We start from the raw sequence: 57,671 nt of genomic DNA, 5'->3' as shown, positions 1-57,671 counted from the left end.
GATGATTTCCCGCATCTTGCGCACCGCACCTGTATGAATGAAGGTGTGGTCAACCGCGAGAATGAGCCGACGCCGCGCGGCCTCTTCCACCATCCGGCGAGCTTCTTCGGACGTTGACGCCATCGGCTTTTCGACAAACACATGCTTGCCGGCCATCAGCGCTTTCATGGCCAGCATGTAGTGAGCCGACACGGGCGTCGCGATCGCAACGGCGTCAACCCGGGGATCACGCAAGACCTCGTCGAAGTCGTCTGTAATCTGGACCGTCGGGTAGCGCAGCTGGACGCCGGCGAGGCGATCCTTCTTGAGATCGCATACCCAAAGAAGCTTTGCACCCGGCGTTTCTGCAAGATTCCGGACCAGGTTCGGCCCCCAATACCCGTAACCGACAACGGCAACCCCGATCATCTTGCTCTCCCGGATGAAATGACTTCGACTGGCGCATCCTTTGCGCGGCCGATAATCTTTGCCGGCACGCCGGCAACAATTGCGTATGCAGGCACGTCCTTGGTAACCACCGCGCCCGCGCCAATCTGAGCGCCTTCACCAATCGTTATGCCGGCGACGATGGTCGCATTGCTGCCAATCGATGCGTAGCGCTTGACCAACGTTGGTACGACCAACCAGTCCGCGTCGGACTGGAGGGAACCATCAACGTTGACTGCCCGTGGATGCAGATCGTTGGTGAACATCACCCCGTGGCCGACGAACACTCCATCTTCGATTGTCACACCCTCACATATGAAGGAATGGCTCGAGATTTTGCAGCTCTCTGCAATCGAGGCGTTCTTCTGTATTTCGACAAACGTGCCAATGCGCGTCCCGGCGCCAATGGAGCAACCATAAAGATTTACCAAATCAGGATGATGGATAACGACGCCGTTCCCTAAGGTGACGCTTGGTGCGATCATGTCGTTAAGGCCTCTCTAAATGAACGCGGTAACATGAGAGGATCAGTGAGCAGGGGATGATCTTCGCCGCCGCGTCACTATTTACCCCGAGCACCAGAAGACAATTTTGCAACCATCCAGTAAAGCGAGCAAAAATCGGTATTTAATCTACCCAAAAGTCGTAGCGTCAGCGTATTATTTATCGCGTTTCCAATGTATTACAACTACATCTACAAAATTGCAGAATTTCTGATATTGATATTCCATTGATGATTATAGAATATCCACGCCTGCGATTGGAAAATTCTCTTGAAATTGCCTTAAATGGAGGGGTGTATTGCGTATTCTTGTATATCCTCACGACTTGGCGCTTGGTGGCAGTCAAATAAACGCGATTGATCTCGCTGCTGGCGTTGCGGATAGAGGGCACGAGGTTATCATTTACGGCATTCCCGGGCCCCTTGCTGACTACATCGAGGAAAAGGGGCTTCGCTTTTTGCCTGCTCACGACCTCAAGTATCGGCCTGCGCCGTCGCGAATCGCGCAAATCGCAGCGATAGCTCGCCGAGAACGACTTGATCTCATCCATGCGTACGAATGGCCGCCATGCCTCGACTCGTATTTTGGCGCCGGTCTGGCTCTCCGCGTTCCGCTACTTTGCACTGTATTGAGCATGCAGGTCATGCCACAAGTGCCCGCATCGGTCCCGTTAATTATGGGAACGGCAGACCTCGGTGCGGAAGCACGCAAGCGTCATCGGGCAGATGTCTGGGTGCTTGAACCGCCGATCGACGTCGAACGTGATAACCCGCAAATCAGCGGAAGAGAGTTTCGGTCCGCACACAGCGTGGAGGACGAAGAATTCTTGATTGTCAGCGTCTCGCGTCTGGCGCTCGATCTTAAGCTGGATGCACTTGTCAGAGGCATTGACGCGGTGGATCTGCTTGCAAGCAGACATCGCGTGAAACTCATTCTGGTGGGGGATGGACCAGCCCGAGATGCGCTGCAATGTCGTGCGGATGACGTTAACAGACGCCACGGAAGAAAAGTAGTGGCACTCGTCGGCGCCGATCCCGATCCACGCCGCGCCTATGCGGCAGCCGATCTGGTCGTGGCCATGGGAAGCTCGGCACTTCGAGCGTTGGCCATAGGGCGCCCGATCATCGTTCAAGGCGAAGACGCATTCTCCGAGCCATTCGACGAAAACAGTTGTGAGCTCTTCTTGAGGCAAGGCTTCTACGGACTGGCAGACGGCGCACCTGGCCCCAATCGACTGTTGGGACAAATCGAACCACTTATTGACGATCCGGCACGGCGCCTTGAACTCGGCCAGTTTGGTAGAGCGTTCGTGAGCAGGCGCTTCGCATTGCAGCGAGCTGTCGACCTTCAACTGGACGTGTATAAGTCCGTGCTCGAAGCCTCCCCCGCCGCTCGGATTAGCGAAGCAGTCCGCGCCGCTGGTTTGGCAGCGTCGATGGAAATTGCCAACCACAACCCCCTTCAAAAGCGCCGAAATCGAAATCTTCAACAGATCATGCTATCAGCAGCGCGATCTGGTGAATGGCCCCCTCCATTTGATGCTTGGTCCGCCCATAGACGTTCCACGGCCTGAGCACAGTGGATTTGTGCGCCCCTCGGGCGCGCACCGCAGCTGCCTTGATGCGGCACCAAGGCCGACATTGTTACACAAACAGAACCGCGCCCGTTCGACTGGAGGGCAGATTCAGACAAAATCATTATTGCCATCAAACGGGGAGACGACGTGTTGGACTTAATCCAGGTCATCAGGACGCATACCACCTATTGGGCAAATTACATTGCAAGCCAAGGAAGACTAACATGGCCGCGAATGCCGCACTGCGCACAGGAGCCTTTATGCCCAATTTTGTCTCGGTGATCCTTCCAACCTATAACAGAAGTCACAGTTTAGTCGCTGCGATGAACAGCGTCCTTATCCAATCACATAAGGACCTTGAACTGATTGTCGTTGACGATGCCTCATCCGAAGATATCGAAAGCGTGGTGCTGGGGGTAGGCGATCCTCGGGTCAAGTATGTAAGGCGAACACAAAATGGCGGCGCGGGTGCTGCGCGGAATACGGGCCTTACCCATGCCACAGGCGATTACATAGCTTTTCAAGACAGCGACGATATTTGGCTTCCCAACAAACTCGAGCGGCAGTTTCAACTTCTTGCGTCGCTACCCGAGCACGTCCGAGTCGTGACTGGAGCAAAAATTGTTTACTACGGGCCTACACGCATGTTGCAAGCGCCGCCGCCAGCGGGGCGGCTACGCATAGGCGAGGATCAGCTAGTCCGACTTCTGACGGAAAACCGGATCAGTGTTCAAAACGCTTTATTCCAAAGGGGTTGCTTTCCCGGAACGAATTGGTTCGATGAGTGCGCAAGTGCCAATGAAGATTGGGAATTCGCGATCCGGCTGGCTCAGCACACGACTATATACGAGGATATTGAACCGGTCGTCCTTGGCTTCATCTCAGCCGATAGCATATCCATGAATGTTCGCAGAGAATTAATCGGGTATCTACGTATACTTAGAAAAAACAGATCACTACTTAGAACATTGAAGATTCAACGATCATTGTTGATGATCAGTGCGAGTCGATACTTTTTAAAGCTTGGCAAAAGATCCACCGCAAGGAAGTTTCTGGTAGCAAGCTTTTTAGATAATCCGCCGAATGTCAGGCTCCTCATCTGGCCCGTGATCAAGAGGGCGATGGATCTAGGTTCTTGGCGGCCAAACCGGGGCGAGCGTAACGATTTGGCCGACCCTCGCGACGGAGAGGACAATCAAGACATTTGCAGTGTTCGTAGCATCGGTGTTCGCCACGAGCGCGCCAGCGCGCCCGCGCGGGGTTAACCACGACCCTCAATTTACGCCCAGGGCAAGGCGCGGGCTATGGCAGTTTCGCAAATATCGACAAGCGATTCAATTCGACGTTTCCGCATGTGAAGCCAGCGGGGCTCGGTGCACTGTCAAGTTTTTTGACAGGGGTGGGTTCGTCAGCGGCAAATACATCAATCGCACGGAACCGGGCGGACCCTCATGGCCTTCCACCGTCATGACAACCAACGGCGCGACGCGGACCCATTTTCAGCCGCAAATCACCGACAGGCCCGCGTTCACCACACACGGAGCTAGCGATGACAACAAAGATCCACGGCGTCATAACAGCATAATCATCGCCGCGCACGACGATACAGACTAGGTCATCATCACTAACCTAAAAGCTACACAGGTGGACGTCTCCTTCCACGATCTGAAAGAGTTCACCGATCTGTGTCGAGGTCAAGAAGTCCTCAAACGCCTTCATCGACGTGAACTGTGGTTAGCAGAGTCGCCCCGCCCATCAACGACGCCTTGAGCGCTTCGCCCTCGGCTTCCCAGTTGGCATCCTCGACGGACGGCAAGACGCACTCAGTGACCCGGAGCGCCTCTCAGATGACAAATCCCGCCCCGATCTCCGGCCCCTCCGACGGGTAGAATCTTGGTTCTCGGACGAAGCTTCCTAAACGAGACCAACACGGGCGTCCCGGTCGATCTCAAGTCTAACCTCACGATGAGCGCCGATCCGTCACGTTTCACGACGAAAACCTGCGGACGGCGCAAATGACCGTTAGAGTTTGGCGTACCGAAACAGCCGGCAGATCATTTTCGATGGAGGCTAGCTGAAGCGCTTCTCACATCGCTGCAGGAAAAGCGACCATTCAGCGCACAAAACGTCGGTAACATTCCTGGATAAGGCAATTGGGGGCAATTTCTCATTTCACCCGAATATCCGTCCTCAACAGTAGTATGTGACGCGTTCCGGCTCCCACTCCAAACCGACACGCCAAGCACGTCATTGAGGCCGCGACTCGCCCAAGACGGGTCTCTCCGATATTCCGCACGCCCCTTACAGCGTGCCGCGCCCACTACCGTGTGCCCGTCGATTTCTTCCGTGCTCGTGCCGCCTTCCTCAAATTTCAGGAGGGCCGCATCGGCATCTTCGCTTTCGTGACGTGTACTGACATCACACTTGTTACGGCTCACTCGATTTCTCAACCGTTTAAGGCGGCCCTTGTCACGAGGCTAGGCTACGGCCCGACCGTCACCCTGCCAAGCCGCTCGTCTGCTCCCAGACCTATCGACAATTTAGATCCTCCCTCGACTGGTGTTGCGTGCCGTTAGGCACATTGACAAAAGCAGGCTAGCGTGGCTGCACCATGTCCCCCCCCGAGTTGTCTCAGCGCACCGAAGACTCCGATATCGACGAGCTTGCCTAAAGCGGTAGCGGCCCGATTGGATCGCCAAACCCGGCAAAAACCGGGCAGTCACCGCAGCGAACTTTAACGTGCAAGGAAACGAGCGTTTACGTTCGACATAACAGCCTAATCGATTTCCTCCGTTTGGATGAAGCCATGGTCAATCGCACGAAACGACGACATATGCGAGACTAGTTGGCGTGCAGGCAGGCAAGGTGGATCGGTGGCCGGCAGCGTTGACGAAACCACAAATGCAAGAGGTGGGCTGGTGTCGAGTTATCTCAAGAAGGAGGGGTCTATCAATAGACTTTCTTCAGTCGGAGCCGTCGACAGTTCGCGAGCACCGATGCAAGCCCTCAACGGGCTCCCTGGGAATCGGTGTGAACCGTACGTTGGCTTGCCGCGCAGAAAAACGCCGCTGCTTGTTAGTTTGTTTCTGGTCAGTTTAGTTTTACCCTGGATTATCTCCGTGGGTCCGATCAACCTATTCGTGTACCGGATAGTCCTCCTTATCATAGTGATACCGTGTTTTGTCGGTTGGCTGCGCGGCCGCGCAGGACCGATAAGAGCTGAAGACGGATGTATACTGATGTATTGTCTTTGGGGCATCGCTGGCCTCGTTAATGCCCATGGTCTCGGGGGCTCTCTTGAGCCCGCCGGAATTTTTTTTGTCGAGACGATGGGCGCCTATTTGCTTGCGCGCTGTTACATTCGTGATGCGGGAAGCTTCGGCGCGATGACGCAACTGGTCGTGACTCTTGTGATATTGCTCCTGCCATTCGCGATATACGAGTGGAAAACGGGCAGCAAGCCGCTCCTTTCGGTGTTCGGCGAAATCTTTCCAACCGTCGAAAGCGCACCAATGGAGCCACGCCTTGGCTTCTGGCGAGCGCAAGGGCCATTCTCGCACTCCATACTGTTCGGAGCTATATGCAGCAGCACTTTAACCTTGGCCTTTTTGGTTGCCGGTAAGACGCCACTAAGTCGCTTCCTATTGGCTGGCACAGTTTTCTTTACAGCAGCCACGTCCATGTCCTCAGCACCTATGGCCAACTTAGCTCTTCAGATTTTCCTATTATCTTGGAACGGAGTCTTTAAGGCTTATGCGGTCCGTTGGAAGTTTTTGATAGGCATAAGCCTACTCAGTTTCCTTTGCCTTCAGTTTGGTTCCAACCAGGGAGCGATCAGATTCTACATCTCTCACTTTACGTTCGACAAGGAGACCGCATGGTTTCGTATCCTAATTTGGGACTTTGGCTCCGCTTCCGTGCTCAATCACCCGCTATTTGGCATAGGACTTGGCAATTGGGTACGACCCGCATGGATGCCGGATAGCGTTGACAATTTCTGGCTCCTCACCGCTATGCGGTACGGCCTTCCAGCACTCGGATTTCTGGTGGCAGCTTGCACACTCTTAGTTGCCCGCGTCGCTCGAAAAAGCACTGACGAGAGGTTAGAACGCTACCGCACCGGTTATCTCATATGCTTAATCACGTACTTCATCGTTGGAACGACGGTTCACTTCTGGGCCGCTTCATACGTCTGGTTTTGTTTCTTGCTCGGCAGTGGCGCTTGGTTTCCGGATCTCATGAGGAGCAAACCGCATGCAATAGGGCGGTCAGTGCAAACGCCAGCCTCCAGACGGTCAGCGAGGTTATATTGTCTCAGCAATGAGCCCTCAATCGAAATGCGTAACTTACATTCAGCCACAGAAAAAAGGAACCGCTCACAGAAAGGGAAAATAATGACTTAGCGCTAAAATGGACGCCGAACGTATGTCCTTCGAGAACAATACGTTTGATTTCGTCTGTTCGCGCTCAGTTTTGAATCGCGCCGGGTTTGCCGGAGGCTCCAACTTCTGAGAAAGTGGAGCCGACATGAGCAAGACAACAAGCAAATTTTCACCGGAAATCCGCGCCCGAGCAGTGCGGATGGTTTTGGATCACCAAGGCGAATATTCCTCGCAAAGGGCAGCGGTCTCCTCGACTGCCGCCGAGATCGGCACAGCGCAGACGCTTTATGAATGGTGAAGAAGGCTGAAGTGGACGATGGTTCCCGGCCCGGACTCCCAACCGACGTGGTCGAGAAGATGAAGGCTCTGGAGCGGGAGAACCGCGAGCTTCAGCAGGCCAATGAGATACTGCGCAGAGCGTCTGCTTATTTCGCGATGGCGGAGCTCGACCGCCCATTGAAACGATGATCTCCGCTGATCTGCAGACTGCTGCCGCTTGCGCCATCAACCTACTACGAGAACGTTGCCAAACACCTGGACGTGGACCGGTTGTCGCTCCGCGCCCGCAGCGATATTGCCTTGAAGATCGAGATACGCCGTGTGTTCGAGGCGAACTTCCGCGTCTACGGCGTGCGCAAGGTCTGGCGGCAATTGAAGCGGGAAGGCTTCGATATAGCTCGCTGCACCGTCGCCCGGCTCATGCGATCGATGGGACTTCAGGGTATCATGCGGCGCAGCCGGTCAGCACTGACGGTCCCGGACAAGACGGCTCCCAGCCCGCCCGATCGAGTGAACCGCCAGTTCAAGGCTCCTGCGCCGAACAGGCTCCGGGTTTCCGATTTCACCTATGTGGCCACTTGGCAGGGCTTCGTCTACGTGACCTTCGTCATCGACGCCTTCGCGCGCCGGATTGTCGGCTGGGGGTCAGCGGAATAGTTTTTCTTTTGCCAGACCGAAGTAATTTCAATCGTCTTTACTAAGTCTCACGCCTCATTTGAGAAATGCCTTGCCACGATACTATATTGACTCAAGGCAAGTTTTCCTTCTTTAATAAAAAAACTAAAAGTGAACGAATATATTATACAATGGCGGAACCTATGCTTGAGAAACTTAGGCCATTAGGCAAGCGTGCCCTGATTAATATTCCTGGCGTCTACGGGTTAGGAAAATCTGCGTATCAGGCGTTGAAGTCTAACTCAGAGCGTTTGCAAATGGGGCGGAAGCACCCAGCAGCGGCATTCGTAAACTATTCTTCGGCAAAATTGGCTAATCTTCGAAGCCGAGGCTACTCGTCGCAGTTTGGGCAGGATTACTATCTTTGGAACCACGTCCTTGCCCGCAGACCTTCCGGCTTTTATGTCGAGATTGGTGCAAACCACCCAGCGCTGAACAGCAATAGTAAGTTCTTGGAAAGCCGAGGCTGGAAAGGGGTGTCCTTTGAGCCACTTGGGACTTTCCAGCAGGAATGGAGCTGTACCCGCTCCAATCCACTATTGCAGGTTGCGATATCAAGTTCTGCCGGCGAAGAGGACTTCGTCGAAATCCTCGCGAAGGAGGGCTGGGAACATCAGTTATCGGCGTTTGCTTCCTATGTCCGGCAGGAAGACGTTGATATGTACGGGAGCAAGAAGTACAAGGTGCCGACAGCCCCACTCACGAAGCATCTGACACCCGAAACTCATATCGATATTTTGATGATCGACGTAGAAGGCGCGGAGCGATCGGTTCTGGCTGGGATCGACTTTTCCTTAATCCGTCCAGACCACCTTCTGGTCGAGAATAACGCCATTGTTGGGGGTGACCCGCAATTGCGGTCTCTGATCGTCAATTTAGGCTATAATTTCGTTGCGCGGCTAGGACTGTCTGACGACTTGTATCGACGGAGCAACTGATTCAACGTAAGCCTTCGGTGAGGGCCGCAGATTATATGACACTTGAGAGGATCGCCACAACGAGTGATGATCAACTTATCAACTTGCCAGCTGCAAGTTGACCCGTTCTCGGCTCTGCCCGGAAGCTCGACGATCAACAGAGCTACACGACTCCCTTGGACATCATCTTGATCATTCGCACAGCCCTGCGAAGTCGCCTCCCAGCGGGTAGGTAACCGTCTAGAATCTGTTCAATCATCGCATCCGTCATGTTGCGTCGTATCGATGTGCGAGCCTGCAGAAATCGGCCGAGCGTGGTATCGCCGCCGTCACTCGAATAAGCAGTTTCGTAACCGCACGCGCGCAGCTTTGCCAGTGTTGCACGGTTATAGCGACCAAACGGGATTGAAGCCGAGTGCAAACGATGGCCGCAGATCTCCTCAAGCAGACGTTTCGACTGCCCCAGTTCCCGTGTCAACTCGAAATCCGGCAGACTGGACCAATCACGATGGTCGATTCCATGACTTCCTATACGCATGCCCATCTTCAGAAGGCATCTGACGTCGTTTCGGTCGAGTGAACCTGTCTTATCGAACCGGCCCGTCAGCACGAAAAATTCCGCGCCCAGATCCCGCCGGCACAGTTCGGGCGCTGCAAGACGAAGATCGGACAGATTGCCGTCATCAAACGTAATCAGGAACTTATCTCGATCGACGTGGTGACTGACGCGATCCAGGATATCGCAGAACCTGTCAAGACTGATCCAGTAATCCGCTTCTCCGTGATCGAGAACTCGCTCCGGTTCACCAATCCCGTGGAATGTCAAGATCCGGCGTTTCATGGACCCCTCCAAGTTAGGCTGGCGCCGTCGCACGGAAATGCGATAACGCCCCGGATGGCCGCAATGCGCCACCGAGGCCGGCGCGATGAGTTGATCCGCGCCAGCATCGTAGCATCTGCCCAAAGGCTATGCCCGAAGCAAAGACGGCGCCTTTCAAGCGTCCATGATGTCGGCGATAGTAACGAATTCGGTTGGCAATCATCAGGGCGAACAAGCGCGGGCAGCTGCCGCTACCACCACAGGCATGCATGACCTTGGCCCGCGGTTCGAAGACAATCGAAAGACCAGCCTCTCGCACCCGTCGTTGATAGTCGACTTCCTCGCTATAGAGAAAGAAGGATTCGTCCCATTCACCAACGAGCTTGCGTGCTTGCGCGGATATGAGAAGCGCCGATCCGGTCGCCCATTCGGCTTCTCCGCACCTATCGTAGAGCGTTGATAAATCAACGACTTCTCCCCAGCCGACCCTTGCTGCCAAAGTTCCGCCCAGAACCGCCTCCGCCCAGGCGGACAGAACCGAAGGTTCGCGACGCAGTGTAGGGTCGACGCTGCCATCCTCCTTGTAATTGATGGGAACGACCACGCCCACGCCCGGGCTCGCCAGATGCTCGAAGAGTGGTTTTGCCGCGTCTGGATACAGTCGAAGATCTGGATTGAGAATGAGCAGGCTGACGTCCTGGCGAACGGTTGCAGCCGCTGCATTGATCGCCGCGGCATAGCCGGCATTCCATCCCATGCGGATCACGCGCGCTCCAATGGGATGGGCTGCAGCAAGGTCCGCGGAGCCATCCCGCGAATTATTGTCGGCGACAATGATCTGGAAGCGCTCGATGCCACGAAGCCCATCCGTCAGCGAGTCAAGCAAAGCTGGCAACGCTTCGGCACTGTTGTAAGTGACGATGACGACGGCAAGCCCGTCCCTATCTAAGGATGTTTCAACAGTATCCATAGTTACCCCGCCGGTCTCCCGCCCCTCAGGTGATAATATCAATGCGTTCGATGGCGGTCGATGAACGCAGCGAGCGAACCGACTGTTTCGAAAATCTCGCCGGTGAAATCCTCGTCATCGATCTGGAATCCGAATCTAGCCTCCAGGGCTGCCGCTAAGCTTAGAACCGCGAACGAATCGAGCTCAGGGATATTGCCGAACAATGGCGTGGAGGCTTCCGCGATGCGTGCCCGATCTGCGATTCCAAGGGTATCTGCGATCACATCCTTGACCGATTCGAATGTTGACGAATTCATGACGCCTCACCGTTTGCTAGAAGTAGAGTGGGTTTTAAGCTGTTTAAACAAGGATCTCCGGCGGCAGCGGATGACCTAGAAATGCTGTCGGGCTCGCCGTCAAGCCATAGGCGCCAGCCTGGAAAATGACGACCAGATCGCCGACTTCTGCCGAAGGCAAACATACATTGTCCCCGAGCAGGTCGAGCGGCGTGCAAAGGCAGCCGACCACTGACACCGTCTCACAGTCCTGCCCGCCCATTCTGTTGCCGATCACCAGCGGATAATTTCGCCGGATGACCTGACCAAAGTTCCCGGAGGCCGCCAACTGATGGTGAAGTCCGCCATCGACGACCAGATAGGTCCGGCCGCGCGACACCTTTCGGTCGATGACGCGCGTGACATAGATTCCGGCCTCGCCAACGAGGTACCGTCCGAGCTCTATCACCACGCGGGCGTCCGGAAGAACCGGGCGAATTGCGCCTTCAACAAGGTCGTTCAGCCTCTGTCCGATTGGCAGGAGGTCAAGTGGCTGATCCTTCTCGAAATAAGGAATTCCAAAGCCTCCCCCGAGATTGAGGTAGCGCACATGAAAGCCACACGCATCGGCAAGCGAGAGCAACAGTCCGACATTGTGAGACAGGGCATCGCAAAGAATATCGGCGTGTAGGTTCTGAGACCCTGCGAAGACGTGGAAACCGACAAAGTCGAGGTCGGTGCCTGCAAAATGGCGAAGCAGGGCCGGCACTTGCTCTGCATCAATACCGAACTGTTGAGGGCCACCGCCCATCTTCATGCCAGAGCCCTTGACCTGGTAATCCGGGTTAACCCGCAAGGCGACTCGCGGCCGAATCCCGAGGCGGTTTCCCACCTCCAGGATACGCGTTGCCTCGCCGGCAGATTCCATTTCGATGGTCACACCGGCGGCCACGGCCTGGGAAAGCTCCTGCGATGTTTTGCCGGGACCGGCAAAACTGATCCTGGCTGGCGGCACGACTGTATCCAGCGCCGTTTTCATTTCGTACGCCGAGGCTACGTCGAAGGAGTCAACAAGCCCGGCCATGTGCTGAACCAGCGCAGGCATCGGGTTGGCTTTGACCGCGTAACTGAGCTTTACATCCCTCGGCAAGACAGAGCGAAGGTAGGAAACGCGCGCGTTGATCAGGCGACGGTCATATGCGAAAAACGGTGTTGTCCCGACACGCTCGGCCAAACGGTCAAGGCGCATGCCGCCAACCGCCAGGATGTCCTCGGCAACATCGAACATGCCAATGGAGGGATGTAAGCTCATCGACCCAATTGCTCCCTCAAGAGTGCACGGTCAAACTTGCCGTTAGGATTGGTTGGTATTGAAGCCATTTCGACGACTTTCGAAGGCACCATGTATTGCGGCAGCTGACGTCTGAACGCCGTCAGCAAGGCACTAACGTCCAGCGTTTCGGCAACCGGACTGGCAACGAGAACGATGCGCTGCCCGAGGGCCTGATCGTCGATGCCCATGGCAACCGCGTCGCGCGCCAGGCCAGTAGCATAGGCGACCTCCTCGATCTCGGTCGGGCTGACGCGGTAACCCGAGGTCTTGATCATTTCATCGCGCCGGCCAACGAAATACAGGAACCCCTCTTGATCACGGATAACCGTATCTCCGGAGAACACGGCCAATTCCGGCTGCCGCCAGCCGGCGCCTGTGCCGGGCAAGGGGCGAAACCGCTCGCTCGTGCGTGCGGGATCGTTCCAGTATCCCAAGGCCACCAAAGGGCCTCGGTGAACCAGCTCACCAGGTTCGTTGGGGCCGCAAAGGGTTCCATCGGGTCGCACGACAAGGATCTCGGCATTCGGGATGGCCTTGCCGATGGAATCCGGTCGACGATCGATTTCTAAGGGGTCGAGATAGGTTGATCTGAACGCCTCCGTCAATCCATACATCAGATAGGGAAGAGCATTCGGAAAGGAGGCACGAAGTCGGTCCAGCGTAGCCTTCGGCATCCTGCCGCCCGTGTTTGCGAAGTAGCGCAATCGCGCGGCGACCTCCGCAGGCCAGTGAAGCTCGCAGACCTGTATCCAAAACGGTGGAACACCCGTGATGCCCGTTACATTATGCTTTTCGCACAGGCGCACAACGTCGCCGGGCAGCAAGTAGTTCATGAGCACGACGTGAGCCCCAGAATTGAAGGCTGTCGTCAACTGGCTAAGCCCGGCGTCAAAACTCAATGGCAGGACCGACAGGATCGTATCGTGAGGTCCGTTGCCAAGGTAGTGACTTACACTCTCGGCACCAACAATCATATTTCGGTGACTGAGAACGACGCCCTTTGGCTTCCCGGTACTTCCTGAGGTGTACAAAATAGCCGCAATATCGCAGTCGACACCTGCCGAAGCTGGTCCTCCAGTCTCTTCGCCGGGGCAAACCCGGTCGGCCCAGGAATGCGTGTGCCAGGCCTCGCCTGCATTCGCATCGCCGCCAGTGGGCCCGTCTACAAGGACGACATGCTCAAGCGCGCTCCCTGCGGTGACGAACTCTCGCAGTTGCTCCAGGCGGTCAGGGGATGTGACCAGCACCCGTACATCGCAGTCGGCGAGAATATGGGCGACCTGCTGAGGCCTCAGCAAGGGATTGATCGGCACTGTTGTGCACTGCGCAGCAGCCGTCCCGAATATTGTCACAACCGTTTCGACGCGTTTGTCGAGAAGCACCGCCACCCGGTCCCCACGTCCAGTCTCAAGGGCACTGAGGGTCGCCGCAAAACCCGCCACGTATTCCCACAATTGCCTATAGCTGAGGGTCGAGCTCTTAAAGGTAAGCGCGGGCGCGGAGCCGTGGCGAGCCGCACCGTTGCGAAGCAAATCGGATAGATTGACTTTTACAGGTGACAGCATGTCGGCCCTCAAACTCCTTACTACCAAGGGACGCAGGTAAGTTCGCTGTAGAGGTAATCGACCTCGCTCGGCGATACCCGACTGCTCAGGATCATCTTCGGACGCGGCGATTTGAGCGGAACCGACAGCATCGGCGGAGCGCTGACAAAACGGTTCTCGACAATCGTGACCGCCAGGCCAAAACGTGTCAGCAGATAGCTGCGAACATGCCAGGCGACTTCGGAAAATAGCTTTACATCCCCCACGTGCAAGATCGAAGCGAAGAGGCGCAAGCCCTTGCGCGTATCCTTGCGGAACATCACGTAGCAGCATCGATCGCCCTTGATGACGGCGAGATGATGTGCTGCAGGCGCGCGTTTATGGTCCCTGTATATTTGAAGATCGCGAACATCGAGATAGGTTTCGATTGACGCGTGATGGTCGATGATGCGTACGCCACTCCCCCACCTCGGCCAAGGCAGATTAGCCGCGAGTGTAGCCGTCGTATCGAGCTGCTGGAATTTCAGCCGGCGATTCAGCGGAACGACGTTGCCACTGGGAGAGAGATCGGTGAACGTGTAGCCGGGTTGGTCGAGCAACGCCTTCAGCAACCTCAATCCATGCGATCGATACGCATCCTGCACACACCAGGCAGCCAGGTTGCAAAAATTCTCGCTCTGTCCGGCCACACTCCGTTGCGAGTAGAATGCGACATACGCGCCAACGATGCTCTGGCCGCGAACCAGCATAAAACCATGATTTGGAGACGCACTCGGCCAAGTCGGTCGAATGGCCTCGGCCCAAACTCCGGCGGTAAGCCGACCATTCAGTTCGTTGTGAAGGAAACTTGCGACGTCATCCACATCGGCAGTGGTGATGGGAACCACTGCGACAGTCCTGTCGCTATTTTGAAAGGCAACCGTCACTTTCGACAAATTCCCTATATCCCCACAGAGAAAAAGCAAATCGAGACCAACTTTTACAAGTATAGCCGCACGTATTAATAGATATCCTTATGGCTGACGATCAGCCGACCAAAGTTCAACCGCTTATCCTGTTTGGTATCTAGAGAATTTCTGCCAACCGCCCCTAGTATTCGGCCACACCCTGTCTCGAGACACCACGGGAGGCCGCCATTTCTAAGAATCATCACATTCTGATCTTGGTCGAGAACTTACCAGTCCCCTTCGACCGACGAGTATGGCAGGAAGCACAAGCGTTGACGGAAGCGGGCTACGAGGTGTCCGTGATATGCCCGCAGGGTAAGGGCTATGACAAAAGCTACGAAGTCATCAACGGTGTGCATATATATCGGCATCCGCTTCGCGAGGCCAAATCGGCCGCGGGTTATCTTCGGGAATATGGGACGGCGCTCTTCCATCAGTTACGCCTGTCTTTTCGCGTGCGCCGCCGCCAATCAATCGATGCGATCCAAGCCTGCAATCCTCCAGACCTGATGTTTCTCGTCGCGCTTGTTCACAAGGTCCTCTTTGGCACGCGCTTCGTCTTCGACCATCACGACCTTAGCCCCGAACTTTATGTGACCAAGTTTGGACGGAAGGATCTCTTCTACCGTCTTCTTTGTTTCTTCGAGAGACAGACATTCCGAATGGCGGATGCCAGCATTGCAACCAATGAGACCTTCCGTGATATCGCGATCTCACGCGGTGGCATGGCGCCGGACCGCGTGGTGGTGGTCAAGAGCTATCCGGAAGCTTCCCGTTTTCATCGCACGATTGCAGACCCGTCCTTGGTCGTACCCGGTAAACGCCTCATCGGCTACATCGGCATCATGGGTGAGCAGGACGGGGTAGATTCTCTTGTGCGCGCGCTGGCAGAGATTGTGCACGTGCGCAAGCGCGACGACATTCATGGTCTCATCATTGGTGATGGGCCCGAACTGCCTCGACTGCGAGCGATGGCGGCCGAATTGGGCCTCGGTCATGTTCTTCGCTTCAGCGGCTACCTCAGCGGTCAGCCACTAATGGCGCATTTGTCAGCTCTGGACGTGGGTGTCATCCCCGACCCGCCGAACGAGTTCAACGACAAGCTCTCAATGAACAAGGTTTTCGAATACATGATGCTCGGCTTGCCAATTGTTCAATTCAATCTGCGGCAGGCGATACGCGATGCCGGGAATGCAGCCATCGTCGTGCGGGAGCACTCGCCGCGAGCACTGGCCGACGGTATCCTCGAATTGGTCGACGATCCGGAACGGTGCTCTGAAATGGCATCAGTCGGGCGCGCGGTTGCCGAGCGCGAGTTTCGGTGGACGGCGGAGGCCCGTCGCTATCTCGGCGCCTACCGAACAATGTTTCGCAGGAGCTTGGACGTCAATGATCAGCGTCATTATACCGCATCTTGATCAACCAGAATTGCTGCGGTCGTGCCTGGCGTCGCTGACATCCCAAACTGGCCTGCGGCAGCCGTTTGAACTGATTGTCGTCGACAATGGTTCGAAAGAACTGCCGGTGAATGCTTGCGCCGCCTACCCGGGAACAAGCCTCTTGTCCGAGCCGGTGCCAGGCCCCGGTCCGGCGCGCAACCGCGGCGTATCGCATGCTACTGGCGATATTCTCGCCTTCATCGATGCCGACTGCACTGCCGACAGTCACTGGCTAGCCGAGATCGAACGGCAATTCGAGACGGATAGAAGCCTGAACATTCTTGGCGGCGACGTGCGTATCAGCTACGAAAATTCGGAGCGTCCGACGCTTCTGGAGGCTTACGAGACCGTGTTCGCCTACAGAATGAAGGAATACATAGCAAAGCAAGGCTTCACCGGGACCGGAAATCTGGCCATGCGTGCCAGAGTGTTTGCCGCAGTTGGCCCATTTGGCGGGATCGACATCGCCGAAGATCGTGACTGGGGGCAGCGGGCACTAAGCAAGGGATACCAAACGCGATACTGTCCTGAAATGATCGTCTTCCACCCGGCTCGAAAGACTTTCTCCGAACTCGCACGCAAGTGGCAACGACATACCGCTCACGATTTTGCGCGCATTCGCTCGATGCGGGGCTGGTGGCCACGGTGGATCATGCGCACGGCAGCCATCGCGCTGTCGCCTGCGGCTGAGATGTTCCGGATTGCAGCGTCAGACCGGCTGGATGGATTGAGAGCTCGCATGCTTGCGTTTGTCGGCGTGGTTCTCGTCCGCTGCTACCGGACGGCCATCATGCTGTCGCTTGCCTTCGGTGCGAGTTCAGCGCGAATGAGCGCCCGCTGGAACCCGGCATCAATCTCGGCACTCCCGCGTGACGGTTAGTTAACCGACGCCCTGTCGCACGAGGTCCGATTCGTCCGGACGAGAGCATGTCTGCCTGCAACAGCATCAAGCTCACTTCACTTTGCACTTTGACAGCGCTTGGTGTCACCGCTCATCTGTCGGTGACTGATGAAACCGAGGATCTCATCACGTTTCCGGGGCCGAGCGAGATCACGGCGCCAAACACCGTGATCGATGCGCAATCGAGCACATTTCGTCGAACGTCCCTTGGTGATCAATGCAGCCGAGGTGGCCATCTCACGCTCCAAACCCACCCGAGGTTGGTGTGGTGACAGTCACGGCCTCCCCCGCCTCGATCACCGTCTGGTCGCTAGCCTTGAGTATTTCGCGACGACCGTCCAGTCGGTGGACACTCGTTGACCCGACCCTGCCGTCCTCCCCTCCATTGATGCCCCGGGGCGGGCGGTTGCGGTGGGACGACAGGATGGCGCATTCCATCCGCTCCAGAAATCGAATGGTGCGCTCGGTGCCGTCGCCGGCGCTCCATCTGCCCTTTCCACCCGAACCCTCCCTGATGTGGAAGTCTTCCAGCAGAACAGGGAATCGGAGTTCGAGCACCTCGGGATCCGTCAGCCTGGAATTCGTCATGTGGGTATGGACGCCTGCCGTTCCAGCAAAGCCGCGGCCGTCGTTCATCCGACCCGCCGGCGAACCCGAGCAGATCGTCTCGTAATATTGGTATTTTGCATTGCCGAACGTCAGATTGTTCATTGTCCCCTGCGCATTGGCCATCGACCCCATAGCACCGAAGAGCGCATTGGTCACATGCTGGGACGTCTCGACATTCCCGGCAACCACCGCGGCGGGATAGGCCGGCTTTAACATAGAGCCGTCGGGGATGATGATGTTGATCGGCCGCAGGCAGCCAGCGTTCATCGGGATGCTGGCTTCGACCATCACACGAAATGCGTAGAGAACTGCGGCGCGAGTGACCGGTTCCGGCGCATTGAAGTTGTTCAGCTCTACGTGCGAGGTTCCGGTGAAATCCACAGTGGCCTCGCGCTTCTCGCGGTCGACCGAGATGTTGACCTTGATCACCTGTCCTGTGTCGGTGGGGTAGTCGTATTGAGCGGTCTCCGGCAAGCGATCGATAACACGGCGCACACTTTCGGCCGCATTGTCCTGAACGTGACCCATATAGGCCTCGACCACTGAAAGGCCGAAATGGGCAACCATCCGGCGCAACTCCGCCACACCCTTTTCATTCGAGGCGATCTGCGCCCTTATATCCGCCATGTTCTGGTGCGGATTGCGCGCCGGATACCGATGTTTCGTCAGGAGATCGTAGAGCTCCGCCTCGCGAAAGCGGCCGCGTTCGACCAGTTGGAAGTTGTCGAAAAGTACCCCCTCTTCATCGACGGTTGTCGCAAGCGGGGTCATCGAGCCCGGTGCCGTCCCTCCGACATCGGCGTGATGTCCGCGGGAAGCAACATAGAACAGGATGTCGCGGCCGGTGTCGTCGAAGACAGGCGTGACAACCGTTATGTCCGGGAGATGCGTGCCTCCGTTGTAAGGAGCGTTAAGAGCGAACACATCGCCCGGGTGGATTCGTCCCTCGTTCAACCTGATGATCGTCTCCACCGATCGGTCCATGGAGCCCAGGTGCACCGGCATATGCGGTGCATTGGCTACCAGCGCCCCGGTTCGATCGAAAACCGCGCAAGAGAAATCCAGCCGTTCCTTGATATTCACGGAAGAGGCGGTGTTTTGCAGCGTGAGGCCCATCTGTTCCGCAATCGACATAAAGAGATTGTTGAATATCTCCAGCATGATCGGATCAGCCTGCGTCCCAAGTGCGGCTGCTGTCCTCTTCTTTTCAACACGGCGGAGCAGGACGTGGTTCTTCGGCGTGATCTCTGCCTGCCATCCGGGCTCGATGACGATCGTCTGATTGGCTTCGATAATGAGCGCCGGACCAGGTGCCTGACTACCGGGTGGGAGATCGTCACGCTTGAAGACGCTGGTATCACGCCAAGCGCCGTCGAAAAAGACGCGCCGGCTCTCAGAAGCACGAGTGCCCGCTGCAACCGCCTGCAAGTCGTCTTCCTGATGCCTTTGGGCGGATCGGTCAGTCCCCTCGACGGCGACGGATTCGATGACAATCGCCTTACCGTCGTAGACGAAACCAAAATGCGCGGTGTGCGCCCGTTCAAAATCGACCAGCGCCTCGCCTATCGAGCCGTGGTTAAAATTGACGGGCAGCGTGGTGTCCGTACCTTCGTAACGAAGGTCCAGGACGGATCTGAAGTCAACGTTGTCGGCTGGTATGCCTTGTGTCTCCAGCTCTTCGCCAACCCCGGCACTCAAAGAGGCGATCAGCCGGTCAAGCTCTGGGAGCGACGCTTCCGAAAGAGGCTTAATGAACGCTTGCTGACGGGATGCGAAGATCGATGACAAGCCCATGCCGTAAGCAGACAGCAGACCGGAAAACGGGTGAACCAACACCATCGACATGCCGAGGGCATCGGCAACGAGGCAGGCGTGTTGCCCACCCGCACCACCGAAGCAGTTCAAGAGGTAGCCTGTCACGTCGTAGCCACGCTGTACCGAGATCTTCTTGATAGCGTTGGCCATGTTCTCGACCGCGATCTTTATGAAGCCTTCCGCGACGCTCTCCGGGCTGTGTCCGCTGGCGGCTTGCGCGGACATTGCCTCGAACTTCTCGCGCACGGCCTCGATATCGAGTGGTTCGTTCTGGGCCGGCCCGAAGATTGCGGGAAACAGATCCGGCTGCAGTTTTCCGAGCATGACGTTGGCGTCCGTCACCGCCAATTCCCCGCCACGACGATAGCAGGCGGGTCCGGGATTGGCGCCCGCCGAATCGGGACCGACGCGGAACCGACCTGTCTCAAAATGAAGGATGGAGCCGCCGCCGGCAGCGACGGTATGAATGCGCATCATCGGCGCCCTCACTCGAACACCTGCAACTTCGGTATCGAAGACGCGTTCGTACTCGCCATCATAGTGGGCTACGTCCGTTGAGGTGCCCCCCATGTCAAAGCCGATAACCTTGTGGAACCCGGCAAGTTTTGCGGTCTCCACCATACCGACCACACCGCCAGCCGGCCCCGAAAGGAGTGCATCTTTGCCCTGAAACATATGGGCGGCGGTCAGCCCCCCCGATGACATCATGAAGTTGAGGCGCGTCGACGTTCTTTCGGCATGCTCTACTCCCAGCTCGTCCGCCACCTGCTGAACGTAGCGAGATAGAATGGGCGAGAGATAGGCGTCCACGACCGTCGTATCGCCCCGGCCGACCAGCTTGAGCAGCGGCGAGACCTCGTGGCTCACCGAAATCTGTTTGAATCCCGCTGCCCGGCAGAGATCCGCGACCACTTTTTCGTGCTGCGGATATTTGTAGGAGTGCATGAACACGATCGCGACCGCATCAATCCCATCAATCCTTGCTCTGGCAATTGCCTGCTCTACAGCGCTCGTCTCGAGCGGCACCTCGATCGAACCATCCACGCGAATCCGTTCGTGGACTTCCACGACCTGCTCATAGAGCTGTTCCGGCAGAATGATCTCCTTGGCGAAAATGTCGGGGCGTGCCTGGTAGGCAATCCGAAGCGCGTCGCGAAATCCCTTGGTGATCAATAAGAGGACCCTGTCACCCTTGCGTTCCAGAAGCGCGTTGGTCGCAACGGTCGTCCCCATGCGAATGTCGCCAATGCGATCGGACGGTATCTTGTCCGTCGTCTCGAGACCGAGCAGGCCGCGAATCCCGTGGATCGCAGCATCGCGATAAGATTCCGGATTTTCGGAGAGAAGCTTTCGCGGATGCAAACTGCCATCAGGGGCACGCCCAATAATATCCGTGAAAGTGCCTCCGCGATCGATCCAGAAATCCCAGGCCCCATCAGACATGTTCCACGCTCCCGTGCCGGACGCCAAAAAAATCGCAGTCGGTGCCGCGCTCGCTCATCCAGACAATGTACAATTTGCCTTGCGCATTCAATGTGCAGGCATCGCGTGTTTGCGATAACGCAAGCTATCTCGCTTCGAGCCTCTTTCAAATTGCCGCATTGAGATCTATTGCTGTGCTCCGTAAGAGCATTCGCGTCAGCGAAGGAGAAGCGGTTGCAGGCAAGAAACGCGATGATCATGCGGTGGATGTTGCGCATGACCTGCGCCATTGCACTGCTGTTTGTCGGCTTCGCCCATCAAACGCCATCTTTTGCCAAAGGCGCCTTCGTTCCCTCCGAACTTGCAGAGTATATTCTGCCCGACGGCACGCTTCCCGTTATCTGCATCGCGGGCAAGGCAGACGGGACGAGCAAGCATGACAAGGCGCAGCAAGCGCAGGGTTGTGAGGCTTGCCGGATCGCTGCGTCGGTCCTGTTGCCAGTCCCTGACAATTATCGGGATAAACGTCCTCGTATCGCGACCGCTGCCATGCAGCCCTACGAAGTGGATGGGACTTTCTGCCGGGTCCTTCCCCCGAATACCGGTCCAAGGGCGCCTCCGGCCTCTACTGTCTTTGCTTGAGCCGGCATTTCGGCTCATGCCGCGATGCTGTCACAGCGGCCATTGACCTGCGCTTAGGTACCGTTCGGCCCGAAGCAAATCGCACCCGCATCCAATTTCCATTTCGCAAGGATGTTTTTCTCCCTGCCGTCGTGCATCGTCGCGAGAGATGATCCTGCCAGGAGCACCCTATGAAGAAACTGCTCATACTGATCACAGGCCTGATCTTTGCCGGTCTGTTTGCTGCAATCGCTGCCGCCAATGACATCAAGGTGGGTGCCATCGACATCGGCCACCCCCGCACTCGAGCCATGGTGCCGGGTGCCAAGGTCGGGGGTGGCTACCTGAACCTGACCAACACCGGTTCGGCCGATGACAGGCTCGTCAGCATCACATCCGACCGGGCTGCAAAAACCGAAGTTCATCAGATGAGCGTCAACAACGGCGTGATGACAATGCGCCCCGTCGCGGGCGGGCTCGTCATTCCCGCCGGTCAGACGGTCGAACTGAAGCCGGGCGGCTTCCACATCATGTTCATGGACGTCGCGCAGCCATTCAAGCAAGGGGAGACGATCAAGGCCACCCTGACCTTCCAGAAGGCGGGATCGGTGGACGTCGAGTTTACAGTCAGCAGTGCTGGCGGGGCGAATGCATCCGCAAAGGACGGCCACTCGGATATGGGTGGCATGGACATGTCCAAGCCGCAATAAGGGCAGCGACCACCAGGCTCGCATGCGCTACCGCATCAGAACCGTGACCAGAATATGAGATAGAAACATGCCTAAACATTCACGCTTTGCCGCACTGTCGGCGATTGCACTCGTCGTCTTTGCCGGGCAGGCCTTTGCACATGCTCATCTGACCAAGAGCGTGCCCGCCGACAAGGCAACGGTCGCAGTCTCTCCCGACGAGCTCGACCTGCACTTTTCCGAAGAACTGGATCTTAAATTCTCCGGCGCGAAAATCATCGGCCCGGACAAGGCTTCAGTGAAGACCGGTGACGCCATGCTGATGGATGAAGGAAAGACCCTGATGGTTCCTCTTCCGGAAAAGCTCGATCCCGGCGCCTATGAAGTGGAATGGCACGTTCTTTCGACAGACGGCCATAAGACCAAGGGCGCATACGGCTTCACGGTCAAGCCGTGACACCAGACGCCGCGCTCGTCCTGTGCCGCTTCCTGTTCTATGGTTCCGCCATATTTTTGTGGGGCGCATCAGCCTACATCTGCTGGATTGCGCCAGCAGATGTGGCGGCACAGGTGAGCCGACGGCTCCGTCATTGCTTTGCCCTCTCAACGCTTCTGATTATCGGCACGACTACCTCCCTGCTCCCGCTGCGAGCGGCTGCGATCGGCGAGGGCTGGGCCGACGCGTTCGCGCCGCAAACGCTATCCTCCGTCCTTACAGGGACCAATGTCGGGCAGGCCTGGATTGCCCAGGCTTGCGCCGCCGGTCTTTTGATCGTCTCTTGCCTGGTAACGGGCCGTTTCAGACACGGTGCCCGCGCGACGAGCGCCGGGTTGCTGCTCATGAGCCTCACGCTCAGTGGCCATGCCGCGATGCACAGTGGATGGTTACGCATGATGCATCGCCTCAACGACGGTGTTCATCTCCTGTCGGGTGGCGCTTGGCTCGGCGCTTTGGTCCCCATCGTCGTCACCTTGCCGTTGTTGAGAGATAGCCGATACCAGAAGGACGCACGGACGGCGTTGATGCGGTTTTCAACCGCGGGTCATGTTGCCGTGGCACTCGTCATCACGACCGGCATCATCAATACAGCACTGATCGTCGGATCTGTCCCGCTCGACTGGCAGCTCGAGTATCAGCTTCTGCTAAGCATCAAGATCCTGATTGTGTTCGCGCTGATCGCGCTTGCGATCGGCAATCGCTACCTTCTTGTTCCAAGGCTTGCTCGCAACCCGTCGCTCGAGCCCCTCAAGTGGGCGACTGGCGCCGAAATAGTCCTGGGGTTTGCAGTGCTTGGGCTAGTCGCCGTGTTTGGCATGCTGCAGCCGACTTGAGCGGTCGATGCTGAACTACGTCAAATGACGGTGTCGCTGATCTTTTTGCTTTATCCCCCTGATCCCACGTGCCATTTTCTGGACAACGTGCACATAGTAGGGGCCTCCCATGTTTTCAAAGATTTCCAGATTTAACGCCGCGCTCGCGGTTTGCGTCCTTGCTCCATCGCTCGCCTTCGCCCACACCGGCGTTGGCCAAACAGTTGGGTTCGCCCACGGCTTCACCCATCCCGTCTCCGGGCTCGATCACGTTCTTGCGATGATCCTCGTCGGCGTTCTCGCCTGGCAGCTCGGCGGCCGTGCGCTGTGGCTTGTGCCGACCACCTTTATCTCGGTGATGGCGATCGGCGGCGCACTCGGGATGATGGGAATTTCCGTTCCATTTGTCGAAGCCGGCATTGCGTTTTCCGTGGTCGTCCTCGGCGCCGTCGTCGCGCTGGGCATCCGCGCTCCCGCTGCCATCGCAGCCGGTGTCGTCGGCCTTTTTGCTATCTTTCACGGACATGCGCACGGCTCCGAAATGCCCGTGGCTGCCGCCGCCATTGCCTATGCAGCAGGCTTCATGCTGGCAACCTCAGTGCTTCACGTTGCCGGCATCACCATTGGCTACCTGATCGGCAAGATCAGCGAGCAGCAAGGAGCAATCGTCATGCGCTCGGCTGGCGGCATTGCCGCACTCGCGGGCATCGGGCTGTTTACCGGTCTCATCTAGCAAAGCGACTGCCCGGCCAAAGGGCCGGACATGGCCCTCAGCGCACCCCGATACCGGCCGTCAGGCCTCCATCGATACGGTGATCCGATCCGGTAATGAACGCAGCCTTGTCCGACGCCAGGAAGGCCGCGAGTGCGGCCACCTCTTCGGGTTCGGCAATGCGGCCAAGCGGGTGCGCCCTTCCGAAACGCCGAAACACCGCATCGATATCGGCATCCTCTCCTTCGAATGTGCGTGCCGCCAGCTCCAGGATCGGTGTGCGCACCGAACCGGGGCTGATCGACACCACGCGTATATTGTCTGCCGCAAAGTCGATCGCCATCGCCCGCGTCAATGCGTGTATCGCCCCTTTCGAAGCGACATAGGCAGAAACACCCGGCTGGCAGGCAAAGCCTTGCACACTTGAAATGTTGATGATCGCGCCGCCGCCGCGCTTGCGCATTTCCGGCACGCCATGCTCGGCCGTCAGATGGATTGAGCCGACATTCACCGCCATGCTGCGCATGAACGTCTCGAAGGGTGTATCGGTGGCATTGCCGTAAGGGTGCACCGCCGCCGAATTGACGATGATATCCACACCACCGAATCTTGCGACGGCTTCAGCAAAGGCGTCAGCCACGTTTGCGGGGTTGGAAACATCCGTTCGGATAACGCGCAGGGCCAGACCGTCCTCCGCACCGATCTCCGCAAGCTTGGTGTTCGCCTCTTCATCGATGCCAAGGCAGGCAACGGCCGCGCCCTCGCGCGCCAGATGCAATGCGATCGCGCGTCCGATTCCGGTTGTCCCGGTAACGATTGCGATCTTGCCGGCATATTCTCCCATCAGCCTCTCCCACTGTTCGGCATGCTCATTCAGAAATGAACTCAAGACCGGCGCTGAGATGCCGATCCATGTGATAGACAAAGGCAATCCGATCGCGATAGCGCAGGGCCTGCAGAATATCGCCGTGCTCGGCTACAACCGTCTCCAAAGTCAGTCGTTGCGATTTTCCTGCGAGCATCAATCGCTTTACGACAGGTTTCAGCATTCCATAGGTTTCCGACAATGTACGATTACCGGCCGCGTCCACCAGCAGCCGGTGAAACTGGAAATCGAGCTCGGAGGCACGCTCGGCGTCTTCCGCTGTCAGAATGGCTGCGTTGGCTGCTTCCATCTCGGCAAGAGCCTGATCGGTCAGACGGTCAGCAAGCAGATCGAACAGGTTCATTTCCGTCAGTCGCCGATAGCCCTGGATATCGCGGAAGGCATCGACCGAAATCTCCATGGCAAAGGAAAAGAGATCGCGCATGGCATTTTGATGCTGGTCAGTCAGCACGGCGCCGACCTTCTGCCTGGATTCGGCGACGCCGTACGCCTTCAACGTACGGAAGGCTTCGCGCACCGTATTTCGGCTGGAATCGAACATCGCGGCCAGCTCGACTTCGCTCGGCAGGACGTCGCCCACACCAAGCCCCCGCTCGCGGATGAGACCGCGGATTTGTCGGACGACATCATCTACCGCCGAGGCGCGATTGCTGAACTGCACAGTGAAAAGCTCCGTTCTCCGGAAAATCTATTATGTTGGCCTTATTTTGGCAATCGTCGCTTTTGGCTTGCGAAGATCAAATAAAGTGCGCTTAATTGTCCAACATATTAGGGAGGTCGTCTGTGATGCTGGAAAGTTGGCGCTGGTTCGGACCGCAGGATCCTGTCACATTGTCCCATGCCCGTCAGGCCGGTGCGCACGGCATCGTAACCGCGCTCCACCATATCTACGACGGCCGGGTCTGGACGCCAGACGACGTTTCCGAACGCATGGCCCTGGTAAGAAATGCCGGCATAATCTGGTCGGTGTGCGAGTCGATCCCTGTCAATTCGGCGATCAAACTGCGAAACGAAAACTGGCGCCGTTATGTCGATGCGTGGAAGCAGAGTCTTGCCAATCTCGGCAAAGGCGGCGTGCCTGTGGTCTGCTACAATTTCATGCCTGTGGTGGACTGGACGCGCACCAACCTGCTCTACCCGACGCCCGTTGGCGGCTTGGCGCTTCGCTTCGATATGATCGATTTCATCGCCTACGACGTCTTTGTCTTGAAGCGTACTGCGGCCGAAGAGAGCTACAACGCTCCGCTCGTTGAAGCGGCGCGCCAGCGATTGGCAGGCATGAGCGAGGAGGATGTGGATACCCTCGAGAGGAATATTATTGCCGGCCTTCCCGGCGGCGAGGACAGCCACACGCGGGAAACCATCCGCGGGCATATCGCGGCATTCGACGAGCTCTCGGACGACGACATGCGCAGCAATCTGGTCGAGTTTCTAAAAGAGGTCGTGCCGGTAGCCGTCGAAAACAACGTACGTCTCGCAATTCACCCGGACGACCCGCCCTTCTCGCTGTTCGGGTTGCCGCGTGTCGTCTCGACGTCGGAAGATATCGAGACCATCCTTGCAGCGGTCAATCACACTGCCAACGGCATAACCCTCTGTGCCGGATCCTACGCCTCGCGCCACGGCAACGACGTCGTCGGCATGGCGAGCCGCTTTGCCGAGCGCATCCACTTCGCGCATCTGCGAAATGTCAGCAAGGAACCGGACGGCTCCTTCATCGAATCCGAGCACCTGGGCGGTGACGTCAACATGGTCTCGCTCATTTCCGTGCTGCGTCGCGAGGAGCGCCGCCGGGTGGCGTTCGGAAGAGCAGACAGCGTCATTCCGATGCGCCCCGACCATGGCCATCTTCTGATCGACGACCAGACAAAGAAGGTCAACGCGGGCTATTCCTGCATCGGCCGGCTGAAGGGCCTGGCGGAGCTCCGAGGCGTGATTGCAGCGGTGGATCAGCTGGACGTTCAGACGGTATAGCTCTGGCCGCATGGCGACACGGATAGCTGGCGGATATCGCGCATTTTTCGATTTACAGCGTCCTCACGCACTCCGGCGCGCATCAAGCGCATGACGCAGAGAGTTCTGCACGATCGATGGCGTTGCCGGCTTGCTGACCACACCCAGCGCTCCGTGAACACGGCCAACGACCGCCGCGGGGTTGCTGGTCATGAAGACCACCGTTATGCCAAAATCATCGACGAGCCGTTGACCAATCTCTGGGCCAGTCGCGCCGTCAGCCAAGTTGACGTCGACAAAGGCGATGTCGGCCTGTGGGGCTAGTGAGAAAGCCTGCCTTCTGTCGGTTGCGACACCGACGACATCGAGCCCCATGTCCCTGACTGTTGTTTCAAGATCCAGCGCAACGAGAAAGTCATCGTCAACGATCAAGACGCTTTCACGCGGGGCGCCGCCTGTCCGGCGTTGTGTTCCGACATCGCTGCCCATGATTGCCCCTTGTTTCTGCTTATTTTGCAACACTGATTACGCTCAACTGCATGTTGGCGAGCGGATAACGGCATTGAGGACAATATGTTCCGCGCTGAGGTGGATTCGTTCGCCAATAGATCGCTGTTAACGGTAACAAACCGTTAACGACAAATGTGGGGAGCGAGCAGAAGTGGCTGATTGGGAATTCATGGGCCACTCGGATGGTAACCATGTATAGCAGCGTCCCCAACTGTCCTCGCCCACTCTTGGTTCATTCCGAAACAACGCTCTGGCCAAGTTGACAACCGGTTGTGGAGTGCGGAGAGTGCACTCTGGACCAGCGCCAGTCACCTTGGGGGGACCTATGTCTGTACGCGCGTTTTTCGCCATAGCCGCAGTTGCTCTCGCCTCAATCACTCCAAGCCTTCCGGCATTTGCGGCAGACGTAAAACGCGAAATCCAGACAATCCAGGACGCCGATTACTTCGGCTTCGATCTGCGGACCGAACAGAACCTTACGCTGGATCAATGCAAGACATCCTGCATCGGCGACAAGTCCTGCAAGGCCTTCACCTATAATCCGAAGGTGAAGTGGTGCTTCCTGAAGTCGGACTTCAAGACGATGAACGCCTTCCCGGGCGCTATCGCCGGCAAGATCGTCGAGACTGCCGCCGCAAAGCCGGAGCCGGATATCGGGGCCGCCCCCCGGCTCGGCTTTCTCTCCGGAGATGTGAGAGAGCAGGCGCGCGATAACAAGGCCAATCTTGAAGTGGCCGACGACCAGCAGGGCCAGAGCGCCGACAGCCTGATCGCCAACGGCCGTCTCGACCTGACGGCAGGCAATGTCATTGATGCCGTGAAATCCTTCCGAAGTGCGCTCGCACTTTCCCCCGACAATGCCGATCTTTGGCTGGAAACGGCGCGCGCCGGTGACAGCTTTACCAAGACCGACGACAACGATGGCAGCGAGATCTACGGACAGGCTGTACTGGACGCGGTCAATGGCTACGAGTTGACGCGAACAGCCTCGGTCCGTGCCGAGGCGCTCTCCGTGCTTGCCGCCGCGCTCGAAAAGAACACCAACTATCGCGCCGCACTCAATGCCTACAAGGCAAGCCTGGCGCTCGTGAACTCGAAGGAGGTCCAGGCGGCCTTCCTGCAGCTAAAATCGACGCAGGGATTTCGCATCACCGAGCATACTGTCGATGCCGATAGTGCAAATCCCCGTATCTGCGCGACATTCTCCGAAACCCTGGTCAAGACGCAGGACTATACGCCCTTCGTGACGCTGAACGGTGCAGCCCCCAAGGCGCTCGAGACCAAGGACAAGCAGGTCTGTGTCGAGGGCCTGACCCACGGTGAAAATTACAAGATCACGTTCCGCACCGGCCTGCCCTCTTCGGTCGACGAAGTGCTTGAGGCCCCTGTCAGCCTTGATATCTACGTCAAGGACCGCACGGCCAGCGTACGCTTCACTGGCGACAGCTTCGTTCTGCCGTCGACGGCCCGCCGCGGGATCCCGATCGTTTCCGTCAACATGCCTTCCGCCAATCTGAAGCTCTATCGTATCGGCGATCGCGGCATCGCTCCGCTTTTGACGAGCTCGCAATTCCTGACCCAGCTCGACGGATACAGCGCACAGCGCATCGAAGACGAGAACGGCGAACTGGTCTGGCAAGGCTCGATCGAGATGACCAACGACCTCAACAAGGATGTCGTCACCAGCTTCCCGGTGGATGAGGCGCTGCCCGAGCGCAAGCCTGGCGTCTATGTTCTGACGGCAACGGCGCCGAACGCCCCGGACCAGGATTGGAATGCGCAGGCGACACAATGGTTCGTGGTTTCCGATATCGGGATCACGACATACGCGGGTACCGATGGCCTCAACGTCTTTACCCGCTCGCTCGCCTCGGCAAAGCCGATCGCTGGCGTTGAGCTCCAGCTTCTGGCGAAGAACAATGAAGTACTCGGCACTGCAACGACCGATGAGAACGGTCGGGCGACATTCACCGCCGGTCTGATGCGTGCGACGGCTGCCCTGACACCTGCTGTCATCACCGCCAGGAAGGGGGATACCGACTATGTCTTCCTCGACATGACGCGCGCGGGCTTTGATCTCTCCGATCGCGGCGTCACAGGGCGTGCTTCTCCTGGCGCCATCGATGTCTTGAGCTGGACGGAGCGCGGCATCTACCGGGCCGGGGAAATGGTCCACGCTGCCGCCCTTGCCCGCGATACCGATGGCCAGGCCATCGAGAACCTGCCGCTGACCTTCATTTTTCTGCGCCCCGATGGTGTCGAGGACCGCCGCGTCGTCAGCCAGACCAGCCATGTCGGCGGCTATGCGATCGACCTGCCCGTTCAGGAAAATGCCATGCGCGGCACCTGGACGATGAACATTCACACCGACCCAAAAGGCTCGCCGATCGCGACAAAAACCTTCCTGGTCGATGACTTCGTGCCGGATCGCACCGACATGGAGATCAAGACAGAGGCGAAGGTTATCGGTCCGGAGACGTCAGCGACAATCAATATATCAGGCAAGTATCTCTATGGCGCACCTGCTGCAGGGTTGTCGCTCGAAGGCGATGTCGTGATCAAGCCGACCCGCGAGGCGGCCGCCTTCCCCGGCTACTTCTTTGGCCTTGCCGACGAGGAAGCCAGCGAAGAGACGCGCCAGACCATAGAAGGCCTGCCCGACCTCGACGAAGATGGCGAAGGTATCACCGACCTGACTGTCGGCGATCTGCCGGCGACGACGCAGCTTCTGAACGCCACGGTCTATATCCGCATGCAGGAAGCCGGTGGCCGCGCCATCGAGCGTTCGCTCGTGCTTCCCGTCAAAAACCAAAGCCCGATGATCGGCATCAAGCCGGAATTCTCCGGCGACCTTGGCGAGAATTCGATCGCGAACTTCACCGTTATCGGCGTTGATGAAGACGGGGCGAAGCAGGCGATGAGCGGCCTGCGCTGGAAACTCTACAAGCTGAACCGCGATTATCAATGGTATCGCGACGGTACCGCCTGGAAATACGAGCCGATCTATACCGCCGAGCAGGTCGCCAACGGCAATCTCGATGCGTCCCTGGACGGAGCGAAGATATCGTCTCCCGTCGCCTGGGGGCGCTACCGCCTCGAGGTTGAAAGCACGCAGACCGACGGCCCTGCTTCAAGCGTGGAGTTCGATGCGGGATGGTTCGTCCAGGCAACGTCGACGGAGACGCCTGACGGGCTTGAGATCGCGCTCGACAAGGACAGCTACAGGATCGGCGAGACGGCCAGGCTGAAGGTCTCATCGCGCTACGCAGGCGAATTGATGATCGCGGCCGGAACGGAAACCCTCGTGGCCATCCAGAACGCATCCATTGGCGAGAACGGTGGCGAAGTCGATATTCCCGTCACTTCGAATTGGGGGGCTGGCGCCTATGTCACCGCGACATTGTTCCGCCCCGGCGATGCTCAGGACAGCCACATGCCGATGCGCGCGATCGGCGTGAAATGGCTGAAGGTCGATCCGGCGGAGCGAGCATTGCAGGTAGCGATCGATGCGCCGGAGAAGATGCTGCCGCGCGCACCGCTGCCGATCACCCTTGCCGTTGCCGGCGCGGGCGCCAACGAGGACGCCTATGTGACGGTTGCGGCTGTTGATGTCGGCATTCTCAATCTGACTCGCTACGAACCACCGAACCCAGAAGACTGGTATTTCGGCCAGCGCCAGCTCGGCCTCGAAATTCGAGACCTTTACGGACGGCTTATCGACGGTTCGCTCGGCGCGACCGGCAAGCTGCGAACCGGCGGCGACGGAGGCGCTGTGGCACTTCAGGGAAGCCCGCCGACGCAAAAGCTGGTTGCCTTCTTCTCTGGTCCGGTGAAGCTGGATGCCCAAGGCAAGGCGAATGTCAGCTTCGACATTCCCCAGTTTAACGGCACTGCCCGCGTGATGGCAGTCGCCTGGTCGAAAGCCGGCCTTGGCCATGCGACGAAGGACGTCATCATTCGTGACCCTGTCGTGGTGACGGCGAGCCTGCCGGGCTTCCTTGCCCCCGGAGATACCTCCGAGCTTCGGCTCGATATCGCCAATACGGACGCGCCGGCGGGCGACTTCAAGCTGACCGTTGCCGGCAACGATGCCGTGCGCATTGGCAAGGCGTCACAGACTGTTCATCTCGAGGCCGGCGCCAGATCAGCCGTGACGCTCGCTGTTACCGGCACGCAACCGGGCCATGGCAGCGTTTCGATCAATCTCGCTGACGCGGCCGGCGTGTCGCTGGATCAGACGGTTGACGTCCCTGTTCGACCAGCAGTTCTGCCGATGACTGAACGCCGCGTCCTGGCGCTCAATCCGGCAACCAGGCTGACGGTCGACAAGGCATTGCTGGCAGACAGCGTTCTACAAGGCGCCTCCGTCAGCGTCAGCGTCACGCGTTCGGCCGCCTTCGACATTCCGGCTCTGCTGATGTCGCTCGACCGCTACCCATTCGGCTGCGCCGAGCAGACGACCAGCCGTGCCCTGCCGCTGCTCTATCTGAGTGAGCTTGCCCATGAGGCCGGTCTGGAGGATGACGCCGACGTCAAGAAGCGCGTTCAGGACGCAATCTACCGCGTTCTTTCCTATCAGGCGTCCGCCGGGAGCTTCGGTCTCTGGGGACCTGACAGCGGCGACCTCTGGCTCGATTCCTATGTCACCGATTTCCTGACCCGCGCACGCGAGCAGAAATACGACGTCCCGGATCGTGCATTCGCGCAAGCTCTGGAGAACCTTCAGAACGCGCTGAGCTATGACGTCAATGTCAAGGATCAGGGCGACCAGATTGCCTATGCGCTCTACGTTCTCGCCCGCAACAAGAAGGCCGCGATCAGCGATCTTCGCTATTATGCCGATACGATGATCAACGACTTTCCGACGCCGCTTGCAAAGGCGCATATCGCAGCGGCACTGGCGCTCTATGGCGATGCGACGCGATCGAAAAACATCTTCGTCGACGCATTGCAGATGTCGGAACAGTCCATGGTCACGCGCGTCAATCTTTCGAGAACGGACTATGGCTCGATCCTGCGCGATGGTGCCGCAATCCTTGCTCTTGCCGCCGAAAGCCGTCCGGTCCCGCCCGTGGTTCCGGAATTGGCCAAAGCGGTCGCCAAGGAATGGAATCGCAGCAAATACACGAGCACCCAGGAACAGGCCTGGATGCTGCTTGCCGCGCGCGCCATACAGGGCGGTGATGACTCTATCAAGATCGACGTCAACGGCGCGCTGCACAATGGCGCCTACATGGCGAAGATGACCGGGGATGCCTTGATGGGCAATGCGCTCACGCTCACCAACCAGACCGGCGAGTCCGTCTCGGCGGTGGTGACGACATTTGCTGCCCCTGTCGTGCCGCCGCCCGCCGGCGGTGACGGGTTTGCCATCGAGCGCACCTACTACACGATGGATGGCGAGCAGGCGAATGTGACCGAAGCCAAGCAGAACGAGCGCTATGTCGTTGTGCTGCACGTCACGGAAAGCAACAACTGGCCGTCGCGGATCGTCGTGACGGACCTGCTTCCGGCCGGCTTCCAGATCGACAATCCGAACCTGGTCGACAGCGCGCAACTGACGAACTTCGACTGGATCGGCGAGGTGATGGCGGCCCACACCGAATTCCGCAATGACCGCTTCGTGGCCGCGTTCAATCGGTCGGCGGACGACAATCGCGAAATCAATGTCGCCTATGTCGTGCGCGCCGTGACCCCCGGCATCTACGATCATCCGGCCGCCGTCGTCGAGGACATGTATCGACCGCAGCTCTCCGCACGCACCGCGACTGGCAAGATGGAGGTCACCGCAGCGTCGAAATGAGACTTGCAAGGAAGCTCGCGATCGGAAGCGCTGCCGGGATCATCCTTGCCGGCACCGGGTTGGTCTTGCTTGACATCGCCGACCGGGCCTATCCGCCGCCGCTCGACAAGGCGGAAACGGTCTCCGCGGAAGTGGTCGATGCGGATGGTCAGTTGCTGCGTGCCTTTGCAACGCCTGAAGGCCTCTGGCGTCTGAAAACCACAGCCGCCGATGTCGATCCACAATTCCTCAAGATGCTGATCGCCTACGAGGACCGGCGTTTTTACAGCCATGCCGGTGTCGATCTTCAGGCAATGGCACGTGCCGCCCTGCAGTTCGTTACCAATGGCCGCATCGTCTCCGGTGCATCGACGCTGTCGATGCAGGTTGCCCGGGTGATCGAGCCGCGTCAGGGCCGCTCGCTGTCGGCAAAGCTCCTGCAGATGGCTCGCGCCATCCAGATCGAGCGGCGGCTATCCAAGGCGCAGATCCTCGATCTCTATCTCACGCATGCACCCTATGGCGGCAATCTCGAGGGTGTACGGGCTGCGAGCCTCGCCTATTTCGGCAAGGAGCCGCGGCGGCTGACGGTCGCGGAAGCCGCTCTCCTCGTCGCGCTACCACAGCTGCCTGAAAAGCGTCGGCCGGACCGCAACCTCGCGACAGCCGAGGTGGCGCGCAAACGGGTGCTCGAGCGTGTCGCTGTCGGCGAGGCTGTCGGCGAGGGTGAGGCGGCGCGTGCCGAAATCGTGCCGGTGCCGTCTCAACGCATGCAGCTTCCGGCGCTTGCAGCGCATGTTGCCGAAGCGGCACGACGCAAGGATCCGAAAGCACGGCAATACGAGACGACCCTGAAGAAACAGGTGCAAGCAGGATTGGAGGCCGTTGCCCGTGCCTCCGCCTTGAAACTGGGTCCGAAGCTGTCAATTGCCATGGTCATGGCCGATGCACAAACGGGCGACATTCTCGGCGAGGTTGGCTCGGCCGACTACTTCGATGCCAGCCGTTCAGGCTGGATCGACATGACGCGCGCCAGCCGTTCGCCAGGCTCGACGCTGAAGCCATTCATCTATGGCCTCGCATTCGAAGAAGGCCTTGTCAGCCAGGAGACGATCATCGAGGACCGCCCCGCAGATTTCTTCGGCTACAGGCCGCGGAATTTCGATATGAGCTATCAGGGCGACGTCACGGTGCGCGAGGCGCTGCAGCTGTCGCTGAACGTCCCGGCGGTGAAGCTGCTCGATGCCGTCAATCCGGCCAAGCTGCTGATCCGCTTTCGTCGCGCCGAAGTGCGTCCCCTCCTGCCCCCGGACGAAACACCCGGCCTGGCAATCGGTCTCGGCGGCCTCGGCATCACGTTGAAGGATCTCGTCCAGCTCTACACCGCGCTTGCCAATCGTGGCCAGCCGGTCCGCATCGGCGATGGCGTCAACGACCGCCCCGGCAAGATCGATGGCGAGGGCATGCTTGATCCGGTGGCGGTCTGGAATGTCGCCGATATCCTCTCGGGCGTCATTCCACCGGCCGGCGCTCCGAAACGCGGGATCGCCTACAAGACCGGCACCAGCTACGGCTATCGCGACGCCTGGTCCGTTGGCTATGATGGCCGCTACGTGCTCGGCGTCTGGGTCGGGCGCCCCGACAACAGCGCTGTCCCGGGCTTGACGGGTTACGGCACCGCCGCGCCGATTCTGTTTGAAGGTTTCGCAAAGTCAGGGATTGCGACGACGCCCCTCCCGCGCCCGCCCTTGGGAGCAATACGGATCGCCCAGGCCGAACTACCGATCAGCCAGCGTCGCTTTGCCATCAATCCAAGCGGCCTTTTGGCGTCAACAGGCCGTGAACCGGCGCCACAGATCGTCTATCCACCGGAGGGCGCACATGTCGACCTTGGGGCGAAGAGAGGCGATCTCTCGCCGTTGTTGCTGAAGCTGCAAGGTGGGAGGCCTCCTTATCGCTGGCTCGTCAACGGCAAGCCTTTGCCCGATATTTCCCGGCGCCGCACCAATCAGTGGATGCCGGACGGCGGCGGCTACTCAAAGCTCACAGTGATCGACGCCATGGGCCGGGCCGCAAGCGTCGGCGTCTTCATCGATTGATCGTCTGCAGCGATCAGTCATATTTTCTCCAGGTATGCCGAATCCAGAACGCGTTGACGGCGCATGCGTGGTTCGCCGAACAATCTGGTGCCCATCTCGGTTCGTGAGACTAATTTAGTCCGCCCGCCGCCGGAGGACCCAGTTTGCCGCAAACCCCAGGCCCACGCCAATCGCTGCACCGACAGCCTTTACAGCAGCGTCCTCAAGCCGCGCATGCCGGGTTGGTGAAAGATACTGAAGGAACTCTATTGCGGCCGCTCCGAATACGACCAGGACAGCGCAAACCCAAAAACGGCGGGGATAGGCTACGACGAACAGGAAAGCCATTGTCGTGAAGGCGAGCGCTCGATCATCGCGCACGGACATGACGTCGTGCGGTCGCAGATCGATCGGCGAAACAGTCACAAACAGGATGGCGGCAAGCGACAACCAAGCGGCGATCTTCAGGAGTCGGTCGAGTAGCATGTACTCAGGATAGCGAAGTGCTCCGGCTGTATCCAGTCGGGTTGGTCGGCTAAACCATGCATTTCATTGCACCAACAGGTGTTTTTGCCAACTGGATGGAGAATTCCGGCTTCGAGCATGGCGGCGCCACGGGAGATGTTCTCTTTTTTTCAATATTACTACATCTGAATGTACAACTTTTGAGCGATAAAATCGGCCAATTTGGGAAGTAGCGCGTTCCACCCCACACGTTCAGAATGCAGGTGTCTACAAATGGGGATTGTCGATGGCTGAGGAATATAGTCTCCGCACTGAAGACTCAGGCTGGTCTATCATCGATCGGGCGACGCACGAGCCGGCGCGCCTGGACGGTATCCCGCTGTCTGCGATGGATGCGGAGGAAGCCAAGCACATGTTGGCCATTCTCAGAGGCATTGATCGCGTGCGGACAGCTTCAAAAAGAGCGGCATCATCCGCGAACAAGAAACGCGCCAATACGGGCCAAACCGCGGCAAGTCCTCAAATCAACGCAGATTTTGGAATGTTGAGACCCTTCAGAGGCGATTGAGCGCGCTGCGGCAGCTGCAGGCAGATATGCAGACGAGCATGAGATGAAGTCGGTGAACCAATCGACTGAAACGTCGATGGACCGTCAGATCGCGCGAAGGAAGCTGCCGTTTTCGTAAGTAATGAAGCAGTCGTAAAATAAAGCCCGAAACATGTGACTTACGAAGTCTCTTCCCACTCGGACCCTTCGGTATCAGTGCGCCAGCCTAGAGATGCGACCCCATCAGCTTTGACCGGCCGATGCTGGTTGGCGCAGAGCGTGGCAATACGAGCGCGCAGGGCCACGGAATGTACTTGCCTGTGGCTACACCCAACGGAGTACGTGCCATCAAAGGGAAGTTGCGACACTATTGGATCATACCAGAACGATCGGTTGTCTTGGATACCCCATCACTCTTCGTCGGCTTTTCCTTGTTTGCGTCGTCGGCAAGCCAAGTCTGCATCCCGCAGTGCGATCAACAGGGACGTGAACATGAACAACAGCAAAGAACCTCAGTGGGAGCTCGACGACGAGTTCAAGACGTTGACGATCACGTTTCCGACAGATCCGCCCGTCGCATTCGTGCTTGATACCGAGTCCGTATCAAAGCTCATTGAAGGCGCCGGCCAGATCAGGGCGGAAATGCCGCCGCCGCACGACGAGACCTGGGAAGGTGGCCAAATGGTCGACGCCGTGCTTGATCCACGCTGGTACTCGGAAGCCGACGCATTGCTTGGCGAACCGCTTCTGCACATTCGCGATCCTCGCTATGGATGGCTGCACTACGCCCTGCCACGAGAGTCCGCCAGAGCGCTTGGAACTCTTCTGATCCTTCAGGCTGATGAGGGCCCGGCGGACGATCAGGAGCAGCCTCGCAAGAACTGACCTCCTGACCAAATGACGGGCCTCGATACTGCTTTTTCCTGAGGTGCGACCGTTAGCCGGTGTGGTGTTATATCTCGCAGGATGCGGAATTTGTTACGAGTCATATTTCAGTATCGGCCATTATCTCATGCAAGGCCTGCCTCGCGGCAGGCCTTTTTGTTTCACGCCGTTTGTTGAGGCGATGATCAGGGAGCGCCCGCCGCAGCCTCAATTTTCGCAACCGCTGTCTTTGCCTTGAGAGGTCCTGCTACTTCGGGCCATGTTTCCCGTTCGCCCGGGCAACCTGACGACAGGCGCGTCAGAAGCGCGTCGAAATGCGGCCGCAGGTCCGATTGCGCTGTTCTATCCACTTTCGTCGTTGCGCAACTTTCCCCTTGACCTTCCAGTTGCTGGAAGGATCATAAGGGTATCCAATGCCGCATCAGGGCAAGGGAGAATGGTATGGATCGAACGCACGACAATCACAATCACGCGCATCATGGTCAAAAGCACGGCGCTTCCACTGCGGACGACGTTGTGCGCGATCCTGTATGCGGCATGACGGTCGATCCCGCGGCAGGCAAGCCCTCGCTCCGGTATGACGGGCACGCCTATCATTTCTGCTCGGACGGCTGCCTGCGAAAATTCGAGGCTGCGCCACAAGACTACCTGACAGCAAAGGATCCGGTCTGCGGCATGACCGTCAATCGGGCGAACGCCCGGCATTTCCTGAAGCACGAGGGCGAAAGGTTCTATTTCTGCTCGGCCGGCTGCAAAACGAAGTTCGAAGCCGATCCCGCCGCCTACCGCGACGGAAACCGCCCCGCCGCAAAGCCGATGCCGAAAGGGACGCTCTATACCTGCCCGATGCACCCCGAGGTCGTCAGCGATCATCCGGGCGACTGCCCGAAGTGCGGCATGGCCCTGGAACCGATGGGTATTCCACCCGTCGATGAAGGTCCCAACCCGGAACTCGTGGATTTCACCCGCCGGCTCTGGGTGAGCGGTATGCTCTCGATCCCGCTGCTTGCAATCAGCATGGGGCCGATGATCGGCCTGCCGCTGCGTGACTGGATTGGAGAGCCGCAGGCGACGTGGATCGAACTCGTTCTTGCGACACCTGTCGTCCTTTGGGCCGCCCTGCCCTTCTTCCGCCGCGCCTGGGCTTCGCTTGTCAACCGCAGCCCGAACATGTGGACCCTGATCGGCCTCGGTGTCGGGACGGCGTATCTTTATAGTGTCGTGGCGGCGATCCTGCCCGGCATTTTCCCCCACACCTTCCGCGGCCATGGCGACACGGTTCCTGTCTATTTCGAGGCCGCCGCCGTCATTGTCGCTCTGGTGTTCGTGGGTCAGGTTCTGGAACTGAAGGCCCGCGAGAAAACCGGTTCGGCCATCCGTGCATTGCTTGATCTTGCGCCGAAGACCGCGCGCCGCATCAACGAGGACGGCTCTGAAACCGACGTACCGGTCGACGATGTCCGGGTTGGCGATCACGTGCGAGTTCGCCCGGGCGAGCGCATCCCGATCGACGGATCCGTCAGTGAAGGGCAGTCGACGGTCGACGAGTCGATGATAACTGGAGAACCCATCCCGGTCGAAAAACAGAAAGGCGACGCGGTTACCGGCGGTACCATCAACAAGAATGGCACCCTGGTGATGGTGGCAGAAAAAGTTGGCGCCGACACGACCCTGTCGCGCATCGTCGACCTTGTCGCAAAGGCACAGCGTTCGCGCGCCCCGATCCAGGGCGCGGTGGACCGCGTTTCTGCCGTCTTCGTGCCCGCCGTCGTTGCCGCGGCTGTCGCTGCCTTCGTTGTCTGGAGCCTTGTTGGCCCCGAGCCGCGCATGGCGCATGCGCTGCTCGCCGCCGTTGCCGTGCTCATTATCGCTTGCCCATGTGCGCTCGGTCTTGCGACCCCCATGTCGATCATGATCGCGACCGGGCGCGGCGCTCAGGAAGGCGTTCTCATCAAGGATGCAGAAGCGCTTGAGCGCTTCGCGCGCGTCGACACTCTGATCGTCGACAAGACGGGCACGCTGACAGAGGGAAAGCCGAGGCTTACGGATGTCGTCGCGCTTGGCGGTATCGAAGAGGCTCGCCTCCTGCAGCTGGCCGCCAGCCTGGAGCGTGGTTCCGAACATCCGCTGGCCGAGGCGATCGTATCGGGTGCCGGGGAGCGTGGCATTGAGCTCAGCGATGTCACCGGCTTTGAAGCACGAACGGGCAAGGGTGTCGTGGGCAAGACCGGCGGGACGGTCGTTGCGCTCGGCAACGCCGCAATGATGGATGATCTCGGTATGGACGTCACGCCGCTCGCCGAGCAGGTTCGGTCACTGCGCGACGAGGGCAAGACGGTGATGTTCGTCGTCATCGATCAAGGTCTCGCCGGTTTCGTGGCCGTTGCCGACCGGATCAAGCCAACCACGGCGGCTGCGATAAAGGCGCTGCACGAGCACGGCCTGAAAATCATCATGGCAACCGGTGACAACGAGCGTACTGCGCGCGCCGTTGGAAAGAGCCTCGGCATCGACGAGGTGCGCGCCGACATCCTGCCCGAAGGCAAGAAGGCTCTGGTCGACGAATTGCGCGGCAAGGGTGCCGTGGTCGCAATGGCCGGCGATGGCGTCAACGATGCACCTGCGCTTGCGGCAGCCGATGTGGGTATCGCGATGGGCACCGGTGCAGATGTGGCCATGGAGAGCGCCGGCCTGACGCTGGTCAAGGGAGATCTGACAGGCATCGTGCGCGCCAGACGCCTTGCCATGGCCACCATGCGCAACATTCGCCAGAACCTCGGCTTTGCCTTCGGTTATAACGCGCTCGGCGTGCCGCTCGCGGCGGGCGTGCTCTATCCGGTGTTTGGATTGCTGCTGTCGCCGATGATTGCCGCGGCCGCCATGAGCCTGTCGTCCGTTTCGGTCATCACCAACGCGCTTAGACTGCGGCTCGCCAAACTATAGGAGATTGCCATGAACATTGGGCAAGCATCGGAACACTCCGGACTGGCTCCGAAGACGATCCGCTATTACGAGGATATTGGCCTGATCCGCCCCGATCGGGGCGGAAACGGCTATCGCGACTATGCCGAAGCCGATGTTCACAAACTGCGCTTCCTTCAAAGGTCACGCGGCCTCGGCTTTTCCGTCGAGGAATGCCGCCAGTTGCTGGCACTCTACGAAGACAAGAGCCGGGCGAGTTCGGATGTAAAGGAACTGACGCAGGCGAAGCTGACGGAGATCGATCGAAAGATCCGGGAGCTTACCGAACTGCGCCGGACATTGGAGCATCTGGTCCACGCATGCCACGGCAATGACCGGCCTGATTGCCCCATCCTTGAGGAGCTGTCGGACGCTCGGCCTGAATAAGGCCCCGCAGCCTCCTGCGTGTCTTTTACCTCGGCGTCATCGCGACGCCATCCCTCCGGCTCCTTACCGATCCGCGAAAGAACCGGTCCAAATTTTTTTTCGCGGCGGCTGGAATAACTCCTCGCTCGCATCCGTATACTCAGTCATGGAACGGAAAGAACGCCCATTCGATGTCATAAGCCAGCTTGCGGCGCTTCGGCGCTACGCGCGCTCGCTCGTGCGCAATTCGGATGATGCGGAAGACCTCGTTCACGACGCGCTGATGCGCGCCTACGAGAAAAAGCAGAGTTTCCGTCGTGGCGGCAACCTGCGTACGTGGCTGCTGTCGATCATGCACAATGCTCATATCGACCGCATCCGCCAGGACCGCTCCCTGGCACGCCGGCACGACGAGGCAGCGCTGGAGACCGAACAGTCTTTGCAGGCCGGCCAGGAACACGCCGTTCGCCTCCAGCAGGTGCGGGGCGCGTTCTTCCATCTTCCGGAAGAGCAGCGAGAGGCACTGCATCTCGTTGCGATCGAGGACCTTTCCTACCAGGAGGCGGCAGCGGCCCTCGGCATACCGATCGGCACCTTGATGTCGCGCATATCACGCGCCCGTGCCCAGCTTCGCGAGTTCGAGGAGAAGACACCGCGCGCGGTACACCTGAGACTAATCGGAGGGAACGGCAATGAAGGCAATTGATCCTATCGTCGACGCTGATCTCGATGCTTATGTCGACGGCGAACTCGACGTGGCGCGCCGCATTCAGGTGGAATCCTTCCTGTCAGAAAACCCCGCGATTGCCGCCAAGGTCATGGCTGACCTCAGCATGAGGGGCGAGTTGCGCCTTGCGCTTGCCAGCGAAAACGCCTTCGGCCGCCCGGAAACGCGCGACGCTGCTCGACGCCTGGAGCGCGGCCTCACCTATGGCCGGATCTTCCATTCGATGCAGCGGATTGCGGCTGTCGCCGTTCTCATCGCCGCAGGCTGGGTCGCGCACACTTCCTTCGGCGCGTTTACGGCAACCGAAGTAGCCGCCTCTGTGCCGGCGCCGGCCTATGTCGAAGATGCGGTGCGTGCCTATCAGACGGCGCTGCTTCGCCAGTCCGTGCCGTCTCAGCCCGTCGCGAGCTACAAGGCCGAGGACATTCGCGCAGCAACTGCGATCGTCATGCCGCAATTGCCCGAGAACTGGAAGATCTCCGACGTACAGATCTTCCCATCCGAATTCGGTCCGAGCGTCGAAATGGCGATCAAGACGCCTGAGGACAAGCAGATCTCGCTTTTTGCCGTCCGGCCGGGTGCATTTGCCGTGCAATCCGTAAAGCATGTCGCCCTCGACAAGGCCGAAGCAGCCTACTGGCAGATCGGCGAAGTGGCTTATGCGCTGGTGACCGGCGATCGCGACATAAATCTCGATGCGGAAGCCGATCGGCTTGCCCGCACCCTCTACTAGTTCGTTCAACCGAGGAGATCAGCATGAACCCCACCAATCCGCGTTTTGGCTACGGCTCGGCCGCCGGCTCTCAGGCGCTGTTCGACGAGGGCCTGCGCCGGCATATGCTGCGCGTCTACAACTACATGGGCCTCGGCCTCGTCATCACGGGCATCGTCGCATTCATCGTCGGCAGCACACCGGCGCTATACGTGCCGATCTTCCAGTCCCCGCTGAAGTGGGTCGTGATGTTTGCGCCGCTTGCCTTCGTCTTCTTCTTCTCGTTCAAGCTTCAGACGATGTCGGCCAGTGCGGCCCAGATGACCTTCTGGGCCTTCTGCGCAGTCATGGGCCTGTCGCTCGCATCTGTCTTCCTGGTGTTTACAGGCACGAGCATCGCACGCACCTTCTTCATCGCCGCGACCATGTTCGGCGCGACCAGCCTTTACGGCTATGTGACCAAGCAGGATCTCTCGCGCTTCGGCTCGTTCCTGATGATGGGCCTGATCGGCGTCGTCATCGCGAGCATCGTCAACATCTTCCTTGGCTCGAGCGCCCTGCAGTTCGCCATCTCGGTGATCGGTATCCTCGTCTTCGTCGGCCTCACCGCCTACGACACGCAGAACATCAAGGAACAGTATTCCGAGAATTATGATCAGGAATCGAACCAGAAGCTTGCCGTCTTCGGCGCGCTGTCGCTTTACCTGAACTTCGTCAACATCTTCCAGCTGCTGCTCAATTTCACGGGCGAGCGGGAATAGGGCTAAGCGCTTCTGGGGGCAATGGAAGCGCTAGGCACCCGGTTCGCACTCTGTGACAGGATGCGCGGATCGGGTGCTCACTAACGACAGCGGCCGGGTCTCCACGCCCGGCCGCTTTCGTTTCTTCTGAGATCAGATGATGCCCCAGGCGCGGTAGCGCCCTCGCCCGGTGATTTCCCGGATGCCGATATCATTCAGCAGATTGAGCGCGCCACGGCTCGTTATCCGCAACTCGCGGGCCACCATTGCCGAGGAAACCATCGGCCTCGACAGGACAAAATCCGCAAGCTGCGGCAGGCTGCTGTTCGAGCGACGATCCCTGAAGCGGATTTCCATCTGTGTGCGCGCCAGCGAAAGCCGGTCCATTTCCTTCAAGCCCGCGGCCGCGCTTTCCGCCATCGCTTCAAGGAAGGCCTGAAGTCGCGTCAAGCGATCGCGCGAACGTCGTCGCTCATAGCGTACCGTCTTGAGGCCGGCATAGAAGGCGAAAAGGTGCGATGTGACTTTGCCGCGGGCGCGCAGATAGCTAGCAACAAGAAGCCCACCAAGCCAATGCTGACGACGAAGTGGCTCCATCCGTTCCCACGCATCAAACAGTAAAGCCGCACCAAGCGCTGGGGGCAGGCTGTCGGCGATCGAAATGGTCTTGCGCCACGCGCGAAGGCGCGCCGCCTCATCCCATTCTTCATCGTCGAAGAGGCCGAGAGGGTCGTCGCTCCGCTTCTCGCGAACGCGGTCAGGCGCCTCATGCGGCTCCGGCGCACCAGGACTGCCATGGCTGTCCAATAGCCGCTGCGATCTCTCCAGGATCGCATCAATCTCGGCCAGTTCAGCGGAGAGAAGTGCATCTGCTTCAATTTCGGCATCGTCGTCTTCGACCAACGCCTTTGCGCTCCTGGTTTCTGGAGCAGCCCCCTCCCCTCCAGTGTAGCCGCCGAGGATCGACAATCCTGAACCGCTCAAGGCCCAATCCGGCGCTGCCGTCCAGATGCGCCGTCGTGCGCGCAGGATCGAATGGGCAATCGTCAACTCGTGGCTTGGCGTTCGTGTGTCCATATGTGCGTCATGCAGGACAAGGTCCTCGACGTGAACCAGCTCGCCTGCGACCCACAGAGCACCGACCGCATCAAAAAAATTCCGGCGCTCGGCAAAGCCTTCAGCGATCGCTGCGCGTGCCGCACGCTCATCGAGCCTCGCCAGGCCATCTTCGGCCTCGACAATCGTCGGCAACAGACTGACCAGCAAAGGACTGTCGATTTCATAGCGCATTGTTAGCTATTTCGATTTCCCCCGCAACGGAACCCAAATCTCCGTTAACTTCCGTCATGTATGACATGAGTGGAGAGCACATTCAAATCGCCGGACGACTAAATTCTCGCCTGATACTGAAGATCCAGAGCTTATTGGCAGGTTCAGTGCTGTCGTCGGCCTCGGAAGGTTATTTTCCGCCCCTGAACGCGTCGTAGAGATCGTCGAGGTGGCGCGAAATATAGTCGCCAAAGTCTGCTGCATCGCCCGTCTTCAGCGTGATGGTGAACGAATCACCGGCGCTCCTGATACGGCCCTTGATCTTGCCCGGCTGCTTCGGAGCCCATTCATACTCGCTCACCGCTTGCCGCTCTGGCTTCCTTGCCAGTTCGGCGACAACGAGCTCGAAGCGTCGATCGCTGTCCTGATCGGCGAACTCAGTGGAGCCAAGGAGCTTGCGCAGGCGCGAGGTCGTCGCATTCGTCCAACCTTGCGCAAGGGCAATCCATTTGCGCCGTCCGGCAGCCGGCGCCGCACCGATCGCTCTGATCACGTCCATCGGGATCGTCCTGGCGACCGAGATCAGTTTCGACAATTCCGTCTTGTCGGTTGAAAGCGCCTTCATGATGACGGATCGCTCGAAGCCCTTGCTCTCGAGATTGAAGGCAAAGACGGCCCGCTCGACATAGGACAGGTTGCGCCTCGCGGAGTTCTCTATACCTTGTGCAATGACGACATCAACATCGTCGAGCGTCCTGATGATCGCCTGTACCTTGCGCCCGAGCAGTCGTAGCGCCTGGAGACGTCGATGGCCGTAGACCACCTGGTAACGCGCATCGTCGTCAGGATGCTGGCGAACGAGAATAGGGACCTCCTGCCCATTTTCCTCGATCGAGCGCACCAGTTCATCGGCGAGATCTTGCGGTAGGTCGGTAAGACGATCCCTGACGAAGGACGTGTCCACGAGTTCAGGATCGAGCTCGACGACGCGCTCACCTGACAGCAGCGCCTCCTGCATCGCCCTGCTCTCTTCTTCCATGCGTCCGAGCGTCAGCGCCATCGAGCGAACCGGACCGGCCGGACCGCGCATGGGCGCTTCATCTTCCGGGTTGGCCGCGGCCAACTCCTGTGCGGTATCGTCGAACAGCCCCTTCAGTCGATCTCGTCTGCTCATGTCCGGCCCCATGCCTTGTGAATTCCGGCAAGCACCTCACCATTGGCGGCGTTCACCGACTCCAGCGCTCGGTCGTAGGTAGAACGCCGGACCTGGCCCCTCTCGATCTCATAGAGCGACTGCTTCGTCAGCCCGGCATCGGCAATCGCCGTGGACTTGAGGATGGTCGCCGTCAGGACATCGTTGCCAAACAGGTTGCGGAGTAGCGCAACGATCTGTGATTGCGGCGCATCGAAGGGCTCATGGCGCGTGACCACGTACTTGATGAAGTCATGCTGCAGGTCACCGCCTGCCTTGCGTACGACCGACAGCAAATCGGAGGTCATGAGCAGGAATTGTGACATCGAAGCCACGTCGACCATCTGCGGATGGATGGTGATGAGAAGCGACGTTGCGGCACAGACGGCGCCGAGAGTCAGATAGCCGAGCTGTGGCGGACAATCGATGACGACGACATCGTACTTGGCCTCAACCTCAGAAATGGCAACACCGACGCGCCGGAAGAACACCTCACCAGTCCGCTGGCGATCACCGAGCGCGCGTGGAGTCTCGTGTTCGAACTCCATCAATTCGAGATTCCCGGGCACCAGATCCAGACCGTCGAAATAGGTCTTCCGAACGACGTCCTTTAGCGAGCGGCGGCTGCCGTCATAGCGGATCGCACCATACAGCGTATCGCCATCGGCAAGATCGAATTCCGGCTGGACGCCAAGCATCGACGACAGCGATGCCTGTGGATCGAGGTCGATTGCCAGCACGCGATAGCCGTTCAGCGCCAGATACTGGGCGAGGTAAAGCGTTGTCGTGGTTTTCGCCGAACCGCCCTTGAAATTCGTCACCGCAACCGTCTGTAGCTTTTCACCCGGCCGACGCCACGGCAGATAGGACAGCGCGTCCTTCGGCTTGATCCTGGCCATATGCTGTCGCAACTCGCTGATCTGGCCGAGCGTATAGGAACGCCGACCGTTTCCGGAGAGCTCCGGCTGCGGCCCCTTGCCGTCGAGTGAGAGCTGCCGCAGGTATCCGTCCGATACGCCGATCATCTGCGCTGCTTCCCCTGAAGTGAATGTCCGCAACGTCTTTTGCGACAATGGTGGGAAGAGCTTTTCGCGGAGGAGCTTCAGCTGACGAGAAAGCTGATTGGCGTGCCGCTCGATGCGGACGTCCGTCGTCGATACGCTAATGTTGTCCAAAACACCCGATCCCTATCAATGCGCTTTTCTATCAACATCGCGCTAAAAAGCGTATCGAAGATGCCATGATTCGCGAATCGCGACAACAACCGCCATGCTGGCCTTGCCAAGTTGGCCGCGGCCAACTTCTCGCCTTGCCCCTTGCGGAGACAGGCTGGCTGCGCCAGAAACAGGCAGAATCAAAGAGGAAAAGGCGTGCGTCATATCCACATCATCGGCATCGGGACAGGAAATCCCGAGCATCTGACCGTCCAGGCGATCAACGCGATGAATGCCGTCGATGCGATCTTCATTCCGACGAAAGGCGCTGAAAAGGAAGGACTTGCGGCCGTGCGCCGGGAGATCTGCAGCCGATACGTCACAAACAGCCGCACCGCCATAATTGAATTTGCGGTACCGAAACGCGCCGCCACCGACCGGACTTATCTTAAGAGTGTGGATGAATGGCATGCCGCCATTGCCGAGACCTATGTACGCCTCATCAAAGAGCTGCCGGAAGCCGGCGAGGGTGCATTCCTCGTCTGGGGCGACCCCAGCCTCTATGACAGCACCATCCGCATCCTCGAGCGCGCCCGACAAGCCGGCACCCTCGCCTTCGAGTTCAGTGTCATTCCGGGTATTACGAGCGTCCAGGCACTCGCCGCAAGCCACCGCATACCGATCAACCTTGTTGGAAAGCCGCTTGAAATCACCACGGGCCGACGTCTTCTCGAACAAGGCAGTCAGGCCGAGAGCACAGTCGTGATGCTCGATGGCGAAACCGCCTTTTCGAAGATCGATGACCCCGACGCGGAAATCTTCTGGGGCGCCTACCTCGGAACGCCGGACGAGATTACCCGGGCCGGCCGATTGGCTGACGTTGCAGAGGAGATCGTCCGGCTCCGGGCTGAAGCACGGGCGCGTCACGGCTGGATCATGGATATCTATCTGCTTCGCAAGGGACATGATTTCGACGATCTTTGACACGGATCAGGTTTTGCGATGATCACGCCGGCTATATAAGGACGTAATCGAAGGAACTGGCAGTGATGGCATTGGGCGAACAGACGGCGCATAGCGGCCGGGAAGAGGCACCTTCGACCTGGCAGCGCCGTGGCGCCTGCCCGACGCTGCTGGAACCGATGCAAACCGGCGACGGCCTCCTGGCGCGGCTGCGCCCCACCGGCGGCATTCTGACTGTCCGGCAATTCATCCGGTTGGCCGAGGCCGCAAAAAAGCATGGAAACGGGATCGTCGAGATCACGGCCCGCGGCAGCCTGCAGATCCGCGGCCTTCGATCAGGCTCGGTCCAGCCGCTCGCGGCCGATCTCGCGGCATCAAGTATCTCGGTTCCCGCCGGCCCGGTCATCGAGCTCTCGCCGCTGCATGGCATCGCACCCGACGAGATCGGGAATCCGGCCGAGATCGAAGCCCGGCTTCGCGAAGAACTCGCTGTCGAACTGCTCTCGCCGCTACTGGCCCCGAAGCTGTCGATTGTGCTCGATGGCGGCGGCATCGGTGGCCTTGCTGCTGTCACCGGCGACATTCGCGTGAGCGCAGTTTCTGTTGGTGTCTGGCAGGTTGCGATCAACGGTGACGAACGAACGGCGCTGCCGTTACTGACAGGAAATGCCGATGAAGCAGTTCGGGCGATCGGTGAGCTTCTTCGCCTGCTTGTTCTGCTCGGCCGGCACAAACGATGCCGGGATATCGAGCGTGAATCTCTACTGTTAGCCTTTCCTTCGATGGAGGCGATGACGCTCGCAAGAGCGCCCAAGCGCAAAGATCCTCTGGTCGGCACCCTCGCCTTGCCTGACGGTTCGGCAATCCTTGGCCTCAGACCGCGCTTCGGCCAGATGCATGCCGGCGAGCTTGTTTCATTTCTTGAACAAGCCGAAGCACTGGGCGCAACAGAAGTCCGGCCTGGCCCCGGGCGCATTTTCTTCCTGGTGGGGCTCGACGGCCAGTCAGCCGCAACCGTTGCGGAGATGGCGCCCCGGTACGGACTGTCAGTCGACTGCGACGATCCGTCGATGCATATCGCCACTTGTGCCGGCGCCGACGCCTGTGCTTCCGGCCGCTTTCAAACCAAGGCCTGCGCCGAGAGATTGGTCGGCAAAGCACGGGAACTGCTGGACGGCTCGATGACTGTTCACCTCTCCGGCTGCGCCAAGGGCTGCGCCCATCCGCGACCCGCTCTTTGCGTTGTCGGCGCGGACGATGGTTATCATCTCATGTTGGACGGCGTCGCATCGGACATTCCCGATGCACAGATTGCTGGCGGCGATATCGATTCCGCTATAGAGAAACTCGCTCGCCTCATCAAAAACGAGAGACAAGCTGGCGAATCGGCTGCCGCCTGCCTTAGACGGATCGGCAAACACGACGCCATAAAGGCGCTGCGACAGGAATAGGAATGCCTGACTACGACTACATTCACAGCGGGGACGCCATCTACCAGCGGTCCTTTGCGATCATCCGCAGCGAAGCCGACCTTTCACGGTTTTCTGTCGAGGAAGCCGATATTGCCGTGCGCATGATTCACGCATGCGGGCTCGTTGAGGCGGCAGAGCATTTTGTGTTCTCGCCAGGCTTCGTTAGCGCCGCACGCGCCGCCTTGCATGATGGCGCACCGATCTTCTGCGATGCGGAAATGGTGGCGCACGGTGTCACCCGGACACGCTTGCCCGCCCACAACGACGTGCTTTGCACGCTGCACGATCCGCGCACCGCGGAGCTTGCGAAACAGAACGGCAATACCCGCTCGGCGGCGGCGCTCCATCTTTGGCTGGAGCGGCTGGCCGGCAGCGTCGTCGCGATCGGGAATGCTCCGACAGCCCTCTTCCATCTGCTTGAATTGCTTCGAGATGGCGCACCGAAACCGGCTGCGATCATCGGCATGCCGGTCGGCTTCGTTGGTGCGGCCGAATCGAAGGATGCGCTGGCTGAAAACTCCTACGGCGTACCGTTCGCGATCGTGCGTGGCCGTCTCGGCGGCAGCGCCATGACGGCCGCTGCCCTGAATGCCCTTGCGAGGCCCGGCCTATGACGAATCCTGGCCGTCTCATCGGCGTCGGCACCGGTCCCGGGGACCCGGAACTCCTGACGGTCAAGGCCGTCAAGGCGATCGAGGCCGCACATGTCGTTGCGTATTTTGCCAAGCAGGGCAGGGGCGGCAACGGCAAGGCGATCGTCGAGCATCTCCTGACCGCGGAAAAGATGCTGCTGCCGCTCTACTATCCGGTGACGACCGAGGTCGAAAAGACGGACGAGGCCTATCGAAACCAGATTACCGCCTTCTACGATCAATCGGCCGCCGCCGTGGCGGCTCACCTGGAGGAAGGCCGCACCGTTGCCGTGTTGAGTGAGGGTGACCCGCTGTTCTACGGCTCCTACATGCATCTGCATGTACGCCTGGCGAACCGTTATCCAACCGAGGTGATCCCGGGGATCAGCGCGATGTCCGGATGCTGGTCGCTCGCCGGCCTCCCGATCGTTCAGGGAGATGACGTGCTTTCCGTACTGCCGGGTACGATGGCTGAAGCCGAGCTGCAGCGCCGACTGTCAGACACACAGGCCGCGGTGATCATGAAGGTCGGACGCAACCTTCCCAAGATCCGCCGCGCGCTGGAGGCATCCGGACGCCTTGCCGAGGCCGTCTATGTCGAGCGAGGCACCATGGTCAATGCGGCGATGACGAAACTCGCCGACCGTCCCGACGGCGACGCACCCTACTTTTCATTGGTGCTCGTGCCCGGCTGGGAGTCTCGCCGATGACCGGCAGGCTCTTCGTGATCGGGACCGGTCCCGGCAATCCGGATCAAATGACACCGGAGGCGGCTGCGGCGGTTTCCAAGGCAACGGAGTTCTATGGATACGGACCCTATCTCGACCGGCTGAACCTCAGATCCGATCAGCGGCGACAGGCCTCCGACAACCGGGAAGAGCTGGATCGGGCATCGGCCGCGCTGCGGGCGGCGGCAACCGGCGCAACCGTCTGTGTCGTGTCCGGCGGAGACCCGGGAGTCTTTGCGATGGCGGCGGCAGTATGCGAGGCCATAGACAACGGTCCGAAAGAATGGCGCACGATTGACCTCGTGGTGCTGCCGGGGATTACCGCCATGCTTGCGGTTGCCGCGCGAATTGGTGCGCCGCTTGGCCACGACTTCTGCGCCATTTCGCTGTCTGACAACCTAAAGCCTTGGAATATAATAGAAAACCGTCTTGCGATGGCGGCAAAAGCGGGCTTCGTGATTGCGCTCTACAATCCGATCAGCAAGGCACGGCCCTGGCAATTGGGCAAGGCGTTTGACTTGCTGCGCTCGCACCTGCCGGCAACGACACCTGTGATTTTCGGTAGAGCTGCAGGACGCCCCGACGAACGCATCACCGTCCAGCCGCTTGCAGAAGCCGACGCGACGACGGCAGATATGGCAACCTGCGTCATCATCGGTTCGCCCGAGACAAAGGTGATCACTCGAGACGGAAAGCCGGACCTCGTCTACACTCCGCGGTTCATCGCAGGGGGAAACAGGTGATCGACCGCCGCCAGCATCGCTTCAACAGTGGCAACCGTCTCCATAGTGGCGGCTGGCGCCCGCGCGACCATGAATACTTCGATGCCGAGCTGGCGTGCAGCCTGGATCTTCGCATAAGTCGCCGAACCGCCGCTGTTCTTGGTCACAAGGGCATCGATGCGATGGGTACGGAGCAGCGAAACTTCGCTTTCGACACAGTAGGGGCCGCGATCGAGAACGAGCTGGACGTCGGGAAGAACAAGCGGCGGCTCGACAGGATCGACGCTTCGCACAAGGTAAGAGTGCTGGGGGGCGGCTTCGGCGCGATGGGCTTCCTGGCGCCCGATTGCCAGGAAGACCCGGCGAGGGGAGCGGCCAAGCCGCTCTATCGCTTCCACGATGGTCGCAACAGGCGTCCACCGATCACCCGGCTCAGCCATCCATTCCGGCCGGCGCAGGGCCAGTGCGGGAATGCCCGCTGCAGCTGTGGCCTCACTGGCGCTTCTGGAGATGCGAGCAGCGAACGGGTGCGTTGCATCGATCAAAAGGTCGAAACCACCATCACGCAGAAAGGCGGCCAGACCTTCGGCACCACCAAAACCGCCAATGCGCAGCGGAACTGGCTGATCGGAGGGTTTCTCCGTTCGGCCAGCAAGCGAGAGCAAAATATCGTACCGGCCAGTGCGATCAAGCGCTTCAGCGAGAGCGCGCGCTTCGCCGGTGCCTCCGAGCATCAGGATGCGGATTTTGCCCATGTCTGATATGCCTTTTGCTCCCGGCCAACGCTGGCTGACTATTATCGGCATCGGCGAAGATGGTCCAGCCGGACTGGGTGACGAGGCGAAGCGGCTGATCGCTACCGCACCGGTCGTCTTCGGTGGCAAGCGACATCATGAGCTCGTGGCCGGGCTCATCACCGGCAAGAGGCTCGCCTGGGAAAGCCCTTTCGAGAGGTCGATTGAGGCAGTCGCCACGTATCGGGGCTCACCGGTCGTCGTCCTCGGTTCAGGCGATCCATTCCTCTATGGTATTGGCGCAACGCTGTCGCGCAGCGTTGGGGCGGAGGAGATGCGCGTCATCCCGGCGCCGTCCTCCTTTAGTCTGGCTGCCGCCCGCCTTGGCTGGCCGCTGCAAGAGACGGCGACAATTTCGCTGCATGGCCGACCGCTGGATTTGATCCGGCCACACCTGCACCACGGCAGGCGGATCATCGCACTGACCTCCGACGGCGAGACGCCGGCGCAACTTGCGGAGCTCCTTCGAGTCACAGGCTTCGGCGAATCTCCACTGCACGTCCTCGAGGCACTTGGCGGGGTTCGCGAGCGGCAGCGCTCAGCGCATGCCGATCGCTTCGACCTGGGAGACATTGACCCGCTGAACGTTTGCGCAATCGAGATCGTGGCAGGGGAGGGGGCGCGAACGCTCGCCTACACACCGGGGCTGGACGATGCGCTTTTTGAACACGATGGCCAGATCACCAAACAGGAGATCCGTGCAATCACGCTTGCAGCCTTGGGTCCGCGCCATGGTGAACTGCTTTGGGACATCGGCGCCGGATCCGGCTCGATCGGCATCGAATGGATGCTCGCCGACCCGTCACTGCGCACAGTCGCCATCGAGCAATCGAGTGAACGAGCCGCGCGCATCGCAAGAAATGCGGTTGCCTTTGGCGTTCCCGGGCTTGCGATCGTGGAGGGAACCGCCCCGGAGGCGCTTGCGAACCTGCCCGAGCCCGACGCGGTCTTCGTTGGCGGCGGCGGCAGCGAGGAAGGTGTACTCGAGGCAGCACTTCACGCCTTGAAGAGGGGAGGGCGTCTTGTTGCCAATGCCGTTACCCTTGAAATGGAATCCCTGCTGTTTTCGTTGCAGCGGCAGCATGGCGGCACATTGACACGTATCGAGATAGCGCGCGCGGCGCCCCTTGGCGGTATGACCGGTTGGCGTCCGGCGATGCCCGTCACGCAATGGCGCTATATAAAGAAGTGAGAGAAAGCAGATGACGACAGTGCATTTCATCGGCGCGGGGCCGGGGGCAGCGGACCTGATTACGGTGCGCGGCCGTGACCTCATCGCCAAATGCCCAGTTTGTCTCTACGCGGGTTCGATCGTCTCGCCGGAACTATTGCAATATTGCCCGCCCGGCGCACGCATCATCGATACGGCACCGATGTCGCTTGATGAAATCGAGGCCGAGTACCTGCGGGCCGCCGCAGCCGGGGAGGACGTTGCACGATTGCATTCGGGCGACCTTTCCGTCTGGAGTGCCGTTGCCGAACAGATCCGCCGGCTCGAAAAGCACGACATTGGCTATACGATGACGCCTGGCGTGCCTGCCTTTGCAGCGGCAGCGGCAAGCCTTGGCAGGGAACTGACCATTCCAGCCGTAGCGCAAAGCCTCGTGCTCACGCGTGTTTCCGGCCGTGCATCCCCAATGCCGAACGAGGAAACCCTGGCGAGATTCGCGGCGACAGGCTCGACGCTGGCGATCCACCTTGCCATTCATGCCCTGGAACAGGTTGTTGCGGAACTGACGCCGCTCTACGGCGCCGAGTGCCCGGTTGCGATCGTCGCCAAGGCGTCCTGCCCGGATGAGCGGATCGTCCGGGGGACGCTTGCCGACATCGAGGAAAAGCTGGCCGCCGCGCCCATCGAGCGAACGGCGATCATCTTCGTCGGCCAGACGCTTGCTGCCAGCGGCTTTCGCGAGAGCTCGCTCTATGATGCGTCCTACCAGCGACGCTTTCGCGGCCGGGAGTAGGGGAGGGGACTGCGCGCCTCAGACCTCGGCGGAAAGGTAGTCCATGCTCGCCCGCAGCGCCTTTGGCGGATCTTTGAGGTCATGTACCGTAGCCGCGAACGGTTCGAAGGAAAACGGTCCGGCGTAGCCCGCCTCTATAAGGCCACGCATTTGCCCGGCATTGTCCAGGCGATCATCTGCCGCCACCAGAACGCGGTGAGGATCGCGCATATCCGCGATCGAGACGGCAGGATCGCTAACGCCGGAGATATGAACCAGCCCGGTCAAGTCAGCGAAGAGTTGTTCTTCGCCGGCAAGGTGATGATGGAAGGTGTCATGCACCAGCTTGAATGTGGATCGTCCAGCCACAGCGTCGATTGCCGCAAAAGCCTCCGCCTTTGACCGGAGCGAACAAATCTCGAAGCCGAGGGGTTCGACAAGTCCCATGATTCCGGCGGCATCGAGCATCGGCTTCAAGGAAGCCAGCGACTGGCGGAGATTTTCCTGCCGCTCGCCATCTGCACGACCAGTGCCATCGTTTTTCGGGACAAGAACAAGTGCGCGCGCGCCGCAAGCCTTGGCATAGTCGATCAGTTCTCGGGCTTCGTCCGCACGGGTGGCGTTCCACTCGTTGAAGCGCTGCAGCGCATTGATCGAGAGGATAGTCAGCCCGTGACGCTCTGCGGCCTGGGCAACGGTCTCGGGCGAGGTTCCATCGAGGATCGCATTGCCCGCAAGGTCGTTGCGGATCTCAACCGCATCAATGCCAAGCGACGTCGCCAACACAAAGAAATCTTCGATCGGCAGCGACGGGGCTGCCATATGGTTGAGGGCAAAACGAACCGGCGGCATTCCTGGTCTCCTCCTAAACCTTGGTATTCACGGCGGGTGTTAGGCACCTCTCTACCCCAATCGGCTTCCTGATCCATCCACGTCGAGCAGCGAGGCCCTTTCATTCGTGACAGAAAATAGGCCAGCCATGAGAGATGCCCCTCATGGCGAGGCAACCACGGCAGCACAGGAATAATATCGGTCGGGAGCGCGCAACGAACGCCATATAAGAATAGTAGAGCAACCTCTGTATATTCGTCGATTGTTGGAAAACTAAACAGTTACTTGAGCGCAACTTCAGGCGTTAACCTTATAACTAATGCGCCTTTCGGGCGAATTTTTGGTTAAGAAAGATCCCGTCTGTAACATAATTCAGGATTTTTATTCCAACGCCATTCAGTTGATATGGCCTTTTAATACTGCGTTTTTCCTTTGGTGAAACTGAATTTCAAGATTTAACAAAGATAGGTATAAATTTGTACGCCCGCCTTTCCAGTGTTAACCTTTGGAAATATTTTTGTATTGCTTATTAGTATGTATGTATGTAGCTTCTCAATAAAGTAGAAATTCGACAACAACAAAATAGTTGTTGGGCACAAGTCGGATCTCTACTTTGTTGCATACTAAAGGGGATCATCACAGCGTTCAGGGGACCGTCGCAAAGTATTGCGTATACTTGATGCGTACCGTCCCCCAGCACCAAAGGGTATGAGGGCTAGTATGAATTACGTACCTTCGGAATTCGAAAATGGCAAAATCGCATTAAACAGGCTCCGGCCTGTACCGACACTCTCCAAGGCAAGTATGGAATTCGAGCATACTGAAAGAGAGCACGGCGATGACCAGTGCCTGCTGATTATCGACGCCAGAACGCTCGAACGCGAATGCCTTGCTGCGACCTTGAAAGCGAACGGGCTTAGCATGGCGGCCATTGCCGTCGGCTCGATAGCAGAATGGCAGCGAAAGAAGGATACCAACCGACCCGTTGGCGCGGTCCTTCTCAACATTGCCGGCCGGAGGGCTGAGGATGCCAGCCTGTCCGAAGAAATCGCGACGATCACCTCAGAGCTTGCACCGGCTCCGGTCGTCATTCTGGGCGATGGCGATGACCTCAACCAAACCTTGAAGATGCTCCAATGCGGCGCGCGTGGTTTCATACCGACGTCCGTCGGAGTTGAAGTATGTGTCGAGGCGCTTGCTCTTGCGGTTGCAGGCGGCACCTTCATCCTGGCGGGTAGCAGCTTTTCTCCATCTGCAGGAGAAACAGCCGCGATCGACATGAGCCAGAAGCCGCAGCGGCCGAACGAGCTCGCGCGCATCTTCACCCTGAGGCAGGCCGAGGTCGTGCAGGCACTTCGAAAGGGAAAGGCGAACAAGATCATCGCCTATGAACTCAATCTGCGCGAGAGCACGGTTAAGGTTCACATCCGAAACATCATGAAGAAGCTGAAGGCAACGAACCGGACGGAAGTTGCTTACAAGCTCAACGATATGTTCCAATAAAGCGAAGCAAGATGAGCTAAAGCCGCCGAGTAATTTTTACTGGCCCCCACCTTCCGGTGGAAAATGATATCGCGGATGATCTCAGCGTGAAGTTGAGATCATCCGATATAGTGTGTTTTTGTATTGCCCGACAACCTGGCAAGGATCGTCCAACGGTCCATATGAATGCTACCGCTTAAAGGGCGTTGACCCGTGCAACTCGGTGACGCTTCAAATCGTATGTGCGAGCAACATTTAAACTCGCCGTTTTTACGCGATATGTTTCATCCGGCTCAACTGAGCGATTGAAAGCACTGTTTCAGAATTACCTTCAGATTGGTTCCATCAACGTCGATTTGGCGGGTTGGCGGAATCTTGCCAATTAACGCCGCCGTCACTGAGAAAGTAGACTGGCTGGAATGGATAAGCCAATCGCATCGCGCGAGAGCCCACATGTCGATCAAGGCGTTCCGTGCCTCACGCAGCGGATCTTCAAAAGTATCGGCGGCCTCGTGTAGAGCCCTTCCATCACAAGTCAAAGCTTTATCAACTAAAAATACCCGCTGGAACGATTCCTTGATTCTTGTTTGTATTTCAGCGTTGTCGGTAGCAAGAAATATATCAGAGTCTGGAAGCCGCTTCCGCAGCCTCCTTAGTTCCCGCTCGATACGCGAAATGGATACCTTGCGATCCGTAAAGCGGACATGCACCCCGATCACCGCGCGACCGCGATCCGCAAAAAGGGCATCGACGGCGTTTAGAACAAGCGGCGTCGGGGTGAAGTGAAGCTGTAGCTTCTCGTGGATAATTTCGCCGCGCGAGCGACCTGCAAATCGGGGATCGCGGTTCATCCGGTGCCGTAGACGCAACAGCTTCGGAAGATACGACCAGAATACGCCCACAGTTTGCGGCGGATCTTCGCCAGCAAGGTCAATCGACAGCTTTCGGTAGATAAAAGGACTACTATGGCTTCGAGGAAACCTCTGGCTCACAATATCAACTGGATGGCTAGCTAGTTGGCCAGACCAGAGTGCCGGCGCCACTTCGCGCTCATCGTCGTAGTAGGCGGGATCAATTCCCACAGGGTCCTGGAACAGCAAAGGATAAACGTTAACTCCTGCCGGAGCATACGTGCCATCGCGCCAGTCAATGACGGGTACCCGTCCCCCGAGTTCGGCAAGCACCACGCCGGTCACTGCCGATAGCATGCGATTACCAAAGCCGCCCTTAGCTTTGATCAAGAGCACCTTCAAGCCTGCTAGCTCGCGATCAACGGAAAAAAAAGACTTCGGCTGCACTGTGCGATTGGAAATCTCGACCATTTCTTGCCTGAGGACCTTTTGCTGAACTCCGATACCTCGTGAGACGATAAATTGCTGCCACGTAACTTATGACCGCCCCGACCCCTTCTTCTTTGTCGAAGACAAGGCGCTTTGCTTTTTATTCGCACCCCAACGTTTTAACTGTCATTTACAGAGCATACATCATACTTAATGTATATCTTGCTTAAGCTAACATGCGTTGTGAGTATTATGCAACAATTATCAATTTTCTGCTTCGCAGCAATAGCTTGAATATAATTCGCCTTCACAGTATTTCTTTATTTAGTCGATCGTGAAGAACTCGCTTTCAGGCAGGTTGTTGCGGCATCGGTCGGCTCTGGAACGTGAGGAGGAGTGCGGCGAACAGACACAAAAGTTGCCTGAACCATCGCAGCAGGAGGGAGAAGTTG

At 58.7% G+C, this 57,671-nt stretch carries 47 protein-coding genes and 1 pseudogene (1 of these 48 running past the window's edge); 29 read left to right on the top strand and 19 right to left on the bottom strand.

All coding sequences use genetic code 11. The features are described 5' to 3' along the window. Positions 1-408, bottom strand: partial view of a Gfo/Idh/MocA family protein gene (locus IB244_RS18175; protein ID WP_192305034.1) — the start only. The gene continues 630 nt to the left of window position 1, outside the view; only the first 408 of its 1,038 coding nucleotides appear in the window; the start codon lies at positions 406-408; its stop codon lies beyond the left edge, outside the window. Beyond that, positions 405-911 (bottom strand): acyltransferase, encoded by a 507-nt coding sequence (locus tag IB244_RS18170; RefSeq protein WP_192305032.1) that lies wholly within the window; start codon positions 909-911, stop codon positions 405-407. The genes IB244_RS18175 and IB244_RS18170 overlap by 4 nt, the downstream gene beginning before the upstream one ends. A 316-nt stretch (positions 912-1,227) precedes the next feature. Between IB244_RS18170 and IB244_RS18165 the strand changes: the two genes are divergently transcribed. From IB244_RS18165 to IB244_RS18150, 4 genes and pseudogenes are all read left to right on the top strand, one after another. After that, complete coding sequence (locus tag IB244_RS18165; RefSeq protein WP_192305030.1) at positions 1,228-2,502, top strand: glycosyltransferase family 4 protein; 1,275 nt, start codon at positions 1,228-1,230, stop codon at positions 2,500-2,502. A 227-nt stretch (positions 2,503-2,729) separates the two neighbouring features. After that, complete coding sequence (locus IB244_RS18160; RefSeq protein WP_246734446.1) at positions 2,730-3,770, top strand: glycosyltransferase family 2 protein; 1,041 nt, start codon at positions 2,730-2,732, stop codon at positions 3,768-3,770. 3,262 nt (positions 3,771-7,032) lie between these two features. After that, positions 7,033-7,808 (top strand): annotated as a pseudogene (locus IB244_RS33135) (IS3 family transposase); the annotation flags it as partial. Positions 7,809-7,984: 176 nt separating this feature from the next. Beyond that, a complete protein-coding gene (locus tag IB244_RS18150) occupies positions 7,985-8,779 on the top strand; it encodes an FkbM family methyltransferase (protein WP_192305028.1) in 795 nt (264 codons plus the stop codon). A 142-nt stretch (positions 8,780-8,921) separates the two neighbouring features. Here IB244_RS18150 and IB244_RS18145 read toward each other — a convergent pair whose 3' ends face one another. Genes IB244_RS18145 through IB244_RS32245 form a run of 6 tightly spaced genes read right to left on the bottom strand, consistent with a single transcriptional unit; the run spans position 8,922 to position 14,290 of the window. After that, complete coding sequence (locus IB244_RS18145; protein WP_192305026.1) at positions 8,922-9,599, bottom strand: polysaccharide deacetylase family protein; 678 nt, start codon at positions 9,597-9,599, stop codon at positions 8,922-8,924. A 13-nt stretch (positions 9,600-9,612) separates the two neighbouring features. After that, positions 9,613-10,548, bottom strand: coding sequence for a glycosyltransferase family 2 protein (locus IB244_RS18140; RefSeq protein ID WP_192305024.1), 936 nt, complete (start codon positions 10,546-10,548; stop codon positions 9,613-9,615). Between the two features lie 38 nt (positions 10,549-10,586). Next, positions 10,587-10,844, bottom strand: coding sequence for an acyl carrier protein (locus IB244_RS18135; protein ID WP_112644882.1), 258 nt, complete (start codon positions 10,842-10,844; stop codon positions 10,587-10,589). A 43-nt stretch (positions 10,845-10,887) separates the two neighbouring features. After that, entirely contained in the window at positions 10,888-12,114 is a 1,227-nt protein-coding gene (locus tag IB244_RS18130) for a pyridoxal-dependent decarboxylase, exosortase A system-associated (RefSeq protein ID WP_192305022.1), read from the bottom strand. Further along, positions 12,111-13,700 (bottom strand): acyl-CoA ligase (AMP-forming), exosortase A system-associated, encoded by a 1,590-nt coding sequence (locus IB244_RS18125; RefSeq protein WP_192305020.1) that lies wholly within the window; start codon positions 13,698-13,700, stop codon positions 12,111-12,113. Before IB244_RS18125 ends, IB244_RS18130 begins: the two co-directional genes overlap by 4 nt. 20 nt (positions 13,701-13,720) lie before the next feature. Beyond that, complete coding sequence (locus tag IB244_RS32245) at positions 13,721-14,290, bottom strand: hypothetical protein (protein ID WP_246734442.1); 570 nt, start codon at positions 14,288-14,290, stop codon at positions 13,721-13,723. A gap of 551 nt (positions 14,291-14,841) precedes the next feature. Between IB244_RS32245 and IB244_RS18115 the strand changes: the two genes are divergently transcribed. Both IB244_RS18115 and IB244_RS18110 read left to right on the top strand, forming a co-directional pair. Beyond that, the gene (locus IB244_RS18115; protein WP_210334288.1) at positions 14,842-16,044 is read left to right on the top strand and encodes a glycosyltransferase family 4 protein; all 1,203 of its coding nucleotides are present in this window, start codon (positions 14,842-14,844) and stop codon (positions 16,042-16,044) included. Next, a complete protein-coding gene (locus IB244_RS18110; protein ID WP_192305018.1) occupies positions 16,016-16,945 on the top strand; it encodes a glycosyltransferase family 2 protein in 930 nt (309 codons plus the stop codon). Before IB244_RS18115 ends, IB244_RS18110 begins: the two co-directional genes overlap by 29 nt. 258 nt (positions 16,946-17,203) lie before the next feature. Here IB244_RS18110 and IB244_RS18105 read toward each other — a convergent pair whose 3' ends face one another. Beyond that, positions 17,204-20,833: a hydantoinase B/oxoprolinase family protein gene (locus IB244_RS18105; RefSeq protein WP_192305016.1), complete on the bottom strand. Its 3,630-nt coding sequence runs from the start codon at positions 20,831-20,833 to the stop codon at positions 17,204-17,206. A 213-nt stretch (positions 20,834-21,046) separates the two neighbouring features. Between IB244_RS18105 and IB244_RS18100 the strand changes: the two genes are divergently transcribed. The 5 genes from IB244_RS18100 (at position 21,047) to IB244_RS18080 (ending at position 24,166) form a co-directional block, all read left to right on the top strand. After that, positions 21,047-21,454, top strand: coding sequence for a hypothetical protein (locus IB244_RS18100; RefSeq protein WP_246734440.1), 408 nt, complete (start codon positions 21,047-21,049; stop codon positions 21,452-21,454). Positions 21,455-21,624: 170 nt separating this feature from the next. Continuing rightward, the gene (locus IB244_RS18095; RefSeq protein WP_192305014.1) at positions 21,625-22,143 is read left to right on the top strand and encodes a copper chaperone PCu(A)C; all 519 of its coding nucleotides are present in this window, start codon (positions 21,625-21,627) and stop codon (positions 22,141-22,143) included. Between the two features lie 67 nt (positions 22,144-22,210). Further along, positions 22,211-22,579, top strand: a complete 369-nt coding sequence (copC, locus tag IB244_RS18090; RefSeq protein ID WP_192305012.1) for a copper homeostasis periplasmic binding protein CopC — start codon at positions 22,211-22,213, stop codon at positions 22,577-22,579. Continuing rightward, entirely contained in the window at positions 22,576-23,454 is an 879-nt protein-coding gene (gene copD / locus IB244_RS18085) for a copper homeostasis membrane protein CopD (RefSeq protein ID WP_192305010.1), read from the top strand. The genes copC and copD overlap by 4 nt, the downstream gene beginning before the upstream one ends. Before the next feature lie 109 nt (positions 23,455-23,563). After that, entirely contained in the window at positions 23,564-24,166 is a 603-nt protein-coding gene (locus IB244_RS18080; RefSeq protein ID WP_192305008.1) for a HupE/UreJ family protein, read from the top strand. A gap of 37 nt (positions 24,167-24,203) precedes the next feature. Here IB244_RS18080 and IB244_RS18075 read toward each other — a convergent pair whose 3' ends face one another. Next, positions 24,204-24,989: an SDR family NAD(P)-dependent oxidoreductase gene (locus IB244_RS18075; RefSeq protein WP_192305006.1), complete on the bottom strand. Its 786-nt coding sequence runs from the start codon at positions 24,987-24,989 to the stop codon at positions 24,204-24,206. 25 nt (positions 24,990-25,014) lie between these two features. Continuing rightward, positions 25,015-25,692, bottom strand: a complete 678-nt coding sequence (locus IB244_RS32910) for a FadR/GntR family transcriptional regulator (RefSeq protein ID WP_192305004.1) — start codon at positions 25,690-25,692, stop codon at positions 25,015-25,017. Positions 25,693-25,817: 125 nt separating this feature from the next. On the opposite strand from IB244_RS32910, the gene uxuA reads away from it, so the two are divergent. Then, on the top strand, positions 25,818-27,005 hold the full coding sequence (uxuA, locus tag IB244_RS18065; RefSeq protein ID WP_192305002.1) for a mannonate dehydratase: 1,188 nt from the start codon (positions 25,818-25,820) through the stop codon (positions 27,003-27,005). 63 nt (positions 27,006-27,068) lie between these two features. On the opposite strand, the gene IB244_RS18060 is transcribed toward uxuA, so the two are convergent. Next, positions 27,069-27,473 carry a response regulator gene (locus IB244_RS18060; RefSeq protein ID WP_192305000.1) on the bottom strand — a complete coding sequence of 135 codons (405 nt, stop codon included), beginning with the start codon at positions 27,471-27,473 and terminating at the stop codon, positions 27,069-27,071. Positions 27,474-27,819: 346 nt separating this feature from the next. Here IB244_RS18060 and IB244_RS18055 point away from each other — a divergent pair, with 346 nt between their 5' ends. Together IB244_RS18055 and pbpC are read left to right on the top strand one after the other, a co-directional pair. Continuing rightward, positions 27,820-33,297 carry an alpha-2-macroglobulin family protein gene (locus IB244_RS18055; protein WP_192304998.1) on the top strand — a complete coding sequence of 1,826 codons (5,478 nt, stop codon included), beginning with the start codon at positions 27,820-27,822 and terminating at the stop codon, positions 33,295-33,297. Beyond that, entirely contained in the window at positions 33,294-35,375 is a 2,082-nt protein-coding gene (pbpC, locus tag IB244_RS18050; RefSeq protein WP_192304996.1) for a penicillin-binding protein 1C, read from the top strand. Before IB244_RS18055 ends, pbpC begins: the two co-directional genes overlap by 4 nt. A gap of 114 nt (positions 35,376-35,489) precedes the next feature. On the opposite strand, the gene IB244_RS18045 is transcribed toward pbpC, so the two are convergent. Beyond that, a complete protein-coding gene (locus tag IB244_RS18045; RefSeq protein ID WP_192304994.1) occupies positions 35,490-35,840 on the bottom strand; it encodes a VanZ family protein in 351 nt (116 codons plus the stop codon). A 265-nt stretch (positions 35,841-36,105) separates the two neighbouring features. On the opposite strand from IB244_RS18045, the gene IB244_RS18040 reads away from it, so the two are divergent. The 7 genes from IB244_RS18040 to IB244_RS18010 all read left to right on the top strand — a co-directional run bounded on the left by IB244_RS18040 (position 36,106) and on the right by IB244_RS18010 (position 42,778). Continuing rightward, complete coding sequence (locus IB244_RS18040) at positions 36,106-36,387, top strand: hypothetical protein (RefSeq protein WP_018856714.1); 282 nt, start codon at positions 36,106-36,108, stop codon at positions 36,385-36,387. A 471-nt stretch (positions 36,388-36,858) separates the two neighbouring features. Beyond that, a complete protein-coding gene (locus IB244_RS18035; RefSeq protein WP_192304992.1) occupies positions 36,859-37,251 on the top strand; it encodes a hypothetical protein in 393 nt (130 codons plus the stop codon). Between the two features lie 441 nt (positions 37,252-37,692). Continuing rightward, on the top strand, positions 37,693-40,194 hold the full coding sequence (locus IB244_RS18030) for a heavy metal translocating P-type ATPase (RefSeq protein ID WP_192304990.1): 2,502 nt from the start codon (positions 37,693-37,695) through the stop codon (positions 40,192-40,194). A gap of 9 nt (positions 40,195-40,203) precedes the next feature. Beyond that, positions 40,204-40,599: a Cu(I)-responsive transcriptional regulator gene (gene cueR, locus IB244_RS18025; RefSeq protein ID WP_018856710.1), complete on the top strand. Its 396-nt coding sequence runs from the start codon at positions 40,204-40,206 to the stop codon at positions 40,597-40,599. 145 nt (positions 40,600-40,744) lie between these two features. Next, positions 40,745-41,284, top strand: a complete 540-nt coding sequence (locus IB244_RS18020) for a sigma-70 family RNA polymerase sigma factor (RefSeq protein ID WP_192304988.1) — start codon at positions 40,745-40,747, stop codon at positions 41,282-41,284. After that, positions 41,271-42,038 carry an anti-sigma factor family protein gene (locus IB244_RS18015; protein WP_025660500.1) on the top strand — a complete coding sequence of 256 codons (768 nt, stop codon included), beginning with the start codon at positions 41,271-41,273 and terminating at the stop codon, positions 42,036-42,038. Before IB244_RS18020 ends, IB244_RS18015 begins: the two co-directional genes overlap by 14 nt. 23 nt (positions 42,039-42,061) lie before the next feature. Continuing rightward, positions 42,062-42,778 carry a Bax inhibitor-1/YccA family protein gene (locus IB244_RS18010; protein ID WP_025660499.1) on the top strand — a complete coding sequence of 239 codons (717 nt, stop codon included), beginning with the start codon at positions 42,062-42,064 and terminating at the stop codon, positions 42,776-42,778. A gap of 132 nt (positions 42,779-42,910) precedes the next feature. Here IB244_RS18010 and IB244_RS18005 read toward each other — a convergent pair whose 3' ends face one another. From IB244_RS18005 to repA, 3 genes are all read right to left on the bottom strand, one after another. Then, a complete protein-coding gene (locus tag IB244_RS18005; protein ID WP_192304986.1) occupies positions 42,911-44,047 on the bottom strand; it encodes an RHE_PE00001 family protein in 1,137 nt (378 codons plus the stop codon). Positions 44,048-44,216: 169 nt separating this feature from the next. After that, complete coding sequence (gene repB / locus IB244_RS18000) at positions 44,217-45,200, bottom strand: plasmid partitioning protein RepB (RefSeq protein ID WP_192239986.1); 984 nt, start codon at positions 45,198-45,200, stop codon at positions 44,217-44,219. Next, positions 45,197-46,393: a plasmid partitioning protein RepA gene (gene repA, locus IB244_RS17995; protein ID WP_192304984.1), complete on the bottom strand. Its 1,197-nt coding sequence runs from the start codon at positions 46,391-46,393 to the stop codon at positions 45,197-45,199. The genes repB and repA overlap by 4 nt, the downstream gene beginning before the upstream one ends. 195 nt (positions 46,394-46,588) lie before the next feature. Between repA and cobF the strand changes: the two genes are divergently transcribed. From cobF to IB244_RS17970, 5 genes are all read left to right on the top strand, one after another. Continuing rightward, entirely contained in the window at positions 46,589-47,356 is a 768-nt protein-coding gene (cobF, locus tag IB244_RS17990; RefSeq protein ID WP_192304982.1) for a precorrin-6A synthase (deacetylating), read from the top strand. Positions 47,357-47,421: 65 nt separating this feature from the next. Next, complete coding sequence (cobG, locus tag IB244_RS17985; protein ID WP_192304980.1) at positions 47,422-48,786, top strand: precorrin-3B synthase; 1,365 nt, start codon at positions 47,422-47,424, stop codon at positions 48,784-48,786. 2 nt (positions 48,787-48,788) lie between these two features. Then, positions 48,789-49,421, top strand: a complete 633-nt coding sequence (locus IB244_RS17980; RefSeq protein ID WP_192304979.1) for a precorrin-8X methylmutase — start codon at positions 48,789-48,791, stop codon at positions 49,419-49,421. Then, on the top strand, positions 49,418-50,149 hold the full coding sequence (locus tag IB244_RS17975; protein ID WP_192239990.1) for a precorrin-2 C(20)-methyltransferase: 732 nt from the start codon (positions 49,418-49,420) through the stop codon (positions 50,147-50,149). The genes IB244_RS17980 and IB244_RS17975 overlap by 4 nt, the downstream gene beginning before the upstream one ends. Beyond that, positions 50,146-50,910, top strand: coding sequence for a precorrin-3B C(17)-methyltransferase (locus tag IB244_RS17970; protein WP_192304977.1), 765 nt, complete (start codon positions 50,146-50,148; stop codon positions 50,908-50,910). The genes IB244_RS17975 and IB244_RS17970 overlap by 4 nt, the downstream gene beginning before the upstream one ends. Here the strand turns inward: IB244_RS17970 and IB244_RS17965 are convergent. Continuing rightward, entirely contained in the window at positions 50,874-51,644 is a 771-nt protein-coding gene (locus IB244_RS17965; RefSeq protein WP_192304975.1) for a cobalt-precorrin-6A reductase, read from the bottom strand. The genes IB244_RS17970 and IB244_RS17965 overlap by 37 nt on opposite strands. Between IB244_RS17965 and cbiE the strand changes: the two genes are divergently transcribed. Both cbiE and cobM read left to right on the top strand, forming a co-directional pair. Beyond that, on the top strand, positions 51,643-52,875 hold the full coding sequence (gene cbiE, locus IB244_RS17960) for a precorrin-6y C5,15-methyltransferase (decarboxylating) subunit CbiE (RefSeq protein WP_192304973.1): 1,233 nt from the start codon (positions 51,643-51,645) through the stop codon (positions 52,873-52,875). The two genes, IB244_RS17965 and cbiE, sit on opposite strands and share 2 nt — an antisense overlap. Positions 52,876-52,885: 10 nt before the next feature. Further along, positions 52,886-53,647: a precorrin-4 C(11)-methyltransferase gene (gene cobM, locus IB244_RS17955; RefSeq protein ID WP_192304971.1), complete on the top strand. Its 762-nt coding sequence runs from the start codon at positions 52,886-52,888 to the stop codon at positions 53,645-53,647. Positions 53,648-53,665: 18 nt separating this feature from the next. On the opposite strand, the gene IB244_RS17950 is transcribed toward cobM, so the two are convergent. Continuing rightward, on the bottom strand, positions 53,666-54,478 hold the full coding sequence (locus IB244_RS17950) for a TIM barrel protein (RefSeq protein ID WP_192304969.1): 813 nt from the start codon (positions 54,476-54,478) through the stop codon (positions 53,666-53,668). 699 nt (positions 54,479-55,177) lie between these two features. On the opposite strand from IB244_RS17950, the gene IB244_RS17945 reads away from it, so the two are divergent. Continuing rightward, positions 55,178-55,960 carry a response regulator transcription factor gene (locus IB244_RS17945; RefSeq protein ID WP_192304967.1) on the top strand — a complete coding sequence of 261 codons (783 nt, stop codon included), beginning with the start codon at positions 55,178-55,180 and terminating at the stop codon, positions 55,958-55,960. A 272-nt stretch (positions 55,961-56,232) separates the two neighbouring features. On the opposite strand, the gene IB244_RS17940 is transcribed toward IB244_RS17945, so the two are convergent. Then, the gene (locus tag IB244_RS17940) at positions 56,233-57,261 is read right to left on the bottom strand and encodes a nodulation protein NodZ (RefSeq protein WP_192304965.1); all 1,029 of its coding nucleotides are present in this window, start codon (positions 57,259-57,261) and stop codon (positions 56,233-56,235) included. Positions 57,262-57,671: the final 410 nt, after the last annotated feature.

Origin of the sequence: Rhizobium sp. RHZ02 (assembly GCF_014851575.1) — a bacterium.
GTDB lineage: Bacteria > Pseudomonadota > Alphaproteobacteria > Rhizobiales > Rhizobiaceae > Rhizobium > Rhizobium altiplani.
This window is presented reverse-complemented; position numbering and strand designations above follow the sequence as displayed.

Coding starts and splice junctions, on each gene's coding strand:
- IB244_RS18170 (WP_192305032.1), bottom strand. CDS start 911: ATGATCGCACCAAGCGTCACCTTAGGGAACGGCGTCGTTATCCATCAT.
- IB244_RS18160 (WP_246734446.1), top strand. CDS start 2,730: ATGGCCGCGAATGCCGCACTGCGCACAGGAGCCTTTATGCCCAATTTT.
- IB244_RS18150 (WP_192305028.1), top strand. CDS start 7,985: ATGCTTGAGAAACTTAGGCCATTAGGCAAGCGTGCCCTGATTAATATT.
- IB244_RS18145 (WP_192305026.1), bottom strand. CDS start 9,599: ATGAAACGCCGGATCTTGACATTCCACGGGATTGGTGAACCGGAGCGA.
- IB244_RS18140 (WP_192305024.1), bottom strand. CDS start 10,548: ATGGATACTGTTGAAACATCCTTAGATAGGGACGGGCTTGCCGTCGTC.
- IB244_RS18135 (WP_112644882.1), bottom strand. CDS start 10,844: ATGAATTCGTCAACATTCGAATCGGTCAAGGATGTGATCGCAGATACC.
- IB244_RS18130 (WP_192305022.1), bottom strand. CDS start 12,114: ATGAGCTTACATCCCTCCATTGGCATGTTCGATGTTGCCGAGGACATC.
- IB244_RS18125 (WP_192305020.1), bottom strand. CDS start 13,700: ATGCTGTCACCTGTAAAAGTCAATCTATCCGATTTGCTTCGCAACGGT.
- IB244_RS18110 (WP_192305018.1), top strand. CDS start 16,016: ATGATCAGCGTCATTATACCGCATCTTGATCAACCAGAATTGCTGCGG.
- IB244_RS18105 (WP_192305016.1), bottom strand. CDS start 20,833: ATGTCTGATGGGGCCTGGGATTTCTGGATCGATCGCGGAGGCACTTTC.
- IB244_RS18095 (WP_192305014.1), top strand. CDS start 21,625: ATGAAGAAACTGCTCATACTGATCACAGGCCTGATCTTTGCCGGTCTG.
- copC (WP_192305012.1), top strand. CDS start 22,211: ATGCCTAAACATTCACGCTTTGCCGCACTGTCGGCGATTGCACTCGTC.
- IB244_RS18080 (WP_192305008.1), top strand. CDS start 23,564: ATGTTTTCAAAGATTTCCAGATTTAACGCCGCGCTCGCGGTTTGCGTC.
- IB244_RS18075 (WP_192305006.1), bottom strand. CDS start 24,989: ATGGGAGAATATGCCGGCAAGATCGCAATCGTTACCGGGACAACCGGA.
- uxuA (WP_192305002.1), top strand. CDS start 25,818: ATGCTGGAAAGTTGGCGCTGGTTCGGACCGCAGGATCCTGTCACATTG.
- IB244_RS18060 (WP_192305000.1), bottom strand. CDS start 27,473: ATGGGCAGCGATGTCGGAACACAACGCCGGACAGGCGGCGCCCCGCGT.
- IB244_RS18055 (WP_192304998.1), top strand. CDS start 27,820: ATGTCTGTACGCGCGTTTTTCGCCATAGCCGCAGTTGCTCTCGCCTCA.
- pbpC (WP_192304996.1), top strand. CDS start 33,294: ATGAGACTTGCAAGGAAGCTCGCGATCGGAAGCGCTGCCGGGATCATC.
- IB244_RS18045 (WP_192304994.1), bottom strand. CDS start 35,840: ATGCTACTCGACCGACTCCTGAAGATCGCCGCTTGGTTGTCGCTTGCC.
- IB244_RS18040 (WP_018856714.1), top strand. CDS start 36,106: ATGGCTGAGGAATATAGTCTCCGCACTGAAGACTCAGGCTGGTCTATC.
- IB244_RS18035 (WP_192304992.1), top strand. CDS start 36,859: ATGAACAACAGCAAAGAACCTCAGTGGGAGCTCGACGACGAGTTCAAG.
- IB244_RS18030 (WP_192304990.1), top strand. CDS start 37,693: ATGGATCGAACGCACGACAATCACAATCACGCGCATCATGGTCAAAAG.
- cueR (WP_018856710.1), top strand. CDS start 40,204: ATGAACATTGGGCAAGCATCGGAACACTCCGGACTGGCTCCGAAGACG.
- IB244_RS18020 (WP_192304988.1), top strand. CDS start 40,745: ATGGAACGGAAAGAACGCCCATTCGATGTCATAAGCCAGCTTGCGGCG.
- IB244_RS18015 (WP_025660500.1), top strand. CDS start 41,271: ATGAAGGCAATTGATCCTATCGTCGACGCTGATCTCGATGCTTATGTC.
- IB244_RS18010 (WP_025660499.1), top strand. CDS start 42,062: ATGAACCCCACCAATCCGCGTTTTGGCTACGGCTCGGCCGCCGGCTCT.
- IB244_RS18005 (WP_192304986.1), bottom strand. CDS start 44,047: ATGCGCTATGAAATCGACAGTCCTTTGCTGGTCAGTCTGTTGCCGACG.
- repB (WP_192239986.1), bottom strand. CDS start 45,200: ATGAGCAGACGAGATCGACTGAAGGGGCTGTTCGACGATACCGCACAG.
- cobG (WP_192304980.1), top strand. CDS start 47,422: ATGGCATTGGGCGAACAGACGGCGCATAGCGGCCGGGAAGAGGCACCT.
- IB244_RS17980 (WP_192304979.1), top strand. CDS start 48,789: ATGCCTGACTACGACTACATTCACAGCGGGGACGCCATCTACCAGCGG.
- IB244_RS17975 (WP_192239990.1), top strand. CDS start 49,418: ATGACGAATCCTGGCCGTCTCATCGGCGTCGGCACCGGTCCCGGGGAC.
- IB244_RS17970 (WP_192304977.1), top strand. CDS start 50,146: ATGACCGGCAGGCTCTTCGTGATCGGGACCGGTCCCGGCAATCCGGAT.
- cbiE (WP_192304973.1), top strand. CDS start 51,643: ATGTCTGATATGCCTTTTGCTCCCGGCCAACGCTGGCTGACTATTATC.
- IB244_RS17965 (WP_192304975.1), bottom strand. CDS start 51,644: ATGGGCAAAATCCGCATCCTGATGCTCGGAGGCACCGGCGAAGCGCGC.
- cobM (WP_192304971.1), top strand. CDS start 52,886: ATGACGACAGTGCATTTCATCGGCGCGGGGCCGGGGGCAGCGGACCTG.
- IB244_RS17950 (WP_192304969.1), bottom strand. CDS start 54,478: ATGCCGCCGGTTCGTTTTGCCCTCAACCATATGGCAGCCCCGTCGCTG.
- IB244_RS17945 (WP_192304967.1), top strand. CDS start 55,178: ATGAATTACGTACCTTCGGAATTCGAAAATGGCAAAATCGCATTAAAC.
- IB244_RS17940 (WP_192304965.1), bottom strand. CDS start 57,261: ATGGTCGAGATTTCCAATCGCACAGTGCAGCCGAAGTCTTTTTTTTCC.